Annotated in this window: 57 protein-coding genes (2 of these 57 cut by a window edge); 19 read left to right on the forward strand and 38 right to left on the reverse strand. The window is 66.0% G+C overall.

Annotated elements, in window-relative coordinates; all coding sequences use genetic code 11:
• The 23 genes from hypE to PNI01S_RS06495 all read right to left on the reverse strand — a co-directional run.
• On the reverse strand, nt 1–311 hold the 5' end (the start) of the coding sequence (gene hypE, locus PNI01S_RS06385; RefSeq protein ID WP_275936777.1) for a hydrogenase expression/formation protein HypE. The gene continues 724 nt to the left of window position 1, outside the view; the window shows 311 of its 1,035 coding nt (coding positions 1–311); it begins with the start codon at nt 309–311; its stop codon lies off the left edge, out of view.
• Nucleotides 312–340: 29 nt separating this feature from the next.
• A complete protein-coding gene (gene hypD, locus PNI01S_RS06390; RefSeq protein WP_024762415.1) occupies nt 341–1,471 on the reverse strand; it encodes a hydrogenase formation protein HypD in 1,131 nt (376 codons plus the stop codon).
• Nucleotides 1,468–1,701: a HypC/HybG/HupF family hydrogenase formation chaperone gene (locus PNI01S_RS06395; protein WP_024762414.1), complete on the reverse strand. Its 234-nt coding sequence runs from the start codon at nt 1,699–1,701 to the stop codon at nt 1,468–1,470. Before PNI01S_RS06395 ends, hypD begins: the two co-directional genes overlap by 4 nt.
• Complete coding sequence (locus PNI01S_RS06400; protein ID WP_051445544.1) at nt 1,692–2,864, reverse strand: Kae1-like domain-containing protein; 1,173 nt, start codon at nt 2,862–2,864, stop codon at nt 1,692–1,694. Before PNI01S_RS06400 ends, PNI01S_RS06395 begins: the two co-directional genes overlap by 10 nt.
• Nucleotides 2,857–3,846, reverse strand: coding sequence for a hydrogenase nickel incorporation protein HypB (gene hypB, locus PNI01S_RS06405; protein ID WP_024762412.1), 990 nt, complete (start codon nt 3,844–3,846; stop codon nt 2,857–2,859). Before hypB ends, PNI01S_RS06400 begins: the two co-directional genes overlap by 8 nt.
• 21 nt (nt 3,847–3,867) lie before the next feature.
• Entirely contained in the window at nt 3,868–4,215 is a 348-nt protein-coding gene (locus PNI01S_RS06410) for a hydrogenase maturation nickel metallochaperone HypA/HybF (RefSeq protein WP_024762411.1), read from the reverse strand.
• Nucleotides 4,208–5,278, reverse strand: a complete 1,071-nt coding sequence (locus PNI01S_RS06415; protein ID WP_024762410.1) for a hypothetical protein — start codon at nt 5,276–5,278, stop codon at nt 4,208–4,210. The genes PNI01S_RS06410 and PNI01S_RS06415 overlap by 8 nt, the downstream gene beginning before the upstream one ends.
• A complete protein-coding gene (gene hybE / locus PNI01S_RS06420; RefSeq protein WP_037006499.1) occupies nt 5,275–5,751 on the reverse strand; it encodes a [NiFe]-hydrogenase assembly chaperone HybE in 477 nt (158 codons plus the stop codon). Before hybE ends, PNI01S_RS06415 begins: the two co-directional genes overlap by 4 nt.
• Nucleotides 5,744–5,968, reverse strand: a complete 225-nt coding sequence (locus PNI01S_RS06425) for a rubredoxin (RefSeq protein ID WP_024762408.1) — start codon at nt 5,966–5,968, stop codon at nt 5,744–5,746. Before PNI01S_RS06425 ends, hybE begins: the two co-directional genes overlap by 8 nt.
• Nucleotides 5,965–6,846 carry a hydrogenase expression/formation protein gene (locus PNI01S_RS06430; RefSeq protein ID WP_226046439.1) on the reverse strand — a complete coding sequence of 294 codons (882 nt, stop codon included), beginning with the start codon at nt 6,844–6,846 and terminating at the stop codon, nt 5,965–5,967. Before PNI01S_RS06430 ends, PNI01S_RS06425 begins: the two co-directional genes overlap by 4 nt.
• Nucleotides 6,843–7,325, reverse strand: a complete 483-nt coding sequence (locus tag PNI01S_RS06435; protein WP_024762406.1) for a thioredoxin domain-containing protein — start codon at nt 7,323–7,325, stop codon at nt 6,843–6,845. Before PNI01S_RS06435 ends, PNI01S_RS06430 begins: the two co-directional genes overlap by 4 nt.
• Complete coding sequence (locus PNI01S_RS06440; protein WP_414602902.1) at nt 7,322–7,696, reverse strand: HypC/HybG/HupF family hydrogenase formation chaperone; 375 nt, start codon at nt 7,694–7,696, stop codon at nt 7,322–7,324. The genes PNI01S_RS06435 and PNI01S_RS06440 overlap by 4 nt, the downstream gene beginning before the upstream one ends.
• Nucleotides 7,650–8,282, reverse strand: coding sequence for a HyaD/HybD family hydrogenase maturation endopeptidase (locus tag PNI01S_RS06445; protein ID WP_084357650.1), 633 nt, complete (start codon nt 8,280–8,282; stop codon nt 7,650–7,652). Before PNI01S_RS06445 ends, PNI01S_RS06440 begins: the two co-directional genes overlap by 47 nt.
• Nucleotides 8,279–8,944 (reverse strand): Ni/Fe-hydrogenase, b-type cytochrome subunit, encoded by a 666-nt coding sequence (cybH, locus tag PNI01S_RS06450; protein ID WP_038803164.1) that lies wholly within the window; start codon nt 8,942–8,944, stop codon nt 8,279–8,281. Before cybH ends, PNI01S_RS06445 begins: the two co-directional genes overlap by 4 nt.
• A gap of 59 nt (nt 8,945–9,003) precedes the next feature.
• A complete protein-coding gene (locus tag PNI01S_RS06455; protein WP_084357651.1) occupies nt 9,004–10,860 on the reverse strand; it encodes a nickel-dependent hydrogenase large subunit in 1,857 nt (618 codons plus the stop codon).
• Between the two features lie 23 nt (nt 10,861–10,883).
• Entirely contained in the window at nt 10,884–11,969 is a 1,086-nt protein-coding gene (locus PNI01S_RS06460) for a hydrogenase small subunit (protein WP_024762403.1), read from the reverse strand.
• Nucleotides 11,970–12,348: 379 nt separating this feature from the next.
• Nucleotides 12,349–13,377, reverse strand: coding sequence for a HoxN/HupN/NixA family nickel/cobalt transporter (locus PNI01S_RS06465; RefSeq protein ID WP_084357652.1), 1,029 nt, complete (start codon nt 13,375–13,377; stop codon nt 12,349–12,351).
• A 151-nt stretch (nt 13,378–13,528) separates the two neighbouring features.
• On the reverse strand, nt 13,529–14,845 hold the full coding sequence (locus PNI01S_RS06470) for a sensor histidine kinase (protein WP_037013168.1): 1,317 nt from the start codon (nt 14,843–14,845) through the stop codon (nt 13,529–13,531).
• A gap of 5 nt (nt 14,846–14,850) precedes the next feature.
• Complete coding sequence (nikR, locus tag PNI01S_RS06475) at nt 14,851–15,294, reverse strand: nickel-responsive transcriptional regulator NikR (protein WP_024762400.1); 444 nt, start codon at nt 15,292–15,294, stop codon at nt 14,851–14,853.
• Nucleotides 15,295–15,308: 14 nt separating this feature from the next.
• Nucleotides 15,309–16,766 (reverse strand): nickel-dependent hydrogenase large subunit, encoded by a 1,458-nt coding sequence (locus tag PNI01S_RS06480; protein ID WP_065084784.1) that lies wholly within the window; start codon nt 16,764–16,766, stop codon nt 15,309–15,311.
• An 11-nt stretch (nt 16,767–16,777) separates the two neighbouring features.
• Nucleotides 16,778–17,782, reverse strand: a complete 1,005-nt coding sequence (locus PNI01S_RS06485) for an NADH-quinone oxidoreductase subunit B family protein (RefSeq protein ID WP_037013172.1) — start codon at nt 17,780–17,782, stop codon at nt 16,778–16,780.
• Complete coding sequence (locus PNI01S_RS06490; protein WP_024762397.1) at nt 17,779–19,245, reverse strand: sigma-54-dependent transcriptional regulator; 1,467 nt, start codon at nt 19,243–19,245, stop codon at nt 17,779–17,781. Before PNI01S_RS06490 ends, PNI01S_RS06485 begins: the two co-directional genes overlap by 4 nt.
• A 217-nt stretch (nt 19,246–19,462) precedes the next feature.
• Nucleotides 19,463–19,900: an Lrp/AsnC family transcriptional regulator gene (locus tag PNI01S_RS06495; RefSeq protein ID WP_037013174.1), complete on the reverse strand. Its 438-nt coding sequence runs from the start codon at nt 19,898–19,900 to the stop codon at nt 19,463–19,465.
• Nucleotides 19,901–20,029: 129 nt separating this feature from the next.
• On the opposite strand from PNI01S_RS06495, the gene PNI01S_RS06500 reads away from it, so the two are divergent.
• Together PNI01S_RS06500 and PNI01S_RS06505 are read left to right on the forward strand one after the other, a co-directional pair.
• Nucleotides 20,030–20,923, forward strand: coding sequence for a DMT family transporter (locus PNI01S_RS06500; protein WP_037013176.1), 894 nt, complete (start codon nt 20,030–20,032; stop codon nt 20,921–20,923).
• Nucleotides 20,924–21,006: 83 nt separating this feature from the next.
• The gene (locus tag PNI01S_RS06505; RefSeq protein ID WP_414602903.1) at nt 21,007–22,149 is read left to right on the forward strand and encodes a DUF1615 domain-containing protein; all 1,143 of its coding nucleotides are present in this window, start codon (nt 21,007–21,009) and stop codon (nt 22,147–22,149) included.
• A 1-nt stretch (nt 22,150) separates the two neighbouring features.
• On the opposite strand, the gene PNI01S_RS06510 is transcribed toward PNI01S_RS06505, so the two are convergent.
• Nucleotides 22,151–22,447: a hypothetical protein gene (locus tag PNI01S_RS06510; protein WP_024762393.1), complete on the reverse strand. Its 297-nt coding sequence runs from the start codon at nt 22,445–22,447 to the stop codon at nt 22,151–22,153.
• Nucleotides 22,448–22,523: 76 nt separating this feature from the next.
• Complete coding sequence (locus PNI01S_RS06515; RefSeq protein ID WP_024762392.1) at nt 22,524–23,204, reverse strand: TetR/AcrR family transcriptional regulator; 681 nt, start codon at nt 23,202–23,204, stop codon at nt 22,524–22,526.
• 165 nt (nt 23,205–23,369) lie between these two features.
• Here PNI01S_RS06515 and PNI01S_RS06520 point away from each other — a divergent pair, with 165 nt between their 5' ends.
• From PNI01S_RS06520 to PNI01S_RS06530, 3 genes are all read left to right on the forward strand, one after another.
• On the forward strand, nt 23,370–23,861 hold the full coding sequence (locus tag PNI01S_RS06520; protein WP_024762391.1) for a DUF1543 domain-containing protein: 492 nt from the start codon (nt 23,370–23,372) through the stop codon (nt 23,859–23,861).
• An 82-nt stretch (nt 23,862–23,943) separates the two neighbouring features.
• Nucleotides 23,944–24,357, forward strand: coding sequence for an arsenate reductase ArsC (locus PNI01S_RS06525; protein WP_037013182.1), 414 nt, complete (start codon nt 23,944–23,946; stop codon nt 24,355–24,357).
• Between the two features lie 340 nt (nt 24,358–24,697).
• Complete coding sequence (locus PNI01S_RS06530) at nt 24,698–25,693, forward strand: LLM class flavin-dependent oxidoreductase (RefSeq protein ID WP_084357653.1); 996 nt, start codon at nt 24,698–24,700, stop codon at nt 25,691–25,693.
• A 176-nt stretch (nt 25,694–25,869) separates the two neighbouring features.
• On the opposite strand, the gene PNI01S_RS06535 is transcribed toward PNI01S_RS06530, so the two are convergent.
• The 7 genes from PNI01S_RS06535 to PNI01S_RS06565 all read right to left on the reverse strand — a co-directional run bounded on the left by PNI01S_RS06535 (nt 25,870) and on the right by PNI01S_RS06565 (nt 33,278).
• Entirely contained in the window at nt 25,870–26,238 is a 369-nt protein-coding gene (locus PNI01S_RS06535; protein WP_024762388.1) for a YajD family HNH nuclease, read from the reverse strand.
• A 58-nt stretch (nt 26,239–26,296) separates the two neighbouring features.
• Entirely contained in the window at nt 26,297–26,722 is a 426-nt protein-coding gene (locus tag PNI01S_RS06540) for a YbaN family protein (RefSeq protein ID WP_051445546.1), read from the reverse strand.
• A gap of 4 nt (nt 26,723–26,726) precedes the next feature.
• Nucleotides 26,727–27,326: a biliverdin-producing heme oxygenase gene (locus tag PNI01S_RS06545; RefSeq protein WP_084357654.1), complete on the reverse strand. Its 600-nt coding sequence runs from the start codon at nt 27,324–27,326 to the stop codon at nt 26,727–26,729.
• A gap of 153 nt (nt 27,327–27,479) precedes the next feature.
• Nucleotides 27,480–30,083, reverse strand: a complete 2,604-nt coding sequence (locus PNI01S_RS06550; RefSeq protein WP_084357655.1) for a TonB-dependent receptor — start codon at nt 30,081–30,083, stop codon at nt 27,480–27,482.
• 123 nt (nt 30,084–30,206) lie between these two features.
• Complete coding sequence (locus PNI01S_RS06555) at nt 30,207–31,196, reverse strand: FecR family protein (protein WP_420902309.1); 990 nt, start codon at nt 31,194–31,196, stop codon at nt 30,207–30,209.
• Nucleotides 31,197–31,228: 32 nt separating this feature from the next.
• Nucleotides 31,229–31,750, reverse strand: a complete 522-nt coding sequence (locus PNI01S_RS06560; protein ID WP_024762384.1) for an RNA polymerase sigma factor — start codon at nt 31,748–31,750, stop codon at nt 31,229–31,231.
• A gap of 169 nt (nt 31,751–31,919) precedes the next feature.
• A complete protein-coding gene (locus tag PNI01S_RS06565; RefSeq protein ID WP_084357656.1) occupies nt 31,920–33,278 on the reverse strand; it encodes an MFS transporter in 1,359 nt (452 codons plus the stop codon).
• A 333-nt stretch (nt 33,279–33,611) separates the two neighbouring features.
• Here PNI01S_RS06565 and PNI01S_RS06570 point away from each other — a divergent pair, with 333 nt between their 5' ends.
• The gene (locus PNI01S_RS06570) at nt 33,612–34,490 is read left to right on the forward strand and encodes a LysR substrate-binding domain-containing protein (protein ID WP_024762382.1); all 879 of its coding nucleotides are present in this window, start codon (nt 33,612–33,614) and stop codon (nt 34,488–34,490) included.
• 126 nt (nt 34,491–34,616) lie between these two features.
• Here PNI01S_RS06570 and PNI01S_RS06575 read toward each other — a convergent pair whose 3' ends face one another.
• Complete coding sequence (locus PNI01S_RS06575; protein ID WP_024762381.1) at nt 34,617–35,477, reverse strand: LysR substrate-binding domain-containing protein; 861 nt, start codon at nt 35,475–35,477, stop codon at nt 34,617–34,619.
• A 148-nt stretch (nt 35,478–35,625) separates the two neighbouring features.
• Between PNI01S_RS06575 and PNI01S_RS06580 the strand changes: the two genes are divergently transcribed.
• Both PNI01S_RS06580 and phnX read left to right on the forward strand, forming a co-directional pair.
• Nucleotides 35,626–36,741, forward strand: coding sequence for a 2-aminoethylphosphonate--pyruvate transaminase (locus tag PNI01S_RS06580; RefSeq protein WP_084357657.1), 1,116 nt, complete (start codon nt 35,626–35,628; stop codon nt 36,739–36,741).
• 32 nt (nt 36,742–36,773) lie between these two features.
• Complete coding sequence (phnX, locus tag PNI01S_RS06585) at nt 36,774–37,601, forward strand: phosphonoacetaldehyde hydrolase (RefSeq protein ID WP_024762379.1); 828 nt, start codon at nt 36,774–36,776, stop codon at nt 37,599–37,601.
• A 362-nt stretch (nt 37,602–37,963) separates the two neighbouring features.
• Here phnX and PNI01S_RS06590 read toward each other — a convergent pair whose 3' ends face one another.
• The gene (locus tag PNI01S_RS06590; protein WP_065083834.1) at nt 37,964–38,566 is read right to left on the reverse strand and encodes a helix-turn-helix domain-containing protein; all 603 of its coding nucleotides are present in this window, start codon (nt 38,564–38,566) and stop codon (nt 37,964–37,966) included.
• Between the two features lie 52 nt (nt 38,567–38,618).
• On the opposite strand from PNI01S_RS06590, the gene rhtA reads away from it, so the two are divergent.
• Nucleotides 38,619–39,494: a threonine/homoserine exporter RhtA gene (gene rhtA, locus PNI01S_RS06595; RefSeq protein ID WP_024762378.1), complete on the forward strand. Its 876-nt coding sequence runs from the start codon at nt 38,619–38,621 to the stop codon at nt 39,492–39,494.
• Between the two features lie 57 nt (nt 39,495–39,551).
• Here rhtA and PNI01S_RS06600 read toward each other — a convergent pair whose 3' ends face one another.
• A complete protein-coding gene (locus tag PNI01S_RS06600) occupies nt 39,552–40,955 on the reverse strand; it encodes an MATE family efflux transporter (protein ID WP_024762377.1) in 1,404 nt (467 codons plus the stop codon).
• 263 nt (nt 40,956–41,218) lie between these two features.
• Between PNI01S_RS06600 and pdxB the strand changes: the two genes are divergently transcribed.
• Nucleotides 41,219–42,367, forward strand: a complete 1,149-nt coding sequence (pdxB, locus tag PNI01S_RS06605) for a 4-phosphoerythronate dehydrogenase PdxB (RefSeq protein ID WP_084357658.1) — start codon at nt 41,219–41,221, stop codon at nt 42,365–42,367.
• A 25-nt stretch (nt 42,368–42,392) separates the two neighbouring features.
• On the opposite strand, the gene PNI01S_RS28490 is transcribed toward pdxB, so the two are convergent.
• Nucleotides 42,393–42,566: a PA1571 family protein gene (locus PNI01S_RS28490; protein WP_164488251.1), complete on the reverse strand. Its 174-nt coding sequence runs from the start codon at nt 42,564–42,566 to the stop codon at nt 42,393–42,395.
• Between the two features lie 248 nt (nt 42,567–42,814).
• Here PNI01S_RS28490 and PNI01S_RS06610 point away from each other — a divergent pair, with 248 nt between their 5' ends.
• The 8 genes from PNI01S_RS06610 (at nt 42,815) to ubiM (ending at nt 51,122) form a co-directional block, all read left to right on the forward strand.
• Nucleotides 42,815–43,942 (forward strand): ATP-NAD kinase family protein, encoded by a 1,128-nt coding sequence (locus PNI01S_RS06610; RefSeq protein WP_084357659.1) that lies wholly within the window; start codon nt 42,815–42,817, stop codon nt 43,940–43,942.
• 85 nt (nt 43,943–44,027) lie between these two features.
• On the forward strand, nt 44,028–44,429 hold the full coding sequence (locus PNI01S_RS06615; protein WP_024762374.1) for a GFA family protein: 402 nt from the start codon (nt 44,028–44,030) through the stop codon (nt 44,427–44,429).
• A gap of 49 nt (nt 44,430–44,478) precedes the next feature.
• Nucleotides 44,479–45,594 carry a saccharopine dehydrogenase family protein gene (locus tag PNI01S_RS06620; protein ID WP_024762373.1) on the forward strand — a complete coding sequence of 372 codons (1,116 nt, stop codon included), beginning with the start codon at nt 44,479–44,481 and terminating at the stop codon, nt 45,592–45,594.
• Between the two features lie 166 nt (nt 45,595–45,760).
• Nucleotides 45,761–46,318, forward strand: coding sequence for an FMN reductase (gene msuE, locus PNI01S_RS06625; protein ID WP_024762372.1), 558 nt, complete (start codon nt 45,761–45,763; stop codon nt 46,316–46,318).
• Nucleotides 46,319–46,328: 10 nt separating this feature from the next.
• On the forward strand, nt 46,329–47,474 hold the full coding sequence (gene ssuD, locus PNI01S_RS06630; protein ID WP_084357660.1) for an FMNH2-dependent alkanesulfonate monooxygenase: 1,146 nt from the start codon (nt 46,329–46,331) through the stop codon (nt 47,472–47,474).
• 65 nt (nt 47,475–47,539) lie between these two features.
• On the forward strand, nt 47,540–48,724 hold the full coding sequence (locus PNI01S_RS06635) for an acyl-CoA dehydrogenase family protein (protein WP_065083839.1): 1,185 nt from the start codon (nt 47,540–47,542) through the stop codon (nt 48,722–48,724).
• Nucleotides 48,721–49,839, forward strand: a complete 1,119-nt coding sequence (locus PNI01S_RS06640; protein WP_024762369.1) for a sigma-54 interaction domain-containing protein — start codon at nt 48,721–48,723, stop codon at nt 49,837–49,839. Before PNI01S_RS06635 ends, PNI01S_RS06640 begins: the two co-directional genes overlap by 4 nt.
• A 110-nt stretch (nt 49,840–49,949) precedes the next feature.
• On the forward strand, nt 49,950–51,122 hold the full coding sequence (gene ubiM / locus PNI01S_RS06645; protein WP_024762368.1) for a 5-demethoxyubiquinol-8 5-hydroxylase UbiM: 1,173 nt from the start codon (nt 49,950–49,952) through the stop codon (nt 51,120–51,122).
• An 18-nt stretch (nt 51,123–51,140) separates the two neighbouring features.
• On the opposite strand, the gene sfnG is transcribed toward ubiM, so the two are convergent.
• A complete protein-coding gene (sfnG, locus tag PNI01S_RS06650) occupies nt 51,141–52,235 on the reverse strand; it encodes a dimethylsulfone monooxygenase SfnG (protein ID WP_024762367.1) in 1,095 nt (364 codons plus the stop codon).
• Between the two features lie 300 nt (nt 52,236–52,535).
• Here sfnG and PNI01S_RS06655 point away from each other — a divergent pair, with 300 nt between their 5' ends.
• Nucleotides 52,536–52,856, forward strand: coding sequence for a DUF2025 family protein (locus PNI01S_RS06655; RefSeq protein ID WP_024762366.1), 321 nt, complete (start codon nt 52,536–52,538; stop codon nt 52,854–52,856).
• A 191-nt stretch (nt 52,857–53,047) separates the two neighbouring features.
• On the opposite strand, the gene PNI01S_RS06660 is transcribed toward PNI01S_RS06655, so the two are convergent.
• A protein-coding gene (locus PNI01S_RS06660) for a c-type cytochrome (RefSeq protein ID WP_084357661.1) crosses the window boundary here: on the reverse strand, nt 53,048–53,988 show its 3' portion. The gene runs 286 nt beyond the window's last position; the window shows 941 of its 1,227 coding nt (coding positions 287–1,227); its start codon lies off the right edge, out of view; it ends in the stop codon at nt 53,048–53,050.

A 53,988-nucleotide genomic window follows, 5' to 3' on the forward strand; every position in this document is an offset into this window, starting at 1 on the left:
ATGAAGCTGGCCGACAGGTACAGGGGGCGAGCGCCGCTCATGGCGACATCGTTGACGGTGCCGTGTACCGACAGGCTGCCGATATCGCCACCGGGGAAGAACAGCGGCGAGATCACGTGGGCGTCGGTCGCCATCACCAGTCGCTCACCCATGCCCAGCACCGTAGCCAGTGTCGCCCCATCGTTGCCCTGGCGTAGCCAGGGATTGTCGAAGGCGCGCAGGAAGATTTCCTCGATCAGTTGCGCCGAGGCCCGGCCGCCGGAGCCGTGGGCCATCTCGATGCGGCCATCGCGCAGGTTCAGAGGGCGCACGTAGGCGCGTCTGACGGCAGTGGGGGAGGTCATACGCGGGTTACCTCGATGTCCTTATAGCGCCCGTAGGCGTAGTGCGCGGCGCAGGCGCCCTCGTTGGAAACCATGCAGGAGCCGACAGGGTTCTCCGGGGTGCAGACCGTGCCGAACAGTCGGCAGTCGACAGGCTGTTTCTGCCCGCGCAGGATCGGCCCGCAGTCGCAGGCCTTGTGGTCCGGTACGGACTGGTAGTGCAGGGCGAAGCGCGCTTCGGCGTCGTGCCGGGCGAAGGCCGGGCGGATGCGCCGGGCGCTGGCGGGCATCTCGCCCAGGCCGCGCCATTCGAAGCATTCGCGCAGTTCGAAGACCTCCTCCATCAACGCTTGCATCGGCCGGCTGCCTTCGTCGCTGACGGCCCGGATGAATTCGTTCTGCACCTCGGCGCGGCCTTCGTTGACCTGCTGCACGAGCATGAGTATGGACTGCAGCACGTCCAGCGGTTCGAAGCCGGCGATCACCACCGGCTTGCGGTAGCGCCGGGCGAACTCGCCATAGGCACCTGCGCCGATGACCACGCTGACGTGTGCCGGGCCGATGAAGCCGTCCAGCGCTACCGCCTGTTCGGCCGGTGCGTCGAGAATGTGGGCAATGGCGGGCGGGGTGAGGACGTGGCAGCAGAGCACGCTGAAATTGTCCACTGCGCGCCGCGCCGCTTCGCGAATCACCAGGGCGGTGGGTGGGGTGGTGGTCTCGAAGCCGACGGCGAAGAACACCACTTCGCGCTCAGGGTTGGCCTCGGCGATCTTCAGCGCGTCCTGGGGCGAGTAGATCATGCGGATGTCCGCGCCCCGGGCCTTGGCGCGCAGCAGCGAGAGTCCATCGGAGGCTGGCACGCGCATCGTGTCGCCGTAGCTGCAGAGGATCACCTGCCGCTCCATGGCCAGGCGGATGGCCAGATCGATTCGCCCGATCGGCAACACACAGACCGGGCAGCCGGGCCCGTGGATCAGGCGTACGTTGGTTGGCAGCAGGTCGCTCACGCCATAGCGGGAGATAGCATGGGTATGGCCGCCACAGAATTCCATGAAGCGGTATTCCCGTTCCGGCTGTGCGACTGTGCGGATGCGTTGGGCGATCTGCCGGGCGAGTTCGCCGTCGCGGTATTCATCGATGTATTTCATGGCTCCAGCCCCTGGGACTGGCCCAGCTCATTGAACATCTCCAGGGTGCGCTGCGCTTCTTCCGGGTCGATCAGCCCGAGGGCATAGCCCACGTGGACGATCACGTAGTCACCCAGCTGCGCGCCATTGACCAGCGCCAGGGAGATTTCCTTGCGGATGCCGCCGAGATCGACCAGCGCCTGGTCGTTATCGCGCAGTTCGACCACGCGGGCGGGAATGGCTAGACACATGGGGCAATATCCTCCAGCGGCAGCGCCGCCTCACAGGCCGGGGCGGCCCACTGCGCGGCGACCCAGGCCTGCCCCAGGGCCAGGCCGGCATCGCCGCAGGAAACGGTTTGCGTGCCGAATACACACCGCCCCTGAAGTGACAGAAGATCGCTCAATTGCGCGCTGAGCAGGCGATTGGCAAAACAGCCGCCGCCCAACAGCACCGAGAGTTCCGTGGGCTGCTGTGCCACCCAGTCGGCCAGGGCGGCGGCGAGGGTCAGGTGGAACAGGGCGGCGCCTTCATGGGCGCGACCCTGGTCGGCCAGCTCGAACAGTCGGGCCAGCAGCGGCAGGAGATCCAGGCGCCCGTCGTGGCGCACTTGCCAGAGTCCGGCGACGTCCGGGGCCGGATGCTGACTCAGATAGTCGGTTGCGCAGCGTTCGAGGGCGATCGCTGCTTCGGCTTCGAAGGCCTGGCGCACACTCAGCCCGAGAATACCGGCGGCGGCATCGAACCAGCGTCCGGCGCCGCTGCTGGTCGGGCAGTTGAGCTGACGTTCGAGCATCCGGGCCACGGTGGCGGCAGGCTGGGCGCCGACCAGTGGGGCCAGGCGCGGGCCGATCTCTTCGCTGCGTCTGAGCAGATGCAGCGCCGCAGCCACCAGCCGCCATGGCTCGCGAGCGGCGATATCGCCACCGGGGAGGGGCAGCGGCAGTAATGCTCCGAGGCGACGCCAGGCGCCGTGGTCGACCCACAGCAGCTCGCCGCCCCAGGCGTTGCCGTCAGTGCCCAGGCCCACGCCATCCAGTGCCAGTCCGAGGGCCGGCCCCTGCAGACCGTGTTCGGCCTGAAGGGCGGCGATGTGTGCATGATGATGCTGCACGCCCAGCGCCGGGACGCCCAGGCGAGCTGCTACATCGAACGCCAACCGGGTGCTGTGGAAGTCCGGGTGCAGGTCATGGGCGATGGCGCGCGGGCGGGTTTCGGCATGGCCGAGCAAGCGCTCCAGCGAGTCTTCCAGCGCCAGGCAGTTGTCCGGTTCACCGAGGTCACCGTGCACCGGGGACCAGATGACCTGATCGCCCTGCAGCAGACAGGCGCTGTTCTTCAGCCATGCGCCGCAGGCCAGAACCGGCGGCCAGGTCGCAGCGCCGGGCAGGCTCTGGATTCTCAGCTCAGTCATGGCGGGCCTTGAGCTGAGCGAGCTCCGCTTCCAGGGCGGCAATGCGCGCGGACCGGGCCTCGGCGCGCAGTGTCCGGTCGCCGAGCAGCCAGTCCAGCCAGGCCTGCATGCCGCTGCCATTCCGGGCGCTGAGCTGGATCACGCGCAAGCCGGGGTTGACCCGCTGGGCATACTCCAGGCAGCGCTGCACGTCGAAGTCCAGATGCGGCAGCAGGTCGGTCTTGGTCAACAGCATCAACCCCGCCGCCGCGAACATGTCGGGGTACTTCAGCGGTTTGTCCTCACCCTCGGTCACCGAAAGAATCGCCACCTTGGCCGCTTCACCCAGATCCCACAGGGCAGGGCAGACCAGGTTGCCGACGTTCTCGATGAACAGAATGCCGGCCGGGGCGTGGGGCTTGACCGGGCGCAGTGCGCCGGCGCCCAGCCCGGCGGCGGGCGCCTGCAACGGCATGGCATGGGCGTGTCCATGATGGGCGTGCACTGCGTCGTGCAGCGGCAGGCGCGCGTAGGCGTCGGCGACCATCCGCGCATCGAGATGGCAGCCCTTGCCGGTGTTGACCTGGATCGCCGCGACGCCGGTGGCGCGAATGCGCTCGGCATCATTGCTGGTCTGCTGGTCGCCTTCGATCACCGACAGCGGCAGGTGCGGGTGCTGTGCACGCAAGGCTTCGAGGGTGGCGCAGAGCAGGGTCGTCTTGCCCGAGCCGGGGCTGGACACCAGGTTCAGGGCGAGCACCTGGTGGCTTTCGAAGCCCTGGCGATTGCGTCTGGCATGGCGGTCGTTCTCGCCGAGGACATCCTGCTCGATCTGGATGGTGCGCGACTGGCTGACGCCGGGCAGGGACACCCCGGCGGTGCCCAGGCCGTAGTGCAGGTCGCCACCTGCATCCATCACATCGGTACTGGGTGCAGAGTCTGGTGCGGGATGCGAGTGACTGTCATGGGAGTGGCCGCTGGAGCAGCCGCAGACGACGCACATGGCGTTCCTCCTGTCGCGGGATCAGTGGTCCTCGACCTGCAGGTCGAGGATTCGCAATTGGGTGCCGGCATTGGGTTGCAGCCAGAAGCCGCCACACTGCGGGCAGGGAGCACCGCGCTGGACCAGCGGTACGTTGGTGGCGCAGTCCAGACACCAGGCCTGGCCGTCGGGCTGTTCGATCTCGATCTGTGCGCCTTCGAGCAGGCTGCCGGGAGCGATGGCCTCAAGGGCGAAGCGCAGTGACTCGACCTCGACTCCGGCCAATTTGCCGGCCTCCAGGCGCAGGCGGCTGACGCGCCGGAACGGGTCCTTGCGCGCGGCGTCGTCAACGGCGGCGAGAATGCCCCCGGCCAGACTGACCTCATGCATCGTGCAACGCTCCTGCGGTATTGACTGGGGTGAGCACGGGACTTTCCAGTCGGTAGGGAAGGCAAGGATCGAATACCGCCAGCAACAGTTCCGCCTGGCGTGCTGCCATGGCATCGTCGGGCAGGGTCTCAAGCGCCCGCGCCAGCGTTCCACGAGGATGCAGGTTCCACTCGGTAGGTGCCAGTATCCGGTAGTCACAGATTTTCCAGCCGCCGGGGGCGGGTTCGAGGCGTACCCGGTGCAGCAGCAGGCCACGGGCGGTTTCGCTCCAGGCCAGCGCCTGACTTTCGCCCAGAGCCAGTGCGCCCATCTCCAGCGGTGCGGCAGGCGCCTGACTCAGTTCGACGAGGTCGGCCAGGCGTGCGCCCAGGCGCAGCCAGGCGGTGTCGTAGCGCTCCGGGCGGGTTTCCCGTCCGCGCGTCCAGGCGCCGGTCTCGCGTGGTTCGCCGCACAGTTCGGGACGGCGCAGGAAATCCTCTTCACCGCCCAGGCTTCGGCCGATTTCCAGCAGGCTGGCCGGGGTGGTCGGCAGTGCCTGGGCCGATAGCACAAGCGCCTCAGCACGCCGACGGCAGTCGTGCAGCAGGCGGGCCAGAGGATGATGGCTATGGAGGCTCCACTCCAGCAGAGCCTTGCGTGGGTCGGTGTGCCAACGTTGCAGCCAGTCCTGGGCTGAGCCATCGAACCAGCTGTCGAGGTTCTGAGCCGGCCGGGGCGAGAGCAGCTTCACGCCGGATTGCGGGCCTGCCAGAAGACGCGGCCAATCCAGCAGGATATGCCGCAGGTGTTCGCGGATGTTTTCCTCGCGAAGGCGCTGTCGAGCCTGATCATCAGGCTCGCCGCTGCCCTGTATCGCGGCTTGCAGCGCCAGTTCGGCAGTCAGCCGATGGGCCTGGCCGCAGAGGCTGTAGATCAGCGGAAGATGACGCACTGCCGCTTCCGCCGGCTGCCCGCGCAGCAAGCGTCCGGCCAGTGGCGGGCGACCACCGAGCAGTGCCGGCTGCTGCGCCGGGCGCACGCGTAGCGAACCGGCCAGACGCGAAAGGCCTTCGCCAACACTCATTGACGGGCTCCTGCCAGGCGGAAGAACAAGCCACGGCGGCTCGGGTTGGCCGGCTGTTCAACGGGCGGACGGCGTAGAGCGGCCAATATCTGGTGAGCCATATCCCGAGCGCTTTGTGGGTCGCGGAACTCGAACATGGGCGAGAACAGCGAGCAGCTCCGGTAATGGCCGATTCGTTCATCGACGCTGCCGATGAAGCTCAAGCGTTCGCCACCCAGTGCATACTCGCAGGTGATGCCTTCGGCGGGTGAGTTCCGGGTGTCGTCGGGTAACCAGACCAGGTTCATGCACCAGGGCGTGATGAGGATGCCGAGCAATCCACTGTTGGATTCCGGGCCCAGGCGCTGAGGGGCAAAATCGATTGCCTCGACTCCCAGTGCCGGGTTGAGTAACGGCAGGCCGCGCATGCGCGTGTCGGCAATCTCGCGAAAGCGCTGCGCCAGGGCTTCGGCGCGGGCGAGCGGGTCAGTCATCAATCACCATGAACTGCTCGGCCTCGCCATCGCAATTGGGGCAGCGCCAGTGTGCGGGCAACTGCGCGAACGGCGTCCCCGGCGCGATCTGCCATACCGGATCGCCCTGGGACGGATCGTAGACCCACCAGCAGATCTTGCATTCCAGGCGTGCATCGTCCGGTAGCCGATTGCGGTCGCCCAGGTAGCTGCCTTCGAAACCTGCACGCTCGCTCATTGGTCGGCCCCGGCAAGCTCACTTTCGAACCATTGGATGACGTCTTCGAAACGTTCCAGCGAGTCGGCGATGTCTTCTGGCGCGGCGAGTACCACTTCGGGCAGGTCGGTGACTTCGATGGTGTCGAGGATCAGCGCGTCCTGGGAGTTGAAGTAACGCACCCGCCAGCAGTTGGGCGCGCGGGTGTTGCTGATGCGGCAGTTGCCGTAGCCGCGCGCCAGGATCAGCACGGTGCCTTCACCCAGGCGCTGGTCGAGAAAGGGCACATCCTGTTCGGAGAGCGGTAGCAGGCTGAGGTTGATGACATGAGCCGCGCTCCCGGGGCGCCAGTTGAGGGTGCGATCCTGCAGTTCGGTGAGGAGCGCCGGGGCGTTCATCACGCCTCCCGGCAGCGGTAGCACTGGTACGAACACCTCGGTCGAGACGTCGAGCTTCGTGGTGCGTCGCAGCAATGCCGGGGCCGCGTCCACGTCGATGTAATCATGCCCGGCACCGAACACACGCCAGACACCGGCGAAAATCGATTCCTGGATGCGTACACCGTCGGCGCCGCCGATTCGCGCGCTGACTTCGCCTTCGCCGAGCAGTTGGTCGAGCAGGACTCGATCAGCCTCGCTATAGGTATGCAGGTCGAGGCTCGGCGGCGCATCGCCGGCGCGCCGGCTGCGCAGCATGTGGAGGATTTCGCCCAACGCCTGGCGTGCGCCCGGCGTGGCGTCCAGCGCCTCAGGCTCGGGAAGCCTTGGCGAAGCGTGGGTGTACATGCCCTGCGGCATGCTGATGTATTCCAGCGTGGCGTCGTCCTCGGGTTGTGAGCCGGGGCCGATGTCCATCAGTGGGATGTACTGGAGCGGGTCCATGGGACGGGCGCCGTTCACTGGCAGCCTCCTGGCACGGGTTGTACGGCTTCGCTGCGCAACGGGATCAGCGCGTTACCCTGCTGCAGGGCGTCCTCGGCCAGGCGCAGGTAGGCATCCCAGTCGCGCATGCCGTCGATCTGGGTGACGTAGCCACCATCGCGGAGCCAGATGATGCTCGGCCAGCGGCGCAGGGCGAAACGCTCGGCCAGGGCTGCTTCGTCCGCGCGGCGCCCAACGCCCAGGCGCGGGTGGCAATCGTGGCGGGCAGCGAGCGTCCTGCACAGCTCGGGCAGTATCACCGCCACGTCGAGGCCTTCGGGATGGCGCACCGGGTCGCCGCAGAGGAGCAGCAAGGCTTCGCCGGACTGGGCGAGCCAGGCATCGAGGTTATCCAGGCCCACCCAACTGGCGGCGAATTGCTCGACCAGGCGGGTGATCAGCGGCGGTACGTCGGGGGTGGCAGGCAGGGGCGCCAGGAAGGCGGCGGACTCGCTCATAGGGGCTCCTTGGAAAGTGGTTGGCCTAGCAGGCTGGCGAGGTGCTCGGCGCTCATGGCCGAGGGCAGGGCGAAGGCGGGCTGGCTATCGGCGGGTTCGCCGTGCAGCGCGGCGTCGAGCAGGGTGAGGGTGGCGTGGATTTCCGCTGCGCGTTCAGGCGCCAAGCGCTCGCGAGCCGCATCGATGAATACCAGCAGCCAATCGCCGATGGCGCACTCGTCCACCAGAACGGTGTCGATCCAGCGTTGCTGGCCCTGGCGGTCGCTGCACAGCGCTGCGCCGGGGCGGACGGCGAGGACGTTCATGGGAAGGCCGATGCACATGTCAGCTGCGCCGCCCGAGGATGCGTTCGTCGCCGACGCGGCAGGCATCCTGCTCGCTGGGGCGCTCGCTTTCGTAGCGCTGCAGGTCCAGGTTCAGCATCGTCACGGCTTCCTCTTCAGGCAGCGGCGCGGTCCGTGTACGCGGCGCGCCTCCCCAGTCCTCGAGTACCTGCCGGGCGGCGTCGATGGCCAACTCCAGTGCGGCCTTTACGGGTGGGCGCAGGCTGCCGCCGTAGTCGTCCATGCGCTCGGGCTGGCAACCCATCAACAGAACCCGCTGAGGGTAGTGGCCGGTGAGCTGGGCCAGCATCAGCACTTCCTGGAAGCCCGTCTGGTGCAGGCTGAGCTTCTTCACGCCGAGAAAGCGCGGCACCTCGTCATCCGCGACGAACTTGAGGGTGCCGGGCGCCATGTTGTAATCCACCGCGTCGAAGATCAGCAGGTAGTCGGCCTGCTGCACATGCTGGATCAGGTACAAGCCCTGGGTGCCGCCATCGATCAGGGTAACGTTGCCGGCGAACTCGTAACGTTGCTGCAGTGCCTCGACGCAGCGCACGCCAAAACCTTCGTCGGCCCAAAGCAGGTTGCCGATGCCGAGCACGGTGATGCGCGGCGAGGGGGAGGTCGGGTTCATTTCTTCAGGCTCTTGTAGCCGGTGATGATGCTGCCGATCAGGTTCAGGCGGCCGTAGATTTCCTCACGCACGGCGGCATACACATGCGCCATGATGAAGATGACCATCAGCCACAGGCCCAGGTGGTGGAGGGTACGCACATTGTTCGACCCTCCCAGCAGCGGCATTACCCAGCCGAACAGGCGCTCCTGCCAGGAGCCCATCTGCGCGCCCTCGCCATACAGGGCGAAACCACTCACCAGCATGAACAGCGAGGTGAGCAGGAAGACGAACACCATGGCGAATCGGGACAGCGGGTTGTGGCCGAACATCGGTTTCGGTACCGGTCCCATCGCCAGGTAATAGCGCAGCCAGACACCGAAGCTGAGCCAGTAGGCCTTGCTGGTGAGGGGAACCCAGAACAGCTCGCGGGCATGCTGATTGCCGACCAGAGCCCAGTAGGCGCGGCCGACGATGCCAATGGCGAACAAGTAGGCCGCGGCGAAATGGGCGAAGCGGATATAGCCCATCAGGAAGTCGGCACTGGCTTCGCCCGGTTGGGTGGGTAGCGGCGAACCGATGAAATAACCACTCACCGCCAGCACCAGGATGCAACTGGCGTTGATCCAGTGCCATAGGCGCACGGGTGCCTCGTAGACGTATTCGCTGTGATGCTCGGACATGTCGTCACCTCAAGTGCGCCGGGAGCGCGGTGGCGCCCGGCGTCTGGCTGCTGGGTGGCTCAACGCACGGTGACCGTGCTCAACTCGACGCCTTCCTCACTCATCACGTGGGTCGCGCAGGCCATGCAGGGGTCGAAGGAGTGCAGCGTGCGAAGGATTTCCACCGGCTGATCGGCCACCGCGACCGGGGTGTTCATCAGTGCGGCCTCGAAGGCGCCGATCTGACCTTTGCCGTCGCGCGGGCTGCTGTTCCAGGTGCTGGGCACCACGCACTGGTAGTTCTCGATGCGCCCATTCCTGATGCGTATCCAGTGGCCGAGCGCGCCGCGCGGCGCGGCAACGCTGCCCACGCCCTTGGCTTCGGCGGGCCAGGTCTTGGGGTCCCACTTTTCGACGTTGGCGGTGGCGCGGTCGCCGTTGCGGATGTTCGCCATCAGCTCGTTCCAGTCGTCGACCATCATCTCCGCGCAGTATTCCGCTTCCAGCGCGCGGGCAAGGGTGCGGCCGATGGTGCTCGGCAGCAGTTGCTTGACGCTGTAGTCGGTTTCGCCCAGGCCAAGGGCGCGGGGCAGGTCATGGTTGACCGCCTGCAGCGAGCCTTCCAACTGCTCCTTGACCCGTTGGCAGTGCGGGTTGCCCTTGAGTGCGTGGGCATAGCCGAGGATATAGCGGGCCAGCGGACCGACCTCCATGGCATGGCCGCGCCAGCGCGGCGACTTGACCCAGGAGTATTTGGCGCTTTCGTCGATCTCCTCGATCGCGGTGCGGGAACCCTTGGTGGCGGCGCCCAGCTCGTAATGCGGCTCGGTGATGCCATCCCAGGGGTGCAGGCCCTTGTCGTTGTCCGGGTACTGGTACCAGGAGTGGTTGACGAACTCCTGTACCTGCTCCGGGTCGCGCAGATCCACCGGCAGGATCTCGTCCCAGTTGCCATTGAGGATGGCGCCGCCGGGCAATTGGTTGGTGCTGTCGTCGTAATTGACCTTGGCATAGGTGCCGTAGTCCATCACGTTGCTCGCCGCCAGGCCGCCGCCATGCAGCCAACCCTGCTGTTTGTACAGAGTGCCGATTGCCAGAACGTCGGGCACATAGACGTTGCGCACGAACTCAAGCGCTTCGTCGATGCGGGCGCGCACGAAGTTCAGCCGCTCCATGTTCAACGGAGCGCCGGCGGCGAGGTCGCCATCGATGTTGATGGCGCAGGGCACGCCGCCCACCAGATAGTTGGGGTGGGGGTTCTTGCCGCCGAAGATGGTGTGGATCTTTACCCACTCCTTCTGCAGGTCCAGTGCTTCCAGATAATGGGTGACTGCCATCAGGTTAGCTTCCGGCGGCAGCTTGTACGCCGGATTACCCCAGTAGCCGTTCATGAATGGGCCAAGCTGGCCGCTTTCGACGAATTTCTTCAGGCGGTTCTGCACGTCGCGGAAGTAGCCCGCAGAAGACTTCGGATTCGCCGGTGAAACCAGTTGCTGCAGCTCCGAGGTTGCCTTGGGATCGGCCTTGAGCGCCGAGACCACGTCGACCCAGTCCAGCGCGTGCAGGTGGTAGAAGTGCACGACGTGATCGTGCACCTGCAGGGTCTTGGCCATCATTTCGCGGATCAGGTGGGCGTTGGGCGGGATGTGGATACCCAGCGCGTCCTCCACCGCGCGTACCGACGCCAGGGCGTGACAGCCGGTGCACACACCGCAGATGCGTTCGACGAAGGCCCAGGCATCCCGCGGGTCGCGCCCCTTGAGGATGACTTCGAGGCCGCGCCACATGGTGCCGGTGGATACGGCATTGCGGATCACGTTGTTGGCATCGAGATTGACCTCGACACGCAGATGGCCCTCGATGCGGGTCACGGGGTCGACGACGATGCGCCGGCCGCTGTTGTCCAGATCGAAACCCTGGGTGGAATAATTGCTCATGGATCAGGCTTCCTGTACTGCGTTCAGGCGTCGTGCGTGGAGGTATGGGCCTTGCCGTTGCTGGCGCGCTTGATGGCGGAGACCGCGGCGTGGGCGGCGATTGCCGCACCGACCGTGCCGGCAGCGGCCAGGCCGATCTGGTCGGCGTTGGCCTCCACGCCGAAGGCGTTGATGTCGGTCAGGTGCTGGTAGAACGAGCCTTTGTCCCAGAACCCCTCTTCCGAGCAGCCGATGCAGCCGTGCCCGGACTGGATCGGGAAGCTGGTGCCGCCGTTCCAGCGCACGGTGGAGCAGGCGTTGTAGGTGGTCGGGCCTTTGCAGCCGACCTTGTACAGGCAGTAGCCCTTGCGCGCGGAGTCATCGTCCCAGGCCTCGACGAACTGGCCTGCGTCGAAATTCGGTCGGCGATAGCATTTGTCGTGAATGCGCTGGCTATAGAACATCTTCGGCCGCCCCTGGCGATCCAGCTCCGGAATGCGGTCGAAGGTCAGCATGTAGGTGATTACCCCGGTCATCACCTCGGCGATGGGCGGACAGCCGGGCACCTTGATGATGGGCTTGTCGGTGATCACCTTGTGGATCGGCACCGCCTGGGTCGGGTTTGGCTTGGCGGCCTGCACGCAGCCCCAGCTGGCGCAGGAACCCCAGGAGATGATTGCCTTGGCGTCGCGGGAGACGCGCTTGAGCTGCTCGACGAAGGGCTTGCCGCCAATGATGCAGCTCATGCCGTCCTGGTTCAGCGGCGGGTTGCCTTCGACGGCGAGGATGTAGTTGCCCTTGTACTTGGTCATCACCTCATCGAGGATCGCCTCGGCCTGGTGCCCGGCGGAGGCCATCAGGGTGTCGTCGTAGTCGAGGGAGATCATCGACAGCACGACGTCCTTGGCCAGCGGGTGCGCAGAACGGATGAAGGACTCGGAGCAGCAGGTGCACTCCAGGCCGTGCAGCCAGAGCACCGGCGTTCGCGGTTTGTTCTCCATGGCCCAGGCGATCTGCGGCATGAAGGCCGGGCCCAGGCCCAGCGACGTGGCGGTCAGCGAGCAGAATTTGATGAAGCTGCGCCGCGAGATGCCCTGCCTGCGCATTACTTCATAGAAGGTTTCGGTCACTTGTTTTCTCCTCGGCCAGGCTTTTCTTGCTCTCTGGAATGGCTTGCGCCGGCGTTTCTGACACGGCGTAAGGGACCGTCACGGCGGACCGGCAGGCCGGCGTGACGGTGGGATCGGGGGAGGAAGGGGCAGCCGGCGCGTGATCATGGCGAAAGGCTGCAGGGTGCGATGGGGACGTGCGTTGAAATGGCATACCCGGCCACTTCAAAACCTGTGCCATTTGGTCGCATGACGGGATACGACTTTTTTCCAGGCCGAAAAGGCCGGTACGGCAGGGTTTCGCACCGTCAGGTAGTGGTCTTCCAGAATCGCTGAGGGCCCTGTCTGGAAAGTTGATTACCGCTTTGGGGTCTGAACTGGAAACACTGTGATCAGTTGTTCAGGCCGATGCCAGGTCCAGCCGGTCATAGCCCTTGTAGCGATAGAACGCCCAGGACAGCAGCCAGGTAGCGACGAACAGGCCGATGATCAGGTAGCCGAGCAAGCCGAACTGCTCGTTGACTTCGGCAATGAAGTCCCAGGCGGCGCCTTCCAGTCCCAGTTGCCCGGCCAGCAGGTTGAGGGCTTCCATGCCACCCACCAGCAGCGCCACCAATATGGAAGCGGAGGTGATGGTGAGGTTGTAGTAGAGCTTGCGCGCAGGGCGCACCTGGGCCCAGCGATAGGCGCCGGTCATCAGCACGCTGTCGACGCTGTCGACCAGGGCCATGCCGGCGGTGAACAGCGCAGGAAACACCAGAATCGAGACCATCGGCAGGTTCTGCGATGCCTGGCTCGCGGCAATGCCGAGTAGGCCGATTTCCGTGGCGGTATCGAAGCCCAGGCCGAACAGGAAGCCCAGCGGGTAGAGATGCCAGCTTCGGCGAATGAGGCGGAACAGCGGGCGCGCCAGGCGTGCGATTGGGCCGCTGCCGGTGAGCATGCCCTGCAGTTCAGCTTCGCCGAGCCGCTCACCTTGGCGGACGCGGCGGAAGGCGCGATAGACCGAACGCAGGATCACCAGGTTGATCAGCGCTACCAGCAGCAGGAAAGCCGCCGACACCGAGGTCCCGATCAGTGCGCCGATACCGTGGAAGGCTTCCAGTTCGTCCTGCAGGCTGGCAGCGCTGAGGGCGATCAGTACCGAGGCGAGGATCACCACGCTGCTGTGGCCGAGGGAAAAATACAAGCCGACGCTGGCGGTGCTCTGGCCCTCCTGGATCAGTTTGCGCGTGGCGTTGTCGATGGCGGCGATGTGGTCTGCATCCACTGCATGGCGCAGGCCGAAACTGTAGGCGAGCACAGCGGTGCCCAGCAGCATCGGATAGTCGCTGAAGGCGACCAATGCCCAGGCCCAGGCTAGAAGATTGATGCTGAACAGGCCGATGAACAGCGTGATGGTGGAGCGGGGCGAGGCCGGGTGAGGCATGGGGTCTCCAGCTGTCTTGTATGAAGAATCAAAAAATCGTCATACAAGCGCTGTGCCAATCCCTCGGGCGCGGCAAATGGCCGGTGCTCGTGGTGCGGATGAGTCGATTGCCGGTATGGCTCGCGCAGTGGAAAGCTATTCTCCGTTGCGGTCAGTCCAGGCTCGGCAGGCGCAGGTGGAACTCCGCACCGCCCGAGTGGTGATTGCCCGCCGTCAGCGTGCCCCCACACCGCTCGACGATGCCGTAACTGATCGCCAGGCCCAGGCCGGTGCCTTGTCCGGCAGGCTTCGTGGTGAAGAAGGGTTCGAACACCTGGCTGAGGTGGTGTTCGGCGATGCCGGCGCCGTTATCACGCAGGCTCAGATTGGCCCAGCCGGGCTCGCGGGTCAGTTCGATCCACAGTTGCGGGGGCTCGGCCGTAGCATGGCGCGCGGCGTCGTAGGCGTTCTGGGTGAGGTTCATCAGCACTTGCAGCAACTGCCCGGCATTGCCCTGCACCTGCACATCGTCGGCGGGTTGCCAGTGCACGATCAGATCGGGTGCGGTGCCGCGGGTGATCCAGTGAATGGCACGCTCGATAACGTCATTGAGCGAGGCTTCGCCGGGGTGCCCGCGGTCCATCGCGGAAAAGCGCTTGAGTGCGCTGACGATATCGGCGGTGCGCTGCGCGCCTTCCAGCGTACCTTCGATCAACAGCGGCAGGTCGGCCAATAACGGATCGATGCGCAGTTGCCGTCGCAGCACCTCGCGCTGGTCGATCGGTTGCTCATCGTGTACGGCTTGCAGGTAGTCCTGCAGGCGTTTGCCATAGCCACCCAGGACGTGGGCATTGGCGAGCACGAAGCTGATCGGATTGTTCAGTTCATGGGCCACGCCGGCGACCAGGCGTCCCAGGGAGGCCATTTTCTCGGCGTGCAGCAGTTGCTGCTGGGTGCGCTTGAGCGCTTCGTGGGCCTCATGGAGTTGGCGGTAGGCGTGCTGCAGTTCGCCCAGTGGACGGCCTACCAGAACGTGCCCCAGGCAGCGACCATGCAGGCCACTGCGTACCGTGCAACTGAGGTCGACCGGTAACAACTCTCCCGCGTTGCCGCGAAAGTTCACTTCCAGGCTGGCACTGTCGTTGTCCCGGCGCAGGCCGCCGAGCAGGCTGCGCAGCCGCTGGATACTGGCGTCATCGCCAAGTAACGAGTAGACCGAAAGACCGAGCAGGCCTGCTTCGTCGCTGCTGACCAGGTTGCGCAGCGACTGGTTGGACTCCTCGATCAGCCCCTGCGGATCGCACGCCAGGAGGATGTCCGACATGGATGCCAGCATGCTGGCGATGAACTGCTGCGACTGCTCCAGTTCGGCGTTTTTCTGCTCCAGTTCGATCTCGTCCTGGACCAGTTGCGAGTAAACCTCATCCATCTTGACGATGACTTCCAGCCAGGCGTCTTCGTCCAGTTGCGACGGCGGTTTGCGGGCCATGCGTGTCAGCTCGTGGGATGCAGGTGGACGTGATCATCGGTCGAGGTCGCCACCGGGATCAGGTTCAGATTGCCGTGGCGTACGCCGCGTTCGGCGCTCAGCCGTTCGGCGAAGGCGCGGACCTGCTCCACCGGTCCGCGTAGCATCAGGCTTTCCAGGCAGTGGTCATGGTCCAGGTGGACGTGCTGGCTGGCAATGGTCAGGTCGTGGTGGTCGTGCTGCAGCGTCATGACTCTTCCGGCGAGCGTGCGCGAGTGATGATCGTAGACATAGCTGAGGTTGGCGACGCAGTGCAGCGACTCGGCGTCCTGGCACAGGCGCGACTGTTCGATGTGCCGGCGCAGCATGTCGCGCAGCGCCTCGGAGCGATTGCCGTACCCTTGGGCGCGAATCAACTGGTCAAGCGCATCGGCCAGGTTGTCGTCGAGGGAAATGGTCAGGCGTTGCATGGCGATACTCCGGGTCAATGCACGGTGCAGACCATGCAGGGGTCGAACGAGCGCACGATATGTTGCACCGCTAGCGGATTCTGTTCGCCAGGCTGCACCGGGGCGCCTTCCAGGGCCTGCTCCAGGGCTCCGGGACGGCCCTGGGCATCGCGTGGCGAGAAATTCCAGGTGGTCGGGGCGATGATCTGGTAGCTGGCGATTCGCCCTTGATCGACCGTGAGCCAATGCCCCAGCGCGCCGCGCGCTGCTTCTGTGAGGCCGACGGCGCTGCCGTTTTCGGGTAGTGGGCAGTCCAGATAATAAGGCTCGCCAGTGCGCAGGGCGAGCAACCAGCCCTCCATCAGTGGTATGACCTGTGCCAACTCCACCAGGCGGGCCAACAACCGCGTGTAGACGCTACCGCCACAGCGAGCCGCTGCCTCGCGCAACAAGGGCTGGCCGCGGATCAGCTGGCGGGCGAGTGCGCCGGTTTCCAGCACGGCGCCGGCCAGGCGCGGTGCCTTGTTCCAGGTGTAGGCCGTGTTCTTGTCCAGGCTAGGCTCGGTCACGCCGACGGAGGGATGCAGCGGGCCTGCGCTATCGTGCAGCCAGGCATGGCTCGCGTCCTCGCGAATCTCATCCAGTACCAGCGGGCGGACCTGCCTTGTCGCCGCATCCCACAGGCCGCGTTGGAAAGCCAGCGTGCCGTCGGCCTGCGGATAGGCGCCATAGGACAGGTAGAGTCCCGGCCCCTGGCCCAGGCGTTCCAGACCGCTGTCCAGGACGATTCGCAGGAACTGACGCAGGTCGCCGTGCCCCGGCGCTTCGGCGTACCAGGACCACAGCTGATCTTCACTGGAGAGCCCGGCGATGCGCTCGAGGGACGCTGCGAACAGCTCGTTCTCCAGGAACTGGCGAAACTCGCGCACCCGCGTCAACAGGCGCAGGCGCTCGGCCGGATCGATGGCGCGGGTGGAGCCGCCGGGATGGATGGAGCCGGTGTGGGGCCACTTGCCGCCCAGCGTACCGATCAGGTCCAGCCAGCGTTTGCGCGCGGCCAGGGCCAGACGCTGCTGGCTGCCGGTGTGCGGCGTGAAACGCTGTACCGCATCGGCGAACCAGGGGCGGTCGGCATACAGCGGGCGCACGAAGTCCGGCATGAAGAACAGGTAGAAATGACTCAGGTGGTCGGCGAGATTCTCTGTCGCGGCCATCAGATTGGTGGCGATCAAACCGTTGGCGGGTGGCTGAACGCCGGCCAAAGCACCGAGCGCCCGTGCGGCAGCGACTGACTGGGATACCGAACAGATGCCACAGATACGCGGGGCATAGACCAGCGCGTCGAGCGGTGGATGATCACGGAGGATCTGTTCGAAGCCCCGGTACATGGTGGCGTTGACCTGGGCCGAGCGCACCCGTCCGTCCTCGATATCCAGCTGGACTTCGAGGTCACCTTCGACACGGTTGAACGGGCCGACCAGCAGGCGTGTCATGGGCGAATTCCCTAGCGGCGGGTGCGGTGGATGACGGGTGCGATCAGCGTATGGTCGGCGGTGGCGTTCTGCTTGACGCGTTCCGGGGTGGCCGATTTCGACAGGGCCGCCAGGGCGACGAACCAGGCCTTGGGCATGTCGGTGGGCAGGCCGATGGGGATGCCGGCGCGCTTGGGCGTGAGGTGGAAGCCGTGGCCGGGCTCCTCGAACCCGGGCGCCGTGCAATTGATGCAGGCGTAGCCGCCGCGGGTGCAGGAGCCCTCGCCATTCCACAGGCGGTTGTTGCAGTCGCCGTGGGCCTGGGTGCCCTTGCAGCCGAGGTTCTCCATCATGCACCCCAGGTCGGAGGGTTTTACCGCACTGGCTTTGTACTCGTAGAACTCGTTGCGCGTGCAGCCGTGATGGACCAGTTGGTCGGCGTAGAAACGCGGGCGGCCCAGGGCGTCCATGTCGGATGCACAGAACAATCCGGCTGCCAGGGCCATCAACGTATCGGTGACCCAACCTGGATGAGTGGGGCAGCCAGCGACATTGATCACCGGTAGCCCTTTGCGCGAGCGGTATTCGCCCCCCAGCAGGCCGCCGAGACGCTCGCCGTCGTACTGCAGGCCGCAGGCGTCGGTGGGGTTGTTGCCGGCTGCGGTGATGCCGCCGTAGGCGGCACAGGTACCGATGCCCAGGGTGTAGTCGGCGACATCCGCCAGGCGCCGCACCCACTCGATCATCGCCACGCCGGTGCCGGCCAGTAGATGGAAGCGACCGCTGCCATTGGGGCCGCGCAGCAGCGAACCTTCGATACAGAGTGCATTCAGATGCGTGCGTCCACTCAGACAGTCATCGAGGATCGATAACGCTTCATGCGCGCTTTCCAGCGACAGCGAGGGGTGCCACAGCAACTCGATCCCGGCGTTGCGCCACAGCCCGGCGAAGTCCTGGGTATCGGCGCACAACAGCGACATGTTGCAACCGCCGCAACCGCCGGACTGCAGCCAGAGAACGCGAAAAGGGGCACTCATGGCGATTCCTCCAGGCCGAAGCGGCGCAGTTTCTGGCGCAGGCCAACGCGCGACAGTCCCAGTTCGCGTGCGGCGTGGGTCTTGTTCCAGTGGTTGCGCAGAAGCGCTTCCTTGAGCAGGCCCGCCTCGATGGCGTCGAGTTGCTCCTGCAACGTGCCGGCTGGGACTCCAGGCACACAGGAGGAGGGGCGTGCGCGTTGTGCCTGGCCCTGAAGTACCTTCAGGGAAAACGCACGGGCGCCGACTTCCGCTCCCTCGGACAGCGCGGCGGCACGGTAGATCTCGTTGCGCAACTCGCGGATGTTGCCGGGCCACGGATAGTGCAGCAGGCTGCCCAAGGCGTCGGCGGCGAAATGCAGGCCGGGCAGGTCGAGTTCCTGGCTGGCGTCGGCCAGCAGTTTGCTGGCGATGGGAATGAGATCGCCGCTGCGTTCACGCAGCGGCGGCAATCCAAGGGATACTCCGGCGAGCCGGTAGTAGAGGTCGCCACGGAATCGCCCGTCGCGGACGTCGGCCTCCAGGTCACGGTGCGTTGCGGCGATCACTCGCACATCGACGCGCACCGACGTGCTGGCGCCGACCGGGCGAAGCTCGCCTTCCTGCAGAACGCGCAGCAGCTTGACCTGGAAGGCCGGCGAGGTGTCGCCGATCTCGTCGAGGAACAAGGTCCCGCCATGGGCGCGCTGGATCAACCCGATGTGATCCTGGTGGGCGCCGGTGAAGGCTCCGCGCTTGTGGCCGAAGAGTTCGGATTCGAGCAGCGAGTCCGGCAGCGCCGCGCAGTTCTCCATGATGAAGGCCTTGCCTGAACGCGGGCTGGCGTAGTGGATGGCGCGTGCCAACAGTTCCTTGCCGGTGCCGGACTCGCCGAGCAGCAGCACCGACAGATCGAAACGTGCCACCCGTGCCGCCAATTCGCACACGACGTCCAGGGGGCTGCCGGGCTCGCGCACGATGCGGGCGAAGTCGAAGGCGTCGCGGACTTTGTCCAGCACCTGCTGGCTGCGCCGACGAAGCACAGGCGTAGCTGTGCGCAACTCGACATCCAGATGCTGCATGTGGTTGTGTAAAGCACGACTTTCCACGGCGTTGCGCACCGTGGTGAGAAGGTGCTCGGGCAGCCAGGGCTTGAGCAGATACTGGTAGATGCCGGCCTGGTTGACGCCGGCGATGATGTCTTCGGAGTCGGTGTAGCCGGAGAGTACGATGCGCACGACCTCGGGCCAGCGCTCGCGCGCCTCCTTGAGAAACTCGATGCCTTGCACGCCGGGCATGCGCTGATCGCAGAGGATCACCGTGACCGGGTGGCATTCGAGCAACTCGCGGGCCTGCTCGGCCGAGTCTGCCAGCAGAACCTGGAACTCGCCGTCGAGCACTCGCGACAGGGCTTCGCGGGAGCGCAGTTCGTCATCGATGACCAGAACGGTCGGTAGGTGTGAGTCAAAGCCGCCGAGTGAAGACATGGACGCCGAATTCAAGTGTCACAGTGCAAGTGCCGGGGTAGCGGATCCGGCGGACGCCGAATCATGACATTCGAATCAGGCCGGCGAAAGGGAACACTACCATTGGACTAGGCCGGGCCCGCTAGCGGGACCCGGTTCCGATCTGGCGAAGCCGCGTGGCGCCTGGCCTTGAATGTCTGGCTTTCGGTCTGAGTTGTCTGACGCGGGCCACGGCGATTCATGCCATCGGCGGCAACCGCCGCTTTACCGGACTCTTCTTGACGATGGCCGTATTGGTCTCGGCGAAGCCATTGAGGTGATCGAGAATTTCATCCAACTGCTCCATCGAGCGCACGCACATCCGCGCGTAGAAGCAATCCTCCCCGGTGACCTTGTCGCATTCGGTGAATTCGGGGATCGCCAGGATCTGCTTCTCCACTTCCTGCAATTTTCCCGGTAGCGGTCGCACCCGGACAATCGCCTGCAACTGGTAGCCGAAGGCGCGCGGGTCGACGTTCAGCGTGTAGCCGGTGATCACCTGGCGCTCCTCCAGCTTGCGCAGGCGCTCGGCGACGCTGGGGGAGCTTAGGCCGCTGACTTGGGCCAGGGCCTTGAGGGACAGGCGGGAGTCTTCCATCAGTGCGGCGATCAGCAACTGGTCGATATCGTCGGTCATTTTTGTCTCGAAAGGTGAATTCGGATAGTTGCCTTGATAGTAAAGGTGAATGGCTGGATTTGCCTGCGTCAGGAGATGGAGTGCATGAATTCACCTCTTCATACTGATCACCACAAGCGGAGGTGAATCATGAACGAGCGAATCAGGCGCGGCACCCTGGAAATGATCAGCGCCATGCTGATCTGCGGCACCATCGGCTGGCTGGTGGTGGTTTCCGGCCAGCCGGTGCTGGACGTGGTGTTCTGGCGCTGCGTATTCGGCGCCGCCACCCTGCTGGTGATCTGCGCCGCCATGGGCTTCCTGCGCCCTGGCATTCTCAGCCGCGCCACCTTCGGCCTGGCGCTGCTCAGCGGCGCGGCCATCGTTGGCAATTGGGTGCTGCTGTTCGGCTCCTACTCGCGGGCCTCCATCGCCATCGGCACGGCCGTGTACAACGTGCAGCCATTCCTGCTGGTGTTGCTCGGCGCGTTGTTCCTCGGCGAGAAGGTGACGGCGCAAAAACTCACCTGGCTGGGTATTTCCTTCCTCGGCATGCTGGCCATCGTCAGCGCGCACGGTGAAGCGGGGCAGGTGGGCAGCGACTACCTGGGCGGGGTCGCGCTGGCGCTCGGTGCGGCGGCGTTGTACGCCGTGGCGGCGCTGATCATCAAGCGCCTGACCGGCGTGCCGCCGCACCTGATCGCGCTGATCCAGGCGGTGACCGGCGTTCTCCTGCTCGCCCCCTGGGCCAACCTGACCTCGCTGCCCCAGGCGAGCACGGCCTGGGCCAGCCTGGCGACTCTGGGCATCGTGCACACCGGCATCATGTACGTGCTGCTCTACGGCGCGATCCAGAAACTGCCGACAGCCCTGACCGGGGCGCTGTCGTTCATCTATCCGATCGCAGCGATCTTCGTCGACTGGTTCGCCTTCGGACATCGCCTGACTCCGCTGCAATGGCTGGGCGTGATCGCCATCCTGCTGGCCGCCGCCGGCATGCAGCGCGGCTGGAGCCTGAACCTGCGGCGCCTGGCCTGGCGCTGAAATCCGTGCTTGCCTGACAATGCCGGGGAACCTGTGCCGCTGCGCACCGGTCCTGTAGGCGGACTTCAAGCAAGGAACGGACTATGACTGCGGCTGCCCTGACGGCAGATTCACCCAGCCTGAAAAGGCTTTCATCCCGATACATTCAACTGCTGGGCGTGGCCGCGTTGCTGGCGCTGGCCGGCTGCGGCAGCCGCGCGCCGAGCGTGCCGGAGCCGACCCCGGAGGAGGTGCGCGGCAAGCTGGTCAGGCTGATTCCCGCTGGCACTTCTGACCGCGAGGGCTGGGCGAAGGACATCCAGGTCGCCTTCACCACCCAGCGCATTCCGGCGACTACCGAGAACCTCTGCTCAGTGGTGGCGATCACCGAGCAGGAGTCCAACTTCAAGGCCGACCCGGCCGTGCCTGGGCTGGGCAAGATCGCTCGCGCCGAGATCGACCGGCGTGCGAGCAAGGTCCATGTGCCGGGTTTCCTCATCGATACCGCGCTGGCGCTGAAATCGCCGAATGGCCGCACCTACAGCCAGCGCCTGGCGAGCGCGAAGACCGAGAGGGAACTGAGCGCGATCTTCGATGACTTCATCGGCGGCGTACCGCTGGGCCAGCAGTTGTTCGGCCGCTTCAACCCGGTGCATACCGGTGGGCCGATGCAGGTCAGCATCGCGTTCGCGCAGGCCCATGCCGAGAGCTACCCGTACCCGGTGGACGGCAGCATCCGCCGCGAGGTGTTCAGCCGCCGAGGCGGCATGTACTTCGGTACCGCCCACCTGCTGGGTTATCCGGTGAACTATCCGCGTCAGTTGTACCGTTTCGCCGACTTCAACGCCGGCTGGTATGCCAGCCGCAACGCGGCGTTCCAGCGCGTGGTCGCGGATCTCACCGGTATCACCCTGGCACTGGACGGGGACGTGATCCTCTATGGCAGCTATGACGCCGGCAGCACCGAGAAGGCGGTGCGCACCCTGGGGCCGAAGCTGGGCATGAGCGAGCGGGAAATCCGCCGCGACCTGGAGTTGGGCGATAAGCCGGAGTTCACCCGGTCGGAGCTCTACACCAAGGTCTTCGCCCTGGCCGAACGCTCCGCTGGCAAGTCGATGCCGCGGGCGATGTTGCCGGGGATCACGCTGCACAGCCCGAAGATCACCCGCCAGCTCACCACCGCCTGGTTCGCCCAGCGCGTGGACGAGCGCTACCAGCGCTGCCTGGGGCGTGCGCCGAAGGACTGAATCAGTCGCCCTCAGCGGGTTGGCACATACCGTTGGCGCCTTTCGGCCCGGTGTAGGACACCGTGGCGCTGCCATCCTCATTGAGGCTGATGGAGATGGTCACGCCTTCGCCCTTGGCCTCGAGGTACTGGTCGTTCTTCTGCTTGACCTTGGCTTCCTTGCCGTTGATGTACACCGGGCCGCCCTCGTCGGTGTGGACCTGGATGTCATTGGGGCAGTCGTAGTTGAGCATGGGGATGGCGGCAAAGGCGGGCTGCACGACGATCAGCGACAGCGTAGAGATCAGTAGCGGTTTCATGGCGTCTCCCTGAGAGCTGCGGACACGGCGCAAGGCCGCGCGGACAATCACAGCTTAGTGCAGACCTCGTGGCGCGCTAGAGCGGCAAGGGCCGCAGGCGTGCTGCCGGTTCCGGCTCGGTACCGCGCAGGACGAGGCGGGTGATGGTCGCGGCGGCCGCGTCGAAGTCATCGGCATCCGGCTGTGCCTTGCCGGTGATCATCGCGATCTGCCAGTCGAAATCGATGTAGGTGCGGGTGGCGGCGGAGATGTTCAGCAGCAGGTGCTGCGGGTCCACCGGGGCGAGCAGGCCACGGTCGATCCAGGCGGCGATGCACTCCAGGCTGCGACGCGATTCCGCCCGCAGGCGCTGCAACCATTCCGGCGGCAGGCGCGGAGCGCCGTGGAGCATTTCGCTGGCGAATACCTTGTACGCGTACGGCCACTGCCGGGCGATGTACAGGCGCGCGCGGATGTGCGCGGGCAGCGCCCAGGCCGGGTCGTCACACTCGCGCAGCAGGGCGGAGGCTTCCAGCACGGCATCCACCACGTTTTCCAGCAGGCGCAGGTAAAGATTCTCCTTGCTCTGGAAATAGTAATAAACGTTGGACTTGGGCAGGTCGGCGCGGCTGGCGATGTCCTGAGTCTTGGCGGCGGTGAACCCCTTCTCGGCGAATTCCTCGCCGGCGGCTAGCAGGATGCGCTGGCGATTGCGGTCACGGATGCTGAGGGCGGGGCGCTGACGGCGGCGCGTCGGGGTGGGCGCGGTCTGGGGCATGGGGAAACATCGGGGCAATCAAACGAGGGTTCAGAATATAACGCTCTATATAGCGCTTGCACACCCATGAGGTTGACTGGCGGATGGCCATTTATCCGCCATTAGATTGAACCTGCCGTGTGACGAATTTGTCAGAGCCAGTCTGAAACCTAGGAAGGGGCTGAGATGCTGTTCGTAGTCATGCTGGGGGGACGCCATCCGCGCGCGCGGATCGAGGTTCACGATGTAGCCTTTGTCCTTGGCGACAACCTGAAATCCACCTACGCGCAATTGCGCGACGCCTGGTTCGGCAGCCCGGAAGGCCTGCACATCGATTCCTGGCTGGAGGTGGACGGCGTCGAGGCGTATCGCGTGGAGTTCAGCGATTCAATGCCGGCGCCAGGCGAGCAGCGGCTGTTCTTCGTCAACCTGGGCGGCTACGAGCTGGGCAGTTTCGGCGAGGCGCACCAGTACGTACTGGTGGCCGCACGCGATGCCGCCGACGCCAAGGTACGCGCCAAGCGCCGCATGCCGCGCAGCTGGGACAAGGCGCACACCGATGCCGTGATCGACGTCGACGATTGCATTGCCGTCGACCAGGTCGGCGGGCGTTATGTCCACCTGGTGGAAGGCGAGAGCCGCGGCATCGTGCAGCGCAGCGACTACATCGTGTTGTGAGCCTTCATGGCGCTGACACGGCCTTGTCATAAAACCTGACGTATAAGGGGGCGCAAAGCCGATCCCCCGTGCCGAGGTAAAGATGACCGAGAAACGCCGAGTCCTGTTCGTCTGCGTCGCCAACGACGCCCGCTCGCCGATGGCGGAAGCGCTGCTGCGGCACACCGATGGCGAACACTTCGAAGCCTTCAGCGCGGGCATCCACCCGACCGCCGTCGATCCCCGTGCGCGCAGCGTCCTGGAACACGCAGGGATTTCCACCGAAGGCCTACGCAGCAAGTCCATCGATGAATTCCGCGGCCAGCATTTCGATTACCTGATCGACTTGTGCGACAAGTCCAGCGACGAGGGCGACGAACTGCCGACTTCCAGCCAGGTGATCGTGTGGAATTTCGTCGACCCGGCCCACAGCGAACAGCACGACCCGTTCCGCCACACCCTGCAGGAAATCAGCGATCGCTTGAAACTCTTCGAAATGGTGAAGAACCGCGACTGAAGTTTCTGGCGATGACAAAGCAAAAAGCCCGCACGGATGCGGGCTTTTTGCTTCGCAGGCCACAGGATTCGCCGTTGCCTGGGGAGGATTGGCGGCGGATGTCCGTGTAGATGGGGCGCTGGTCCTTCAGCGCCAGGGCATTCTGGCGGTCCGGCATGACAGCGCGGTGACTGTCCCGTGAACAGGTGATGGCAACGCGCCTGCGCCTTTATCACTCGCCGGCATGAGCACTATCGATCCCGACAAGTGGTCAGGCGAGGAGCGCATCGATAGAGTCATTGTCAAAGTCCTGTCCGCGGCGCTGCGTTCCGGTGCCTGCGCGACCCGAATCGGAGTGCCTATGAAGTCCCTGTCAGAAACTGCCTTTTCCATGCTCGACCTGGTCCCTGTGCGCGACCAGGGCACCGCTGCCGAGGCATTGAACAACGCCGTCGCGGTGGCCCGGCACGTCGAACGCCTGGGCTTTACCCGCTACTGGCTGGCGGAGCACCACAACATGGACGGCATCGCCAGCTCGGCCACGGCCGTGCTGATCGGCCACATCGCCGGCAAGACCGAGCGCATCCGCGTCGGCTCCGGCGGCGTGATGCTGCCCAACCATCCGCCGCTGGTGGTGGCGGAGAACTTCGGCACCCTGGAGACGCTGTACCCGGGCCGCATCGACCTCGGCCTCGGCCGCGCACCGGGCGCCGACCAGGCAACCATGCGCGCGCTGCGTCGTGACCGCCTGGGTGACGGTGCCGATTTCCCCGAACAGGTCGCCGAGCTGGAAATGCTCCTCGGTCCGCGTCGCTCGCAACAGTCGCTGCTGGCGATTCCGGGGGAGGGCACCAACGTGCCGATCTGGCTGCTGGGTTCCAGTCTGTTCAGTGCCCACCTGGCAGCGCAAAAGGGTTTGCCCTACGCCTTCGCCTCGCACTTCGCACCACGCTACCTGCACGACGCGCTGCGCATCTACCGCGAGAACTTCCAGCCTTCGGCGGTGCTCGACAAGCCGTACGCCATGATCGGCGTACCGCTGGTGACGGCCCCGACCGACGAGGAAGCCGAATACCTGGCGACCACTGCCTTCCAGCGCGTGCTGGCACTGATCCGTGGCGACAGCCTGAAGCAGAAGCCGCCAGTGCCGAGCATGGCCGGGCTGTGGCTACCTCATGAGCAGGATGCTGTCGGCAACTTCTTTGGTCTGGCGGTGATCGGTGGTCCGGAGAAGGTGCGCAGCCGCCTGGAAATCCTGCTGGAGCAGACGGGCGTGGACGAGATCATCTTCACCAGCGACATCTACGATCACGAGCTGCGCCTGCGTTCGCTGGAGATCGTTGCCGGCCTGCGCTGAAGTCTCCATCGCGCGGACCGCTCCTACAGGTGCATGCCAGATTGTGGCAGGCGGCGTAAGAGCGGACTCCGCCCGCGATGGCTTCGCCGAGATCCCTTGTCGACCGGTGCGGTGGAAAACCGATCGCGGACGGAGTCCGCTCCTACAAGTCCGTTCTTACAGGAAGGATGTGGGATTCATGCTTCGCCGTCGTCCTTCTTCTTCAGCAGGTCGGCCAGCCCGGCGAGTCCCTTGTGGGTGACCTTCGGCCCCTTGTTCCCGGCGTCGTTGCCGTTCTGGTAATGCAGGTCCACCTGCCGCTGGTGCTCGTTGTCGTGGCAATAGAGGCACAGCAGCTCCCAGTTGGAGCCGTCTTCGGGATTGTTGTCGTGGTTGTGGTCGCGGTGGTGGACGGTCAGTTCGCGCAGGCGCACGCCGCTGAACTCGCGGCCGCAGCGACCGCAGATCCAGGGGTACATCTTCAGGGCCTTTTCGCGGTAGCTGGTTTCGCGGCGGCGTTGGGCTTCGGCGAGGACGGCGTCGACTTTGCTGGTGGGCTGGTTCATGGCTCGTTGAGGCAGAAAGGAAACGGACCTCCAGCATAGGTCCGCGCCCGCGTGCTGGCTACGGCCTGGGTGTATCCGGGCGCGACCAGATCCACAGATTGCCAACCGCCATACCGAGGATCACGGCGTACAGCCAGAGGCCGTGGGGCAGGGTGATCAGCATGATCGCCAGGGCGGCGAGCATTGCCAGGCTGGCGCTGATCTTGGCGCGGCGGGCGACGGCGCGCCCATTGCGCCAGTTGTGCAGGATGGGGCCGAACAGCCGGTGGTTCTCCAGCCAGGCCGAGAGACGCGGCGAACTCTTCGACGCTGCCCAGGCGGCGAGCAGGACGAACTCGGTGGTCGGCAACCCTGGCACCACCAACCCCACCATGCCCACGCCCAGGCTGGTATAGGCGAGCAGCGCGAAGGCGATCCGTGCCAGGCGCGAGCGTGCCGGGCCGAACGGCGTGGCGCGCGCTCCTGCTACGGGCGCGCGCTCGATGGCCTCAGACGGCGGCAGGTGCACTGTCGTAGCTGTGTTGCAGCAGATGGGCGAAGCGCTCGAAGGCGGCAATGGCACCGGCTTCGGCTTCACGCTCTTCGGCTTCGCTGAGCTTCAGGGCGTCGAGGGTGCGGGTGAAGCGTTTCCAGCCTTCGGCGCGACCACCCTCGGGCTCGCCCAGGTGGCGCGCGCCGGTGTTTTCGTCCAGGCCCATCGCGGCGACGCGCTTGATCAGGAACGCAGCGCCCAGCTTGGAACCCTCGGAGACGAACAGCCAGCCCAGCGCGTGGGCCAGGCTCGGCTTGTCGACGGCGCCGGCAACCGGAGCGGGGACTTCGGTGTCCAGGTCGGCCAGGTCCAGGCGGGCCTGATCGGCGCGGCAGCGCTGCGGCAGGTCGGAGAATATCTTGCCCAGCTCGGCGTCCTGGTACAGGGCCTGCAGCTCGGACTGGAACAGGTACTGGGCGACCACGAAGCGGGCGAAGCGCTCACGGCTGGAGAAGGGCTCGCGGGCCTTCACGGCGTGGTCGAGGCGCTCGTGGGGAGCGTGGGTCAGCGCGTTCAGGCGCTGCGAGCGCAGGGCAGGGAGTTCCACGGTGGTCATGTCCAATTCCTTGAAATTACAGGGCTTTGTAGACGAGACGAATCAGCGTTTGGAAAGCGTAAAGATTGTCGCGCGTTCAATGGGTGATGCCGGAGCGAGACAGGTTCGCGAGCTGGCACGGGGTTCATCAGGAATCCCGTGCCAATCAGTGCATCAGATATCCCACACCAGGTTGATCGCGAAGTTGCGGCCTGGCTGGGTCAGGCGGTCGAGGTTGGCCGGGGCCAGCACCGCCGCTTCGCCGACGCCGTCGTAGCCGCGCACGTCATCCCACAGCCAGTACTTCTTGTCGGTGAGGTTGTAGAGGCCGGCGTTGAGGGTCAGGTCGTCGGTCAGCTTGTAGTAGCCGGTCAGGTCGAGGATGCCGAAGCCCGGCGTCTTGAACTGGCTGCTGGTGCCGTCCGGGGCGTTGAACTGGCTGTCGTCCACGCGGTTCTTGCGCTTGACCAGGGTCCAGTCGAGCAGCGCGCCATAGCGGCCAGCCTGTTCGTCGTAGCCCAGGCCGAACACCCCGGTGAGCGGGTTGACGCTGTTGATCGGCTCGCCGGTGTCCTTGTTGCGACCGTAGGCATAGGCCACCGAGCCCTTGGTGTAGAGGCCTTGTGGTGCGCCGAAGGCGCCCAGCTCCAGGCGGCCCTTCACTTCCACGCCCTTGATGATGGCGTGCTTGATGTTGTTGCTGGTGAAGGTCGGTTCGTCGTAGCCGGGGGTGATGGCGTCTTCGTTGATGAAGTCGCGGTACTTGTTGTAGAAGACCGCCACGTCGAACGAGCCTTCCTCGAAGTTGCCGCGCAGGCCGGTCTCGTAGCTCTGGCTGCGTTCCGGGTCCAGGTCCGGGTTGGGCTCCACGCGATAACCGCTGGTGGGGTTGTCGAAGCGGCCGTAGAGCGCCTTGGCGGTCGGGGTGCGGAAGCCCTGGGCGTACTGGCCGTACCACAGGTAGTTGTCGTTGAACGAATAGGTCACGCCGAGCTTGGGCGAGAGCTGGTGCCAGGTCTTGCTTTCGCTGCTCACGTCGCCGTCGCCGCTCTGGTCGACGGTGTTGAGGAATTCGTCGGTGACGTGGGGCTTCAGGCGGGTGTGGTCGTAGCGCAGGCCGGGCAGGAAGGTCCAGTCGTTCCAGCGGATTTCGTCCTGGGCGAAGAGCGCGTAGGTGTCGATGGTCGGATCGGGAAAGTCGCTGCTGCGCGCCAGTTGATCGCTGGCCACGGTGCTCGGGCCGCCGATGGTGGGGCAGGTACGGCTGACGGCCAGGCAGGTGGCGCCGCCTTCGCGGTAGCCGGTGACCTTCTGGCGCTTGAGGGTGGTGCCGTAGGTCAGCAGGTGGTCGGTGTCGCCCAGGGCGAAGGCCTTGTCCATCTGCAGGTCGAGCACCCACTGGCGTTCCTTGTACTGGGTCTCGCGGGTGCGCAGCACCTGGCGGGTGATGGGGTAGTAGAACTCGTCGGTGCTCTGGTCGGTCTTGGCGATCTGGTAGTTGAAGGTCCACTTCAGGTGATCGGCCACGGCGCTGTCCAGCAGCATCTGGTGTTCCAGACCATAGCGCTCGCGGGTGATAGTGTCGTTGCCGGTGCGCCACTGGTACATGCCGCCGGGCAGCACGGAATCGGGAATGGTCGGCGCACCGTTGAAGTACGGGCCGCCGTAGGCGCTTTTCTGGTCGGTATCGACGTCGTCCTTGTACTTCTCGTAGACCAGGCCGAAGCGGCTGCCTTCGGCGTAGTTCCAGCCCAGCTTGGCCAGCACGTTGGTGGTGCGCACGTCCTCGGGGTTGGCTTCGGTGCGCGACAGGCCGGTGCCGCCGGTGCTGCCGTAGGACTCGGTCTCGTGGCCGTTGCGCTGGCTCAGGTGCAGCAGGCCGTCGAAGGTGTCGAGGCGGCCGGCGACGGTGGCGGAGGTCAGCCAGCTGTCATCGGCGGAGCTGTAGCCGGTCTTCAGTCGCGCGCCAACGTCCTGGCCGTCCTTGATGATGTCGTTCGGGTCGAGGGTGAAGTAGCTCACCGCGCCGCCGATGGCGTTGCTGCCGTACAGGGCTGAGGCCGGGCCGCGCAGGACTTCGACGCGCTTGACGATCTCCGGGTCGACGTAGTTGCGCTCGGTCTGCGCATACGGGCCATTGAAGAAGCTGTTGGGGATCTCGACGCCGTCGATCTGCGTCAGCACGCGGTCGCCGTCGATGCCGCGGATGTTGTAGCCGGTGATGCCGGCACGGTTGCCGGTGCCGCCGACGGAGACGCCGGGCATGTCGCGCACCAGTTCCTTGATGCTGTTGACGTTCTTGCGGTCCAGCTCTTCGCGGCTCACCACGTTGACGGTGGTCGGCACCGAAGTGACGCTCTGCGCCTGGCGGGTGGCGGTGACAGTCAGCGGCTGCATCTCGGAGACGGAGGAGAGGTTGCGTTCCAGGACCACATTGCGCGGGCCGAGCTGGCGGACGGTCAGGCCGGTGCCGCCGAGCAGGGTCTTCAGTGCGCGCTCCGCCGGCAGGCGGCCGCTGACGCCTGGGGATTCCACGCCGTCGGCCAGATCGCCAGCCACGCCCACCTGCCAGCCAGTCACCGAGCTGAAGGCATTCAGCGCCTGCGGCAGGGGCTGGCGAGCGATATCGAAGCGGTAGCCGGCCTGGGTCTGGCTGGCCTCGGCCGCCAGTGCGGAAGTGGCCGGCAGGCTGGCGAGGCCGATGGACAGGGCGAGCAGCGAGATGCTGGCCGGCGCGGACAGCCGGCGCAGAGGGGCACGCGAAGAAGCAATGGTCATCGAAGGGCTCTCTTAGTCAGTCGTTGTTCGCATTCGTAAATGCGAATCTATTGCATTGGCTTCTGACTAAACGAACGAGCCTTTCGAATCGAGTAAAAATACTTTCCGTTCAGCGGCGGGCGATCAGTTGAGGATCAGCAGTTTCGGGTATTCGTGCAGCTCGGCGGAGGTGATCTGCGCCAGCGAGCGGGCCACGCCCAGCGGGTCGTCCAGGCGCCAGTTGCCGGTGACGCTGACGTTGTCCAGGCGCTCGTTGGTGTTGACGATCCAGCCGGGGTAGTAGCGGCGCAACTCGGCCAGTACCTGGCTCATGGGGCAGTTCTCGAACACCATGCGGCCCTTTACCCAGGCCAGTTGCGAGGCAGCCTCGCCGCTGTGCTGGCGTTCGCCGAAACCCTGCGGGCCGACGCGGATGCTGTCGCCGGCACCCAGGCTGACGCGGGCATCGTCCAGGCGCGTGCGCAGGTCCACCTCGCCGCGCTGCACGCTGACCTCCGCCTCGTTGCCCAGGTAGCGCACAGCGAATGCCGTGCCGCGCACGGTGACCTGCACCGGCCCGGCTTCCACTTCGAAGGGGCGGCTGCGGTCGTGGGCAACGTCGAAGAAGGCTTCGCCGCGATAGAGGCGGGCGACGCGCTGCTGGTCGTCGACCTTGCTGGAGAACGCGGTGTCGGTATTGAGCAGCACGTTCGATCCATCGGCCAACTGGACTTTCTGCCGTTCGCCCACGGCGGTGAGATGGTCCGCGCGCAGGCGCGTCAGCAGGTCGCCCTGAACCACGACACCGATGGCGAGCACCAGCGCTGCAGCCGTGGCGACTGGTTTCCAGAAGCGGCGCTGTCGGCGCAGCGGCTGAACCTTTGCCTGCTCCCGCTTGCGTTCCAGGCGGGCGGCAGCCACCGGCAGCAGTGGCGACTGCCACGCATCGCGCACGCGCTGGTACGCCTGCGCATTGCCTTCGCTGGCAGCGAGCCAGGCCTCGAAGCGCGCACGGGTGGCGGCGTCCATGTCGTCCTCGAGGATCAGCCAGTCGAGGGCTTCGGCCATCTGCTGCGGGTCTGCGGGGGGCAAGGGGCGATCCTCGGGGCGGTCCTGGGAGGGTGAGCCGCGCATTGTTGTCGAATCGGCCGGCGAACGGTAGTCCGTCATACCGTTTCCTCGAGGCGGCTGACCAGTCCGACACAGATCGCCATGATCAGTTTCAGTTCCTTCTGCACCGTGCTGGGCGAGACGTCCAGTTGCTCGGCGATTTCCGCATAGCCGCAGCCGTGCAGGCGGCTGAGGATGAAGATGCGTTGCTGGCGTTCGCTGAGTTGTTCGAGCGTCGCGCCCAGGCGCTCCAGCAGTTTCTCCGCGTGGAGCTGGTCCTCGGCGCTGGAGCCCGGCGCCGGCACGGCCTGCACGATATCGAAAGGCACGTCCTCGAGCATGGTCCGCGACTGCATGCGCAGGTGGCGCAGGTGATCCAGGGCGAGGTTGCGGCCGGTCTGGAAGAGGAAGGGTTCCAGGTGATCGATGCGGCGTTCGAGCAGGGTGCGGGCGACGCGCAGGTAGGTTTCCTGCACCAGGTCTTCGGCGATGCTCGGGTTCTTCACCATCCGAACGAGCGTGCGCAGCAGCGGCAGGCGCTGGGCCAGGAAGACCGCGTCGAGGTTGGAAGTGCTCACAAGGGCGTCCAGCAGGAATAATTTTCAAATGATAATCAATGTTATTCAGCTGTGACTGATGGCACAAGTCCATCCATGGTTCCGGGTGTGTTCGGTAAACGAAAAAAGGGCGAGGCGCGCGGGGCGCCTCACCCATTCCCTCAGCCGGCTGGTGAGGGGCAAGCGGGACTCAGGAGCGCACGGGGCGTGCGTTCAGGCGGGGTTCGTCGTTGCCGGAGTTTGGCTGGTTGGCCGCTTCCGGGCGGCTGTTCCAGTGCGGAATGAGGATGCCGGCGGCGATCAGCGCGGTGACGGTGAAGCCGATGAACACGGTGTAGGTGTCGAAGTAGCCCGGCAGCAGGCCGCCGAGGATCGCACCGATGGAACCGCAGCCGTTGACGAAACCGGCTGCCGTGCCGGCTGCTTCGCCGGTGCCGAAGTCCACGGCAGCGGCGCCGCTGATCATCGAGTCCGGTCCGTACAGGGTCAGGCCCATCATGAACAGCAGGCCCAGCACCAGAAGACTGCTGCCGGTCTGCATGGCCGGGACGAACAGCGCCAGGCACACCGTCAGGCCGAGCAGGCTGATCACGCAGGCCGGCATGCGCCGTGCGCCGAAGATGCGGTCGGAGGCGTAGCCGATCAGGATCGGCCCGAGCAGCCCGGCGACCTCGAAGGCTGACGGCAGGATCGCCGCGCCGACCTTGCCCAGCCCTGGCATGCGTTCGTAGACGATCACCGGCCCCCACAGCAGGATCGCGTAGCGCGCCGGCTTGAGCAGGAAGTACGCCAGCCCCAGGGTCAGCACGGTACGGTTGCGCAGCACCTTGCCGAGGATGCGCAGGGATTTGCCGTTTTCGCCCTCATGCTTGAAGCCGGCGTAGTTCACCGCTTCGGGTTGCTGCACGTCGGCCTCCACCGGCGGCAGGCCGACGTCCTGCGGACGGTTGCGTTGCAGCAGCAGGAACAGGATGGCGACTGCGCCGACCACGGCAGCGGTGGAGTAGAACGCCGCATGCCAGGTGCCGAACACTTCATAGGCCCACCAACCGGCGAAGGGCGAGGCGACCAGTCCGCCGAAGGCGTAACAGGTACTCCACAGCCCGAGCACGCGGCCGCGTTCGTGGGTGGCGAAGAAGCTGCCGATGTTCTTGCACAGCCCCGACCAGCCGGTGGACTGCGCCAGGCCCTGGACCACCATGCAGGTGGCGAAGATCGGCAGGGTGGCAAAGCTGCCCATGACCAGCGCGGCAGCGGCGGAGATCAGCAGGCCGCCGAACACCACCACGCGCGGGCCGTAGCGGTCGGCGAAGACCCCCCAGGTGAACTGGCCCACGGCGTAGGCCGTGAGGTAGATGGCGTCGAGGTTGGCCATCGCGATCTTGTCGAGATGGAAGCTGGGGTCCTCGGCGATGCCGAGCTTGGCCACCGAGAAGGCCTTTCGGGTGAAGTAGAAGGCCGCGTAGGCCAGCCAGGTGATGGCGAAGATCTGCCATTTCCAGCGGGCGAGGGAGGCGCGCGGCGATGCGATGCCGTGAGGGTTGAGCATGGTCTGACCTCGTTGTTGTTGTGCTGTGCCGGCAGTCAGTGGGTAACGCCTTTTTTATTGTTGTTTTCGGAGCACGTCGCACCGTCTTCGCGGTGCGGGTCAGAAGCGCTGTAGCTGTTCTGTACCGCCGTTCCGTGTGGATGTCGGGAAGCGGCGGTGGAGCGATGGAAACAATTTCGAATAAATAACTGAAATCGATTTATCAGATTTCAAAAATAAGCTGGGCTTGTATGACAGAGCGCCATGACGCTAGTGTTCTGCGTGAATGACCTTTCAGTCGCGTTCTGTCCGATGGCGGATGACGGGTCAGAACCTTCCTGCAGAGGCGCGCCCATGTCCGTTTCCCACGCCCAGCTCAAGGCCTTCCACGCGGTCGCCGTCCACGGCAGCTTCACCCGCGCCGCCGAGCGCCTGTTTCTCACCCAGCCGGCGGTCTCCGATCAGGTGCGCAAGCTGGAGGAGCGCTATGGCGTGTTGTTGTTCCACCGCAACAAGCGTTCGGTGCGCCTGACCGAATTGGGCGAACGCCTGCTGTCGGTAACCCAGCGGCTGTTCGTGATCGAGGCTGAGGCGCAGGAGCTGCTGCAGGAATCCAGCGCGCTGCAGACCGGCAGCCTGACCCTGGCGGTGGATGCACCGGTACACGTGCTGCCGCAGATCGCGCGCTTCTGCCAACGCCATCCGGGTATCCGCGTGAAGCTGGAAACGGGCAACACCGACGAGTCCCTGCAACGGCTGTTCGACTATCAGGCCGACCTGGCGCTGCTGGGCCGCGAAGTCCAGGACGAGCGCCTGCTGACCTTCACCCTGCGTAGCGACCCCATCGTGGCCTTCGTCGGCCGCAGTCATCCCTGGGCCGGGCGCGAGTCCATCGAGTTGGCCGATCTCGACGACATGCCGCTGGTGCTGCGCGAGCAGGGCTCGGTGACCCGGCAGATGCTCGAAGCGGAAATGGCCCGCGCCGGCCTGCGCATCCGTCCGGCCATCGAGGTGGAGGGGCGTGAGGCGTCGCTGGAAGCGGTGGCAGTGGGGATTGGTGTGGGCGTGGTTTCGGCCGCCGAACTGGGCGCGGATGCGCGCGTGCATGCGCTGCCGATCCTCGATTGCCACTGGCGTATGAGCGAGACGCTGGTATGCCTGCGCGAGCAGAGCACGCGGCGGATCGTGGCGACCTTTCTCGATCTGGTGAAGGAAGATTTGCCGGCGGAGTAGGGCATGGTTGTGGGTGGTTCGCGAGCAAGAACTAGGCGTCCCCTCGCTCCTACAGATTGGTCATACGCTGGCGTTTCCCTTGTAGGAACGACCTTGCTCGCGAACCGCATCCTGCCGAACCTCAGGTCAGGCTTCCGCCAACTCCAGAAACGCACTCACTACCCGCAACCCCCGGCGCCGTTCCAGGCAGCCGATGGCGTGGCGGTTGAGCAGCCCGTCGCCGCTCAGTGGAATCGCCTTCACCCGCGGGTCCGGGCTGACCTCCAGCGACGACACGATGCCGATCCCCAGCTCCGCCGCCACTGCTTCGGTCACCGCTTCGCGGCTGTCCAACTCCAGCAGCACGCGCGGCGCCACTGAGGCTGCCGAGCAGGCCGCATCGAAGGTGCGCCGGGTGATGGAATCGGGCTCGCGCAGCACCATGATCCGCTGGTCCAGCTCGCCCAGCGGCAGCTCGCCAGCGTGCTCGCTCCAGGCATGGCTGGCCGGCACCAACGCGCAGATGCGTGACTCCACCAGTTCGCGCAGGAACAGCCCGGCGCGCGGCTCCACTTCGGTCAGCACGGCGATATCGACGTGCTCGTCCATCAGTGCTGCGAGGGTTTCCTGCGCATTGCCCAGGCGCAGATTGACGGTGATGCCGGGGTAGGACGCGCGCAGCCGGGCGAGCATCGGCATCACCAGGTGCGGGCCGTCGGCGGCTACCTCGATACGCCCGGTCACCAGCTCGCGGCTGGCGTCGAGCATGGCTTCGGCTTCCTCCTCCAGGGCGAACAGGGTGCGGCTGATCGCCGACAGGCGTACGCCATCTTCTGTCAGCTCCACGCCTCGCGCGGTGCGGCGGAACAGGTTGACCTGGTAGTGCTCCTCCAGCGCCTTTACATGCCCGGTCACCGCTGGCTGGCTGATGAACAAGCGCTCAGCGGCGCGGGTGAAGCTGCGTTCGCGGGCGACGGCGTCGAACGCTCGGAGCTGGAAGAGGTTCATGAGGTATATGTCCGGCTTATGCAGTGCATCGTGATAAACAATTTGAACGATATCTGCCCGGCCGGCAAGTTATGCCCAGGCCACGGCGAACCCGCCCGGCCCAACCGAATTCAGCCCTGACGACGTTCCCACGAAAGAGGAATCGAGCATGAGCACTGCCGAGCGAGCCCCCATCCTGCTGACTCCCGGTCCGCTGACCACGTCCCCCCGCACCCGTCGCGCCATGATGGTCGACTGGGGCTCCTGGGACCGCGATTTCAACGACCTGACCGCCGACGTCTGCAAACGCCTGCTGGCGATCATCCACGGCGAAGCGACCCACACCTGCGTACCGCTGCAAGGCAGTGGCACCTTCTCAGTGGAGGCCGCCATTGGCACCCTGGTGCCGCGCGACGGCAAGGTGCTGGTGCTGATCAACGGCGCCTACGGTAAGCGCCTGGCGAAAATCTGCCAGGTGATCGGCCGCGAGTTCAGCACCTTCGAAACCGAAGAAGACGTGCCGACCACCGCCGCGGACGTCGTCCGTCTGCTCACGGAAGACCCCAGCGTCACCCACGTCGCACTGATCCATTGCGAGACCAGCACCGGCATCCTCAACCCGCTGCAGGACATCGCCAAGGTCATCGAATCCCACGGCAAGCGCCTGATCATCGACGCCATGAGCTCCTTCGGCGCCCTGGACATCGACGCCCGCCACATTCCCTTCGACGCGCTGATCGCCGCTTCCGGCAAATGCCTGGAAGGCGTGCCGGGGATGGGCTTCGTCTTCGCCCGCAGTAGCGCGCTGAACGCCAGCGCCGGCAACTGCCATTCGCTGTCCATGGACCTGCAGGACCAGCAGGCCTACATGGCCAAGACCGGCCAGTGGCGCTTCACTCCGCCGACCCACGTGGTCGCCGCGCTGCACGAAGCGCTGACCCAGTACGAGGAGGAGGGTGGCCTTGCGGCCCGTCATCAGCGTTACGCAAACAATTGCCAGACTCTGCTGGCCGAGATGGCCGAACTCGGGTTCCGCAGCTTCCTGCCGGCCGCGATCCAGGCGCCGATCATCGTCACCTTCCATGCTCCGAGTGACGCCCGCTACAGCTTCACCGAGTTCTACAACCGGGTGCGCGAGAAGGGCTTCATCCTCTACCCGGGCAAGCTGACCCAGGTGGAAACCTTCCGCGTCGGTTGCATCGGCCAGGTCGACGCCAGCGGCATGCGTGCCGCCGTCGCGGCCATCGCCGAGACGCTGAAGGAAATGGAAGTCTTCGAAATCTGACGCCTGCCCGAATTCCCACAGGATTGAATGCCATGAACTACGAACAACCCAAGCAACTGCAAGCCGCCATCCTCGACTGGGCTGGCACCGTGGTCGATTTCGGCTCCTTCGCACCGACCCAGATCTTCGTCGAAGCCTTCGCCGAGTTCGGCGTGCAGGTCAGCCTGGCAGAAGCCCGCGGCCCCATGGGCATGGGCAAGTGGGACCACATCCGTACCCTGTGCGACATCCCGGCCATCGCCGAGCGCTACAAGGCCAAGTTCGGCCGCGTGCCGAGCGACGATGACGTCACCGCCATCTACGAGCGCTTCATGCCGCTGCAGATCGAGAAGATCGCCGAGCATTCGGCGCTGATTCCCGGGGCGCTGGATGCCATTGCCACCCTGCGCAAGGGCGGGCTGAAGATCGGTTCCTGCTCCGGCTACCCGGCGGTGGTGATGGAGAAGGTCGTGGCGCTGGCCAAGACCAACGGCTACGTCGCCGACCACGTGGTCGCCACCGACGAAGTGCCCAACGGCCGTCCGCACCCGGCCCAGGCGCTGGCCAACGTGATTGCCCTGGGCATCAATGACGTCGCGGCTTGCGTGAAGGTCGACGACACCTGGCCGGGCATCCTCGAAGGCCGCAGCGCCGGCATGTGGACCGTGGCGCTGACCTGCTCGGGCAACGCCCTGGGGTTGACCTACGAGCAGTACAAGGCGCTGCCGGCCGAGAAGCTCGATCAGGAGCGTCGTCGCATCGGGCAGATGTTCGAGGGCTCGCGGCCGCATTACCTGATCGACACCATCGCCGAACTGCCGGCGGTGATTGCCGATATCAATGCGCGGTTGGCGCGGGGCGAGATGCCGCAGGGCTGCTGATCCCGAGCGATAACAAAGAAGGCCCGCTTGATGCGGGCCTTCTTTCTTTTGGCTCTTGATGACTTCCAGCGAAACATCCGAGCACTCCGGACCGCCCCTTTCAGTAGGCCTCGTTGGATCGAAGTTTCAGGGGTTGAGCGACATGGATGTCGCGAGAGCCACGATGGGCCAGGGATGGCCCGTCGTGGCGTGCCCCTGAAACTTCGATCCAACGAGGTATTTTTCGCCCCAAGCGAAAAACCGGATGGAGGGGCAAGCGCTTTGGTTACTTTCTCGCGTTTGAGAAAGTGACTCGCCCGAGGGGGCGAAACCAGAAGTCCCAGTGCACTCCGAGGCGGCGCATGAACACCAAGCAAGAATGCTCAATTCACAACGTTCCGCACAAACCGCACCAGCACATCCCCATGGTTCTGATAGGAAAACGGCTGGTTGCTCTTGAACACATGGAATCCGCCGGCCTCGACCTCCACCGTCTCCTCGGCCAGCACGATGGTCAGCCGGCCCTCGATGACATAGGCCATGTCGTACCAGCCTTCGGCGTCGGGCTCGGCGTTGTAGCGGTCGCCGGGGGCGAGTGCCCAGTGCCAGAGTTCGGCCTGGCGCGTGGCGGGCGTGCTGGCGAGGAGGGTGCCGCGGCTGTCGGGCTGCTGGCCGCCCCAGGCGACGGCGTCTACGCGGGTCAGGCCGCCGGTGGCCGGTGGGCGTACCAGGTCGGCGAAGGTCACGTGGAGCGCGGCGGCGATGCGGTCGAGGGTTGCGAGGCTGACGTTGTTGTCGCCTCCCTCGATGCCGACCAGCATCCGCCGGCTGACGCCCGAGGCCTTGGCCAGCGCGTCCTGGCTGAGGCCGGCGCTACGACGGTGCGTCTTCACGTTATCGGCGACGTGGACCAGCACGCTGGGACGTTCAGAAGGGGTGGGCAGTATATTGCTCATTCTGGCCTTTTTGCGCATTATGTTGCGCATAACAGTCAATCAAGATTTTCCCACCGTTGCAACGCCTGTCCTGGTCCGCATCATGCCTCGCTCTCGCTTTCTTTCCACTGTCTTTCCCATCCTCATCCTGATCGTGTCCATGGCCTCGATCCAGACCGGTGCGTCCGTCGCCAAGAGCCTGTTCCCGGTGCTCGGCGCGGAAGGCGTGACTTCCATGCGCCTGATCTTCGCCGCCATCCTCCTGCTGGCAATCCTGCGGCCGTGGCGCACCTCCCTGCGCGGTAAACCGCTCAAGCCGCTGTTCATCTATGGCGTGACGCTGGGCCTGATGAACCTGACCTTCTACATGGCGCTGCAGACCATCCCGCTGGGTGTCGCCGTGGCCCTGGAGTTCACCGGGCCGCTGGCGGTGGCGCTGTTCTACTCGCGCAAACCCATCGACTTCCTGTGGATCGCCATCGCGGTGGTCGGTCTCGGCCTGCTGCTGCCGATCGCCGACTTCGGCAACGGCATCGACCCCAAGGGCGCCGCGCTGGCGCTGGGAGCGGGAGTCTGCTGGGGGCTCTACATCATCTTCGGCCAGCGCGCCGGCAACGACCTGGGCGCCCAGGGCGCGGCGCTGGGCATCAGCATCGCGGCGATCTGCGTGGCGCCGATCGGCCTCGCGCACAGTGGCATGGGGTTGTTCGATGTCAGCCTATTCCCGGCGCTGCTGGGCGTGGCGATCCTCTCCAGCGCCTTGCCCTACACCCTGGAAATGATTGCGCTCACCCGTTTGCCTGCACGCACTTTCGGCACGCTGATGAGCATCGAGCCGGCGTTCGGTGCGTTGTCCGGCCTGGTGTTCCTCGGCGAGCAGCTGACATCGCACCAGTGGATCGCCATCGGTGCCATCATCGTCGCTTCGGTGGGCACCACGTTGAGCAGTCGGCCAAAGCCGGCGCTGGTCGCCGACTGAGAGCGGTGTCCGACAGGAAAAAGCCGCCCGAGGGCGGCTTTTTTGCGTGCGTGGGTGTCACCCCTCCACGCGCATTTCCTTCAGCAGGATCTGCCGCTTGGCGCTGCGCGACAGGCGGATGCACAGCATGACCGCCGCGCAGGTCAGGCCGACGATCAGGCCTTCCCACAGGCCGCGCGGGCCGGTGGGCTCCTGCAGCCAGTGGGCCAGGCCGAGGCTGTAGCCCACCGGCAGGCCGATGCCCCAGTAGGCGAACAGGGTCATGATCATGGTCGCGCGGGTGTCCTGGTAGCCGCGCAGGGCGCCGGCGGCAGTGACCTGCACGGCATCGGAGAACTGGAACAGCGCCGAGAACACCAGCAGCGTGGCGGCCAGCGCCAGCACTTCCGGGTCCTGGGTGTAGAGCCCGGCGATGTGCTCGCGCATCAGCAGCATGCCGCTGGCGGAAATGCAGGCGTACGCCAGCGCCGCGCCCATGCCCACGCCGGCGGCGAAGCGCGCATCGCGCGGTGCGCCGGCGCCGAGGGACTGGCCCACGCGCACGGTCACGGCCATGGCCAACGAGTAGGGGATCATGAACACCAGTGCACTGAAGTTCAGCGCCACCTGGTGCCCGGCGACGACCTTCTCGCCGAGCTCGCCGATCAGCAGGGCGATCACCGAGAAGATGCTGGATTCGGCGAATACCGCGATGCCGATGGGCAGGCCCACCGCCACCAGGCTGCCGATCACCTTCGGCTGCGGCAGTTCCCAGTGGCTGAACAACTGGCTCGGCTGGTAGACCTTGGCCCAGTTCACCCAGAACAGCATGCCCAGCAACATGAACCACATCACCGAGCCGGTTGCCCAGCCGCAACCGGGGCCGCCCAGGGCCGGGAAGCCGAGGTGGCCGTAGATCAGCACGTAGTTGATCGGGATGTTCAGCATCAGCCCGCAGATGCCCAGCACCATGCTCGGCCGGGTGCGGCCCAGGCCGTCGCTGTAGCAGCGCAGTACGTGGTACAGCGCCACCGCCGGCAGGCCGCAGGCGATACCGCGCAGGTAGAAGCAACTGGGCTCGATCAGCGCTTCCTCGACCTTCATCGCCCGCAATACCGGCTCGGAGAGCAGCCACAGCGTCGCGCCCGCCAGCGGGCCGACCAGCAGCGCCAGCCACAGCGCCTGGCGTACCAGCGGGCCGGTCCCGGCCTGGTCGCCGGAACCATAGCGCTGGGCCACCTTGGCGGTGGTGGCAAGCAGGGTGCCGGTCATCAGCAGGAACACCGGAATCCAGATCGAGTTGCCCAGCGCCACGGCCGCGAGGTCACGCGGGCCGACGCTGCCGGCCATCACGGCATCGACGAAGCCCATGGCGGTAGTGGCCAGCTGGGCGATCATGATGGGCGCTGCGAGGGTCAGCAGTTCCTTGAGTTCGGTGGCGGTGCGCCGTCCGCGGGAGACGGGCTGGGCGAGGCTGGTCACGGCTTTCCTTGGCGAAAGAAATTGGCGGGAAGCCGACCAGTTTAAGGGCTGACGGGCCGGTCAGGAAGTCTTGCCTGCGCCGCGCGGGACCGCGCGCAGGGCTGAAGGATCGGCGCTGACGCAGGGCGCATAACGCGCCAGCGTTATCCGCCTTGAAGGGAGCGGCGGATAACCTGTTCCAGGATATGCGCCCTACATGGCTGTGCGGGACCGAGCGCAGCAGCGCTGGTAAAGTACCTGCTGCCGATTTCTGGAGTCAGCCCATGCGTATCCTTGCCGATGAAAACATTCCCCTGGTCGAAGCCTTCTTCGGTGCCCACGGCGATATCCGCCGTCTGCCGGGACGCGGCATCGACCGTGCCGCCCTGGGCGATGCAGAAGTGCTGCTGGTGCGTTCGGTGACAGACGTCAGCCGCGAGCTGCTCCAGGGCAGCCAGGTGAAGTTCGTCGGCACCTGCACCATCGGCACCGATCATCTCGATCTCGATTACTTCGCCGAGGCCGGTATCGCCTGGTCCAGTGCGCCGGGTTGCAATGCCCGTGGCGTGGTCGACTGGGTGCTGGGCAGCCTGCTGGCGCTGGCCGACGTGCACGGCGCGAAGCTCGCCGAGCGCCGCTATGGCGTGATCGGCGCTGGGCAGGTAGGCGGTCGTCTGGTGGACGTGCTGCGCGGTCTGGGCTGGGATGTGCGCGTCTGCGATCCGCCGCGCGCGGCTGTCGAGGGCGGCGATTTTCGCAGCCTGGAAAAAGTGCTGCGCGAGTGCGACGTGATCAGCCTGCACACGCCGCTGACCCGCGACGGCGACAACCCGACCCGCCACCTGATCGACGCCGAGCGCCTCAAGGCACTGCGCCCCGGCACCTGGCTGATCAATGCCAGCCGCGGCGGTGTGGTCGACAACACCGCGCTACGCGTTCACCTGGAATCCGGCGCGAATCTCGACGTGGCGCTGGATGTCTGGGAGGGCGAGCCGGAGGTCAATGTGCGCCTGGCCGAACTCTGCCGCATCGCGACGCCGCACATTGCCGGCTACAGCCTCGACGGCAAGCTGCGCGGCACCGCGCAGATCTACGAGGCGTTCTGCGCCTGGCAGCAGCGCGCGCCGGAAGTCGATCTCGACGACCTGCTGCCCGCGCAATGGCTGGCCGAACTGAGCCTCAAGGAAGAGTGCGACCCGGACTGGGCACTGGCGATGCTCTGCCGTGCGGTCTATGACCCGCGCAGCGATGACGCCAACTTCCGTCGCAGCCTGGTAGGCGATACCAAGACCCGGCGGGCGGCCTTCGACGCGCTGCGCAAGCACTACCCGCCGCGGCGCGAGATCACCGGGCTATGGGTGGACATCCAGGGTGATTCGCCGCGCCTGGAAAGCCTGCTGACCGCCTTGGGCGCCAACCGGGTCGGGGAATAGGGCGGACGCGCCGCCGCACCGACTGTCAGCGGCGTGGCTGCTCGCAGGTCTTGTCCAGTTCCTGGCAGGCGCGCTGGATCATGTCTTCGGTGATCGGGACCTCGCGGCCCTGGGCATCGATGATCGAGCCGCCGACCGGCTGCTGCGGGTTGCGCGGGGCGGGGCGGGGAGTGGGTTCACGGTGGGTTTGCAGGCTCATGGCCAATCTCCTCTACATCAGGTTCGTTGCAGTCTAGGCAGATCAGATGAAAGCCCGGTGACAGAGGCTGCGCGTGGCAGCGCCGAAGAACCGTCACCGAAGACAGGCGACCAATGCCCTCGCAGATTGCATGCCAATCGCGTGGTCCCCGGTCGTCTGCTTGTCGTTATAGTGAGTGGAACCGTCGCTTCCCTGGTCCGACCCGGCCTTGCGCCGGTGGTTCGAAGAAGTTTCCCTCGAGGTTGAGTATGGACAGGATTCGCATAGGGCTGATCATCAATCCGCTGGCCGGTATTGGTGGCCGCACGGCGCTCAAGGGCAGTGACGGGGTGGCCGAGCTGGCCCTGGCGCGCGGCGCGCAGCCGCGGGCAGCGGAGCGCACCCGCGTGGCGCTGGAGCATCTGTTGCCGGTGCGCGAGCGCCTGGAGTTCCTCACTTTTCCCGGCGCCATGGGCGCCGAGCTGCTGGCGAGCATGGGCTTCGGCCACCGCCTGGTCGGCGTGCTGGAAAAGGAGCAGAGCAGTGCGGCGGATACCCGTCACGCCGTACAGGCGCTGCAGGAGGCTGGCGTGGCGCTGATCCTCTTCGCCGGTGGCGATGGCACCGCGCGGGACGTCGCCGAAGTGGCCCGCGAAGGCCAGCCGGTGCTGGGCATCCCCGCCGGGGTGAAGATCCACTCCGGCGTCTATGCCATCAGCCCGCGGGCCGCCGGGGAACTGGCACGACGACTGGTGGACGGCGGCCTGGTGCGCCTGACCCAGGGCGAAGTGCGCGACCTCGACGAAGCGGCGCTGCGCGAGGGTCGTGTCGCTGCGCGCTGGTATGCCGAACTGACGGTGCCCGAGGAAGGTCACTTCATGCAGCATGTGAAACAGGCTGGCATGGAGACCGAGGAGCTGGTGCTGGCCGATCTCGCCGCCTGGCTGGAAGACAGCTGGGAAGACGACGTACGTTATGTCTTCGGCCCCGGTTCGACGCTGCATGGGCTGGCTGCCGACCTGCACCTGGACACCACGCTGCTGGGCGTCGACGTGGTCGAGAACGGTGAAGTGATCGCCCGCGATGTCACCGAGGCGCAGTTGTTCGAGCTGGTGCACGGCCACCCGGCCTTCCTGCTGGTGACGGCCATTGGCGGCCAGGGGCATGTCCTCGGCCGTGGCAACCAGCAGATCAGCCCACGGGTGCTGCGCGCCATCGGCATCGAACGGCTGCGGGTGATCGCCACCAAGCGCAAGCTCGGCACCCTCGAAGGCCGGCCGCTGCTGGTGGACAGCGGCGACGCCGAGCTGGACGCAAGCTTCCCCGCTGCAGTGCGGGTGTGGGCCGGTTACAAGGAAGAACTGCTCTATCCGCTGGGCTGGGGCAGCGAGGGTTGAAACCGCTCGAAGGCACGGTGGTGATTACCCGCGTTGCTGATCTAGACTCCTGCACTTCGTGAAAACGGGACGAGGGAGCAGGGCCATGCATTCGGGCGGTTGTCTGTGCGGCGCAGTGCGTTTCGAGATCGATGGCGAACTGGCGCCTGTCCAGGTCTGCCATTGCAGCCAGTGCCGCAAGGCCCAGGGCGGGCCGTTCGCCACCAACATTCCCGTGGACCGCGCGGCCTTCCGCCTGCTCGGCGGCGAGTCGCAGCTGGGCGAGTATCGCGCTACCGCCGATAAGAAGCGCGTGTTCTGCCGCACCTGCGGCTCGCCGATCTACAGCGCCCGCGATGCCCTGCCGGAGACTTTGCGGGTGCGTGCGGGAACCCTGGACGAGCCGGTACGGACAAAGCTCGAAGCACATTATTACGTCGCGTCCCGCGCCAGCTGGTGGCCGCTGGAGGACAATCTGCCCCGTCACGAGGGTGCAAAACCAGGATGAATGAGCTGGCGCAGCCGCCAGTACTCAGGGAGTAGCAGGGTCAGTGGGAATGGAACGAAAATTTCGCGTGCTGGTGCTCGGGGGCTACGGCAACTTCGGCAGCCTGATCGTACGGCGTCTGAGCGGTATCGAAGGAATCCGCGTCCTGGTGGGCGGACGCGACCAGCGCCGCGCCAATGAGCTGGCCGCGCAGGTGGGCGGCGAGGCGGTGTGCCTGGATATGAACCAGCCGACCCTGGCCGGCCGCCTCAACGAGCTGAAGGTGGACCTGGTGATTTCCACCGCCGGTCCCTTCCAGGGGCAGGATTACCGCGTCGCCCGTGCCGCCATCGGCGCCCGCGCCCATTACGTCGACCTGGCGGACGCGCGCCAGTTCGTCTGCGGCATCCACGAACTCGACCGCGCCGCGCGCAGTGCCGGCGTGCTGGTCTGCAGCGGCGCCAGTTCGGTGCCTGCGCTGGCCGCCTCGGTGATCGACGAACTGCTGCCACGCTTCCAGCGGCTGGACAGCATCCACCATGGCATCAGCTCCTCGGCAAAGATTCCCGGGGAGGCCACAGTGTCCGCAGTGCTCGGTTACTGCGGCAAGCCGTTGCGGCAGTGGCGGCAGGGACGCTGGCAGGACGTGCACGGCTGGCAGGGGCTCAATCGCCACCGCTTTCCCGCCCCCCTGGGCAAACGCTGGCTGGCCCATTGCGATGTGCCGGACCTGGATCTCTTCCCGCAGCGCTATGCCGGCGTGCAGGACGTACGTTTCTCCGCCGGCCTGGGGCTGCGGCTCACCCAGTTCGGTACCTGGGGCCTGTCCTGGCTGGTGCGCGCCGGCCTGGTGAAGGATGCCGCACGACTGGGCGCAGGCCTGCATCGCATGGCCGTGGCCATGGAGCCGCTGGGCGATGGCCGCAGTGGCATGTTCGTCCAGCTGCAAGGCCTTGACGGCGAAGGCAAGCCACTGCTGCTGTGTTGGGAAATACTTGCGCAGCGCGACCATGGCCCGAATATCCCCTGCATGGCGGCGGTGGCACTGGCCCGCAAGCTGGCCGCCGGGGAACTTCGCCAGCGTGGCGCCACGCCCTGTATCGGCCTGCTCAGCAAGGATGAATACGTGGCTGAACTGGAGGGCCTGGATATATCCCACGGCCTGCGTGAGCTGGCCGTGCATTGAGTGCCGGCTGTTGCTCAGGCAACAGTCGATCAGCAGCGCTGTTGCCTGAGTGACATGAGTCACCCCCGGCTCTCCGCTCAAGTGCCCTGAAACCGCACATTTCCCTGTTGGTACGGCCCTTGCTCAAGGCTTCTGTACCTAGCGCAACAGTCAACAGGGAAAACCCATGACCAGCCCCATCAAAGTGGTCGCCGTCTCCGGCGGCACCTATCGCCCCTCGCGCACCCTGGTGCTTACCCAGGCCGTGCTCGACGCCCTCGGCGAGCAGCTCCCGGTAGAAGCCCAAGTCATCGAATTGGCTGACATCGCCCGCCCGCTGGGTGCCGCGCTGTCCCGCCAGGAGCTCTCCGCCGAGCTGGAAGCCACCTTGCGCGAGATCGAGACCGCCGACCTGCTGGTCGTCGCCTCGCCGGTCTACCGCGGTTCTTATCCGGGCCTGCTCAAGCACCTGTTCGACCTGGTGGACATGAACGCCCTGATCGACACCCCGGTGCTGCTCGCCGCCACCGGTGGCAGCGAGCGCCACGCGCTGGTCCTCGACCACCAGTTGCGCCCGCTGTTCAGCTTCTTCCAGTCGATCACGCTGCCCATCGGCGTGTACGCCAGCGAGGCGGACTTCGCCAACTACCAGATCACCAGCGACACCCTGCGCGCGCGCATCCAGCTGGCCGCCGAGCGCGCCGCGCCGCTGTTCGCCCGTCCGCAACTGCGCAAGACCGCCTGAGGAGCCCTCGATGAACGTGTTCTGGTTCCTGCCCACTCACGGCGACGGCCACTTCCTCGGCACCAGCGAGGGCGCGCGCCCGGTATCGCTGCCGTATCTCAAGCAGATCGCCCAGGCCGCCGATTCCCTCGGCTACTACGGGGTGCTGATTCCCACCGGTCGTTCCTGCGAAGATTCCTGGGTGGTCGCCTCGGCCCTGGCGCCCCTCACCGAGCGCCTGCGCTACCTGGTGGCGATTCGTCCGGGAATCATCTCGCCGACCGTCTCCGCGCGCATGGCCGCGACCCTGGATCGCCTGTCCGGCGGACGCCTGCTGATCAACGTGGTCACCGGTGGCGATCCGGATGAAAACCGTGGCGACGGCATCCACCTCAGCCATGCCGAGCGCTATGAAGTCACCGACGAGTTCCTGCGCATCTGGCGCCGCGTACTGCAGGGCGAGTCCGTGGACTTCGCCGGCAAGCACCTGCAGGTGGAGAACGCCAAGGCGCTCTATCCGCCGATCCAGAAGCCGTATCCGCCGCTGTACTTCGGCGGCTCTTCCGCGGAGGCCCACGACCTCGCCGCCGAGCAGGTGGACGTCTACCTGACCTGGGGCGAACCGCCACAGGCGGTCGCGCAGAAGATCGCCGACGTGCGCGAGAAGGCGGCGAAGCAGGGGCGCAGCGTGAAGTTCGGCATCCGCCTGCACGTGATCGTCCGCGAAACCGCCGAGGAAGCCTGGCAGGCGGCCGACAAGCTGATCGCCAACATCTCCGACGAGACCATCGCCAACGCGCAGAAGTCCTTCGCCCGCTTCGATTCCGAAGGCCAGCGGCGCATGGCCGCGCTGCACGGCGGCCGGCGTGACCAGCTGGAGATCTACCCCAATCTCTGGGCCGGCGTCGGCCTGGTGCGCGGCGGTGCCGGCACCGCGCTGGTGGGCGACCCGCAGCAGGTCGCCGAGCGCATCAAGGAGTACGCGGACCTGGGGATCGACAGCTTCATCTTCTCCGGCTACCCGCACCTGGAAGAGGCGTATCGCTTCGCCGAGCTGGTCTTCCCGTTGCTACCCGAACCCTATGCGAGCCTCGCCGGGCGCGGCGTGACCAACCTGACCGGGCCCTTCGGCGAAATGATCGCCAACGATGTGCTGCCCGGACGCAAGGCCGGCTGAGCCCCACCCATGACGTGCCGGGCAGGAGCCCGGTACGCATTCAATCGAACAAAGAGGAAGCGAGCGTGAACGCCAAGACGCGTCTCGACGCACAGACACCTGGGCAAATAGCTCAACGACTGGCCGGCGGTTTCGCCGAAACCGCCGCCGAACGCGACATCCGCGGCGGCACGCCGAAAGCCGAGCGCGACGCGCTGCGCCAGAGCGGCCTGTTGTCGCTGATCATCCCCAGCGAATACGGCGGCCTGGGCGCCGACTGGAGCACCACGCTGGACATCGTCCGCCAGTTCGCCGTGGTCGATAGCTCCATTGCCCATGTGTTCGGCTTCCAGCACCTGATGCTGGCCACCGTGCGCCTGTTCTCGCGACCCGAGCAGTGGCAGCCGTGGTTCGAGCTGACCGCGCGCAACCAATGGTTCTGGGGTAACGCCCTGAACCCGCTGGACACCCGCACCGTATCGCGCAGCTTCGCCGGCTGGCGCGAGTTCTCCGGGCGCAAGAGCTTCTGCTCCGGCGCGCTGGATTCGGAAATGCTCATCGCCTCGGCGCTGGACGGCGAGGGCGGCAAGCTGCTGATCGCCGCCATTCCCACCGCGCGCAGCGGCATCAGCCTCGCCCACGACTGGGACAACATGGGCCAGCGCCAGACCGACAGCGGCAGCGCCACCTTCGAGCGCGTGCGCGTGGAGGAGAGCGAGCTGCTGCTCGATCCTGGCCCGCTGAGCACGCCGTTCGCCTGCCTGCGCCCGCTGATCGCGCAACTGATCTTCACCCATGTGTTCCTTGGCATAGCTGAAGGTGCGTTCGAAGAGGCGCGGCAGTACACGCTCAAGGAAGCTCGCCCGTGGTTCCGCTCCAACGCCGCCACGGTCAGCGAAGACCCTTACGTGCTTGCCCATTACGGCGAGTTCTGGGTCGGCCTGGAAAGCACCCGCCTGCTGGTGCGCCGTGCCGCGCAACTGCTCGACGAGGCCTGGGGCAAGGGCGCCGCGCTGGACGCCGAGGAGCGTGGCCGGCTGGCCGTGGCCATCGCCACCGCCAAGGTCGCGGCCACGCGCAACGGCCTGGAAATCTGCAACCGCCTGTTCGAGGTCACCGGCGCACGTTCCACCCATGCCGCACTGCGCATCGACCGCTACTGGCGCAACCTGCGCACCCAGACCCTGCACGACCCGGTGGACTACAAGGTCCGCGAGCTGGGTGACTGGGCGCTGAACCAGCAACTCCCGCAACCGACTTTCTACTCATGAATGCGACCACACCCGAGGGTCTGCTGACCCTGCCCAAGTCCCCCGCGCTGGCGACTTCCATCCGCGCCACGGCCCAGGTTTTCGAAGACCCGAAATCCCAGGCATTGCTCGACCACCTGCAACAGGTCGCGCCCAGCGAGGCCAGCGTTCTGATCATTGGCGAAACCGGCACCGGCAAGGAATTGGTGGCGCGGCACATCCATAATCTCAGCGTGCGACGGGGCGGTCCGTTCGTGGCGGTGAACTGCGGCGCCTTCTCCGAATCCCTGGTGGAGGCCGAGCTGTTCGGCCACGAGAAAGGCGCCTTCACCGGTGCGCTGGCGGCGAAGGCCGGCTGGTTCGAGGAAGCCGATGGAGGCACCCTGTTCCTCGACGAGATCGGTGACTTGCCGATGCCGATCCAAGTGAAACTGCTGCGCGTGCTGCAGGAACGCGAAGTGGTGCGCCTGGGCTCGCGCAAGAGCATCCCGATCAACGTGCGGGTGCTGGCGGCCACCAACGTGCAGCTGGAGAAGGCGATCAACGCCGGGCACTTCCGCGAGGACCTCTACTACCGGCTCAACGTGGTCAGCCTGGAGCTCTCGCCGCTGCGCGAGCGGCCCGGCGACATCCTCCCGCTGACCCGCCATTTCATCGCCGAATACAGCCGTCGCCTGGGCTACGGGCAGAGCCAGCTGAGCGCCGAGGCGGCGCAGAAGCTGCGCAGCTATTCCTGGCCGGGGAACATCCGCGAGCTGGAAAACGTCATCCACCACACTTTGCTGATCTGCCGTGACGGCGTGGTGCGCGCGCAAGACCTGCACCTGTCCAACCTGCGCATCGAGCGCAGCGACGAGCCGCGCCTGGAATCGCTGGGCGCCGAGCAGATTCTCCAGCAGGCCTTCCAGCGCCTGTTCGAGGAGCAGGGCGGCAACCTGCACGCACGGGTGGAAGACGCGCTGCTGCGCGCAGCCTATCGCTTCTGCCACTGCAACCAGGTGCACACTGCCAATCTGCTGGGCCTGAGCCGCAACGTCACGCGCACGCGGCTGATCGAGATCGGCGAACTGGTGGTGAACAAGCGCCGGGGCGCGGCGGTGATCGACCCGGACAGGGGCGTGCGGTTGTCGATCTAGGCCCGTCTATTTGGAGGTATTCGCCACGGGCAACTGATCCACGGCAACGAAACCGGCCACTGGCCAGCCTAGACTCCGGGACCGCCCCTCCCCAGCGAAAGGAGTCACCCATGCACGTGGACATCGCCATCGTCGGCGCCGGCCCCGCCGGGCTTTGCCTGGCCCGCTCGTTGTCGGGCAATGGCCTGTCGATCCTGCTGATCGAGCGCCAGCCGCTGGCCGCCGTGGCCGAACCCGCCGAGGATGGCCGGGAGATCGCCCTGACCCACGCTTCACGCGCCGAGTTGCAACGCCTGGGGATGTGGTCGCGGATCGACCCGCAGGAAGTCTCGCCGCTGCGCGATGCCCAGGTGCTCAACGGTCCGTCGCTGTTCACCCTGCGCATCGAGGCGGAACAGGCCGGGGCCGAACAGCTGGGCTACTTCGTGTCGAACCAGATGATCCGCCGCGCGGCGTTCGATGCAGTGCACGAGTGCCCGGACGTCTCGCTGGTCTGCGGACGTGCACTGCGCTCGCTGCGTGTCGGGCAGAACGGCGTGGACCTGACGCTGGATGACGACAGCCGCGTCCATGCGCGCCTGCTGGTTGCCGCCGATAGCCGCTTCTCCGAGACCCGCCGCATGCTGGGTATCGGCGCGAGCATGGAGGACTTCGGCAAGACCATGATGGTATGCCGCATGGCCCACGAGAAACCGCACCACAACGTCGCCTGGGAATGGTTCGGCTACGGCCAGACCCTGGCGCTGCTGCCGATCAACGGCGACCGCTCCTCGGTGGTACTGACCCTGCCGCAGCGCGAGATGGCGCCGCTGCTGGAGATGGACGAGAAAGCCTTCGCCGCCGAAATGGAACGTCGCTTCGACCGCCGCCTGGGCGGGATGGAACTGCTCGGCCCGCGGCACAGCTACCCGCTGGTGGGCGTCTACTCCGACCGCTTCGTCGGCCCGCGCAGCGCGCTGATCGGCGATGCCGCCGTCGGTATGCATCCGGTGACGGCGCACGGCTTCAATTTCGGCCTGCAGAGCCAGCGCCGGCTGGCCAATGAAATCCTCGCGACCCACCGCCGGGGCGGCGATATCGGCGGTTCCTGGCCGCTGCGCCGCTACGCCATGGCCCATCGCCTGGCGACCTGGCCGCTGTACCAGGCCACCCGGCTGATCGTCGGCATGTACACCGACCCGCGTCCTCCGGTTCGTCTGCTGCGCAATGCCGGCCTGCGCCTGGCGCAGAACCTGCCGCCGCTGCGGTCGGCGATTGCCAGGCACTTGACGCAAGGCGCCTGAGAGCGTTCTCCCGAGGCTTCAGGCGGCCTCGGTCCGCCGCGCCTTCTTCTGCTCCAGCTCCTTCACCAGCGGCAGTACCTTCTCGCCGAAGTAGCGCACCTCTTCCTGGAAATGCAGGAAGCCCGCCAGCACCAGATCCACACCGACTGCCTTTAGCGCGACGATGCGTTCGGCGATCTGTTGCGGCGTGCCGATCAGGTTGGTCTTGAACCCGTCGTTGTACTGCACCAGGTCCTCGAAGGTGGATTTCGCCCAGTTGCCTTCGCCTTCGGGCGAGGCGGCGCCGGCCTGTTTCGCCGCGTGGCCGAAGGCGTTCACTGCTTCCGGGTCGGCCTTGTCGATGATTTCGGCGAGCACCGCGCGGGCCTCTTCCTCAGTGTCGCGGGCGATGACGAAGGCGTTGACCCCGATTTTCACCGAATGACCGTTGGCGGCGGCCTTCTCGCGGATGTCGTCCACCTGAGCCTTGATGCCTTCCACGCTGTTGCCGTTGGTGAAGTACCAGTCGGATACCCGCGAGGCCATGTCGCGCGCGGCCCGGGAGCTGCCGCCCTGGAAGATTTCCGGGTGCGGGCGCTGGATGGGTTTGGGTTTCAGGTTGTAGTCGTGGAAGCGGTAGAAGTCACCCTTGAAGGTGAAGTTGTCCTGGGTCCAGATGCCCTTCAGGGCGCGGATGAATTCCTCGGAGCGACGGTAGCGCTCGTCGTGCTCCAGCCAGGGTTCGCCGATGGCCTGGAACTCGCCCTTGAACCAGCCGCTCACGATGTTCACGGCGATGCGGCCGGCGGTGAGCTGGTCGATGGTCGCCAGTTGCTTGGCGGCCAGTGAGGGCGTCCAGGGCCCGGGGAGGATAGCGGCGATCACCTTGAGCTTTTCGGTGGCGCCCAGCAGCGCGTGGCTGAAGGCGACGGACTCATGCTGGTTCTCGGCGCCGTAACCGGCGGTGAAGCGAATCTGTGTCAGCGCGTAGTCGAATCCTGCGTTCTCGGCGATGCGCGCCAGTTCGCGGTTGTAGTCGATGTCCCAGTGGGTGCGCTGTTCGATCTTGCTGACCACCAGGCCGCCACTGACGTTGGGGACCCAGTAGGCGAAACGGATCGGTTGCTGGCTCATGGCTCGGCTCCTCGTTGCTGCACGGCGGCGAAGGTGCCGCAAGGTGAACAGAGCGAAAGCCGTGCCACGCGAGGAAACTCCAGCCTGATCAGCAGCTTGCCGGTTCGCCGGGACAGCCGCCGGTGTTTTGCCGGGAGCAATGCTGCTGGCCAGGTGTTGGGCAGGCAACAGTGGCGGGTGCGACAACCGGCCCCTGAGCAGGCTTGGGGAAGGCTGTCAGAATTCCCCGTTCACCTGCTCCCAGAAGCGGGAACCTCCTGCGTGCGAATCCATAACAGAAGAAATCCAGGGGGCACCATCATGGCCATCACTTCCAGCGATATCTGCAACGCCGCCGAGGGCCTGTCCGGCTTCGTCGGCTTCAATCTCAAGACCGGCAAGTACATCGTGCGCTTCAGCGAGGATTCCTTCGGCATGGACGTGGCCGAGGACAGTATCCGTCCGGCGTGCGAGTTCGTCTGGGCGCCCAGGAGCGGCGAGGTGATGACCTTGAGCAGAGAGTGCCTGCAGATCCTCGCCGAGCAGAATATCCACGACAGGCTGAACCTCAACGAGGCGTTGCTCACCTATCTGCGCCGCACCGATCTGCCGGAGATCGCCGCCGAGCGTCGGCTGAAGTAATCACCACGCCTGGGCGCCGGGCGTTCGCGGGAGCGGGGAGCGCCGGGTTGCGCGAAGCCGGGGAGGGGTTCGCGGGCCCGCTCCTGCAGGGTACGAAATAGCAGGATACGTAGGAGCGGGCGTCGTCCGCGATAGGTCCGCGTCGCGCGGAGACCATCGCGGAAGGAGTCCGCTCCCACGCTCATTGCACCTTACTCAGCCAGTTCCTTGCGTAGGTCCGCCACCTGGCTGGCGGTCACCGGTGTCGCCGCGTTGCCCCAGGTGTTGCGCACGTAGGTCAGCACCTTGGCGACCTTGTCGTCGTCGAGGTTCCAGGCGAACGAGGGCATGGCCGGCGCCGTCGGGGCGGCGTCGGTGCTTCCGGCGCGGCTGCCGGCCAGCACCACGCGGATCAGCGAGGTGGGGTCGTCGTTGTTGACCAGGGGGGCGGCGGCCAGGGTCGGGAACAGGTTCTTCACGCCCTGGCCGTTGCTCACATGGCAGGCGGAGCAGCGGTCCGCGTAGATCGCCTTGCCTGCCACCATGGCGGCGTCGTCCGCCGCCACGGGTGGGGGAGCGGGCTTGCCGGGGACGCCATCCTTGAGATACACGGCGACCGCCATCAGGTCTTCGTCGCTCCAGTGCTGGGTGGAGTTCTCCACCGCTTCGGCCATCGGGCCGGAGGCGATGTCGAAGCGGTTGGCGCCGGTTTTCAGGTACTGCACCAGGTCCTGGGTGCTCCACTGGCCGATGCCGCTGTGCGGGTTGGCGGTGATGTCCGGGGCGACCCAGCCCTGCAGGTTGGCGCCGGCGAGGAAGCGCTTGTTGTCGTCACCGCCGAGCAGGTTCTTCGGTGTGTGGCAGGTGCCGCAATGGCCGAGCCCCTCCACCAGGTACGCACCACGGTTCCATTGTGCCGACTTGTCTGGCTTGGGAACGAACTCGCCCTGGGTGAAGTTCAGCCAGTTCCAGCCGATCAGGCTGGTGCGCACGCTGAAGGGGAAGGGCAACGGGTTGGTTTCCACCGGGTTGTGCACCGGCTGCAAGGTCTGCAGGTAGGCCCAGAGCGCCCGGTTGTCCTCGCGGTGCACCTTGGTGTACGCGGTGAACGGCATGGCGCCGTACAGGCGTTTGCCGCCGCGACTGTGACCGG

Origin of the sequence: Pseudomonas nitroreducens NBRC 12694 (assembly GCF_002091755.1) — a bacterium.
GTDB lineage: Bacteria > Pseudomonadota > Gammaproteobacteria > Pseudomonadales > Pseudomonadaceae > Pseudomonas > Pseudomonas nitroreducens.

What these genes read in the sequence shown, in the direction of transcription:
- PNI01S_RS06485 (WP_037013172.1), bottom strand. Translation starts at nt 17,782, where the DNA reads ATGAGTGCCCCTTTTCGCGTTCTCTGGCTGCAGTCCGGCGGTTGCGGC.
- PNI01S_RS06555 (WP_420902309.1), bottom strand. Translation starts at nt 31,196, where the DNA reads ATGCGCGGCTCACCCTCCCAGGACCGCCCCGAGGATCGCCCCTTGCCC.
- PNI01S_RS06530 (WP_084357653.1), top strand. Translation starts at nt 24,698, where the DNA reads ATGAAGTCCCTGTCAGAAACTGCCTTTTCCATGCTCGACCTGGTCCCT.
- ssuD (WP_084357660.1), top strand. Translation starts at nt 46,329, where the DNA reads ATGAACGTGTTCTGGTTCCTGCCCACTCACGGCGACGGCCACTTCCTC.
- PNI01S_RS06400 (WP_051445544.1), bottom strand. Translation starts at nt 2,864, where the DNA reads ATGACTGAGCTGAGAATCCAGAGCCTGCCCGGCGCTGCGACCTGGCCG.
- PNI01S_RS06510 (WP_024762393.1), bottom strand. Translation starts at nt 22,447, where the DNA reads ATGAAACCGCTACTGATCTCTACGCTGTCGCTGATCGTCGTGCAGCCC.
- PNI01S_RS06655 (WP_024762366.1), top strand. Translation starts at nt 52,536, where the DNA reads ATGGCCATCACTTCCAGCGATATCTGCAACGCCGCCGAGGGCCTGTCC.
- PNI01S_RS06480 (WP_065084784.1), bottom strand. Translation starts at nt 16,766, where the DNA reads ATGACACGCCTGCTGGTCGGCCCGTTCAACCGTGTCGAAGGTGACCTC.
- PNI01S_RS06515 (WP_024762392.1), bottom strand. Translation starts at nt 23,204, where the DNA reads ATGCCCCAGACCGCGCCCACCCCGACGCGCCGCCGTCAGCGCCCCGCC.
- PNI01S_RS06550 (WP_084357655.1), bottom strand. Translation starts at nt 30,083, where the DNA reads ATGACCATTGCTTCTTCGCGTGCCCCTCTGCGCCGGCTGTCCGCGCCG.
- PNI01S_RS06455 (WP_084357651.1), bottom strand. Translation starts at nt 10,860, where the DNA reads ATGAGCAATTATTCCACCCAGGGTTTCGATCTGGACAACAGCGGCCGG.
- msuE (WP_024762372.1), top strand. Translation starts at nt 45,761, where the DNA reads ATGACCAGCCCCATCAAAGTGGTCGCCGTCTCCGGCGGCACCTATCGC.
- nikR (WP_024762400.1), bottom strand. Translation starts at nt 15,294, where the DNA reads ATGCAACGCCTGACCATTTCCCTCGACGACAACCTGGCCGATGCGCTT.
- cybH (WP_038803164.1), bottom strand. Translation starts at nt 8,944, where the DNA reads ATGTCCGAGCATCACAGCGAATACGTCTACGAGGCACCCGTGCGCCTA.
- phnX (WP_024762379.1), top strand. Translation starts at nt 36,774, where the DNA reads ATGAACTACGAACAACCCAAGCAACTGCAAGCCGCCATCCTCGACTGG.
- PNI01S_RS06465 (WP_084357652.1), bottom strand. Translation starts at nt 13,377, where the DNA reads ATGCCTCACCCGGCCTCGCCCCGCTCCACCATCACGCTGTTCATCGGC.
- PNI01S_RS06520 (WP_024762391.1), top strand. Translation starts at nt 23,370, where the DNA reads ATGCTGTTCGTAGTCATGCTGGGGGGACGCCATCCGCGCGCGCGGATC.
- PNI01S_RS06470 (WP_037013168.1), bottom strand. Translation starts at nt 14,845, where the DNA reads ATGGCCCGCAAACCGCCGTCGCAACTGGACGAAGACGCCTGGCTGGAA.
- PNI01S_RS06535 (WP_024762388.1), bottom strand. Translation starts at nt 26,238, where the DNA reads ATGAACCAGCCCACCAGCAAAGTCGACGCCGTCCTCGCCGAAGCCCAA.
- PNI01S_RS06490 (WP_024762397.1), bottom strand. Translation starts at nt 19,245, where the DNA reads ATGTCTTCACTCGGCGGCTTTGACTCACACCTACCGACCGTTCTGGTC.
- PNI01S_RS06610 (WP_084357659.1), top strand. Translation starts at nt 42,815, where the DNA reads ATGGACAGGATTCGCATAGGGCTGATCATCAATCCGCTGGCCGGTATT.
- PNI01S_RS06525 (WP_037013182.1), top strand. Translation starts at nt 23,944, where the DNA reads ATGACCGAGAAACGCCGAGTCCTGTTCGTCTGCGTCGCCAACGACGCC.
- hypB (WP_024762412.1), bottom strand. Translation starts at nt 3,846, where the DNA reads ATGTGCGTCGTCTGCGGCTGCTCCAGCGGCCACTCCCATGACAGTCAC.
- PNI01S_RS06395 (WP_024762414.1), bottom strand. Translation starts at nt 1,701, where the DNA reads ATGTGTCTAGCCATTCCCGCCCGCGTGGTCGAACTGCGCGATAACGAC.
- PNI01S_RS06505 (WP_414602903.1), top strand. Translation starts at nt 21,007, where the DNA reads ATGACTGCGGCTGCCCTGACGGCAGATTCACCCAGCCTGAAAAGGCTT.
- sfnG (WP_024762367.1), bottom strand. Translation starts at nt 52,235, where the DNA reads ATGAGCCAGCAACCGATCCGTTTCGCCTACTGGGTCCCCAACGTCAGT.
- PNI01S_RS06500 (WP_037013176.1), top strand. Translation starts at nt 20,030, where the DNA reads ATGAACGAGCGAATCAGGCGCGGCACCCTGGAAATGATCAGCGCCATG.
- PNI01S_RS06440 (WP_414602902.1), bottom strand. Translation starts at nt 7,696, where the DNA reads ATGCCTGCCGCGTCGGCGACGAACGCATCCTCGGGCGGCGCAGCTGAC.
- hypD (WP_024762415.1), bottom strand. Translation starts at nt 1,471, where the DNA reads ATGAAATACATCGATGAATACCGCGACGGCGAACTCGCCCGGCAGATC.
- hybE (WP_037006499.1), bottom strand. Translation starts at nt 5,751, where the DNA reads ATGACTGACCCGCTCGCCCGCGCCGAAGCCCTGGCGCAGCGCTTTCGC.
- PNI01S_RS06415 (WP_024762410.1), bottom strand. Translation starts at nt 5,278, where the DNA reads ATGAGTGTTGGCGAAGGCCTTTCGCGTCTGGCCGGTTCGCTACGCGTG.
- PNI01S_RS06425 (WP_024762408.1), bottom strand. Translation starts at nt 5,968, where the DNA reads ATGAGCGAGCGTGCAGGTTTCGAAGGCAGCTACCTGGGCGACCGCAAT.
- rhtA (WP_024762378.1), top strand. Translation starts at nt 38,619, where the DNA reads ATGCCTCGCTCTCGCTTTCTTTCCACTGTCTTTCCCATCCTCATCCTG.
- PNI01S_RS06495 (WP_037013174.1), bottom strand. Translation starts at nt 19,900, where the DNA reads ATGACCGACGATATCGACCAGTTGCTGATCGCCGCACTGATGGAAGAC.
- PNI01S_RS06435 (WP_024762406.1), bottom strand. Translation starts at nt 7,325, where the DNA reads ATGAGCGAGTCCGCCGCCTTCCTGGCGCCCCTGCCTGCCACCCCCGAC.
- PNI01S_RS06445 (WP_084357650.1), bottom strand. Translation starts at nt 8,282, where the DNA reads ATGAACCCGACCTCCCCCTCGCCGCGCATCACCGTGCTCGGCATCGGC.
- PNI01S_RS06575 (WP_024762381.1), bottom strand. Translation starts at nt 35,477, where the DNA reads ATGAACCTCTTCCAGCTCCGAGCGTTCGACGCCGTCGCCCGCGAACGC.
- PNI01S_RS06640 (WP_024762369.1), top strand. Translation starts at nt 48,721, where the DNA reads ATGAATGCGACCACACCCGAGGGTCTGCTGACCCTGCCCAAGTCCCCC.
- PNI01S_RS06615 (WP_024762374.1), top strand. Translation starts at nt 44,028, where the DNA reads ATGCATTCGGGCGGTTGTCTGTGCGGCGCAGTGCGTTTCGAGATCGAT.
- PNI01S_RS06580 (WP_084357657.1), top strand. Translation starts at nt 35,626, where the DNA reads ATGAGCACTGCCGAGCGAGCCCCCATCCTGCTGACTCCCGGTCCGCTG.
- PNI01S_RS06570 (WP_024762382.1), top strand. Translation starts at nt 33,612, where the DNA reads ATGTCCGTTTCCCACGCCCAGCTCAAGGCCTTCCACGCGGTCGCCGTC.
- PNI01S_RS06590 (WP_065083834.1), bottom strand. Translation starts at nt 38,566, where the DNA reads ATGCGCAACATAATGCGCAAAAAGGCCAGAATGAGCAATATACTGCCC.
- PNI01S_RS06620 (WP_024762373.1), top strand. Translation starts at nt 44,479, where the DNA reads ATGGAACGAAAATTTCGCGTGCTGGTGCTCGGGGGCTACGGCAACTTC.
- PNI01S_RS28490 (WP_164488251.1), bottom strand. Translation starts at nt 42,566, where the DNA reads ATGAGCCTGCAAACCCACCGTGAACCCACTCCCCGCCCCGCCCCGCGC.
- ubiM (WP_024762368.1), top strand. Translation starts at nt 49,950, where the DNA reads ATGCACGTGGACATCGCCATCGTCGGCGCCGGCCCCGCCGGGCTTTGC.
- PNI01S_RS06410 (WP_024762411.1), bottom strand. Translation starts at nt 4,215, where the DNA reads ATGCATGAGGTCAGTCTGGCCGGGGGCATTCTCGCCGCCGTTGACGAC.
- PNI01S_RS06565 (WP_084357656.1), bottom strand. Translation starts at nt 33,278, where the DNA reads ATGCTCAACCCTCACGGCATCGCATCGCCGCGCGCCTCCCTCGCCCGC.
- PNI01S_RS06545 (WP_084357654.1), bottom strand. Translation starts at nt 27,326, where the DNA reads ATGACCACCGTGGAACTCCCTGCCCTGCGCTCGCAGCGCCTGAACGCG.
- pdxB (WP_084357658.1), top strand. Translation starts at nt 41,219, where the DNA reads ATGCGTATCCTTGCCGATGAAAACATTCCCCTGGTCGAAGCCTTCTTC.